Raw genomic sequence first — 42,482 nt, forward strand, 5'->3', positions numbered from 1 at the left:
TAGTTGTATAGAAAACTATGTAAAAAGTTTACATAATAAAATTATAGTGATCTGTTAAATTTCTACGCTAATACGCAAAAAAACACTCGTTGCCTTTAATCGACAATCGAGTGCTTTAAGTTCATCTATTTTTAAGTAGCATAAATTTATAAATTTTGTAGTAACAGTATGACACCATTTATATGTCGTGACAACGACTATGTTAACACTTACGAGTTTGTATGAGTTCGTTAGTTTAATATACATTCCATGTGTTTATATTCGTGAACCAGTAAAATGTCATCTCGCCTAAGCTCGTATTTCGTTTTCTATTCTATCATTGCACACCACAGTACTCCATGATGGTACAATCATCATGGAGTATCAATTTTCAAACACCCTATTATTTTTTCTATCCACTTCACATAAACTTTATTTTTTTAATCATGTAATTTATTTAAAAAATCAGTAAATGTATCTGCAATGTAAAATACATTCTCTCTTGCACGTTCTTCCACTTGTTCTTCTGTTAATCCTTCTTCTCGCATCAACATTTCTTTTTCACCAGCATTTTCATATTCCCAAAATACCACAACAGGGTTATTTTTGTCATTTTTATAGTCAAAACATATTAAATTTCCCGCTGGGTCAAAAGCAAAAGGAACTAATTCTGCTGGTAGTGTATCCTTGTAATCATCAAATACTTCTATAATATTTTCATCATCTTCCATATCGTAACTTAATAACGTTCCAAAAACCTTTCTTTTCCCTTCAACTTCAAACACCTCTGGACTAACATGCGCTCCATTATTATTCATCACACATTCTATATAATCTAAAGGAAAATTAATGTTCAATTCCTGTTCAACATTCTTTACATCTTCTCGTATAATAGGTTCATCTGGTGATCTCCATTGTACCTTACTCATCCGATTCCATCCCCCATAATGCATTTCCACCTAAATGGTTAACTTTATGCGTTTTAGACACTACTAACTGCATTTTATCCGGTACTTGATGATCCATGTCTATCTAATAAAAAAGCACTCATTGCCTTTAGTCGGCAATCAAGCACTCTAAATTCAAATAATATTTTCTAAGAGTTTAATTTATTGATTATATAAGACATACACGGAACCAATAGCAATTTTTCAACAATATTATTTTGAATTAATAATTGTATTAAACGGTTCTTAATTCAAATACCCTCTATTTTAAGCCCTAAAATCAGTTAATCAGTACTAGATATTTTCAATATATCCCCTAATTCGCCTAACAGTTCTATGTTTTTTAAAGCCAACTCAACAGGTATGTCTTTCATTAACACGAATGGTAATTGTTTTGATCCTTTTAATAAGTCAAACAATCCCTTTTTGATAATAAATACCTCTTGTATTTTCTTTAAATCCATAGCCCCTCCTACTGGTGGACTTACCAATATAAGATTACACAGTTTTTCCTTAAACACTTCCTGTTCTTCGTCCACACAGTCAATACCTATCGCTCCGTCATTTATCCACTGTATAAAATTCTCACTTACTGTGGTTGCATAATTCGGATACATAATCCCCGAATCAACTTGTACTAACTCTGTTGCGTTTTCATTTGCAGTCATTAACAGTATTTTGCCTCCACCATTACTTCCTACAGCAACATAACCCTTTGCATATTCATGGACTTCATATATTTTATTCCTTTCATCTATTATATCCACTCCAAATATAACGACTCCATTATCGGATACAAAGCCATTTGTATGCTTTAGTAATTGTTTATAAACATTAGGGAGTATTAATCCCATTTCCTCTTCAATTTTTTTAATTTCATTTTCATCAACTGAAGAATATAATTCGTAAGTTGACAATTTTTCAACATTTATCATTTAAATCCTCCTAATCCATCAAAATATCTATATGCTTCTCACATTACTTTTTTTGCTACTTTAAAATCTACATCCACTTCAATCATTTCTTTATAGCTAATATTAAATTCGTATATTATACCCGTACTAAAACCTTCATTCCTTCTTCTAGCTCTTTGAAGAACGAATATTATAGCATGTGGTTCACCAGAGGTAGATTTGAGTAATATTGATGGTGCTTGTCGACTGCTATAATTATTACCGCTTGTTTTAAGCCCATATCTTAGCCCATTCATCTTGTATTGCGTAATGCGCTTGTACCAATCCATCATTTTTTGTATTCCGAAAACCTAGAGCACGATTCTTATTTGGACTCATTTTTTTATACAAGTCAACATCTTCAACAATATAACCTCCATTTTTAAGTTGACTCCTAGTGGACCTTTGCGGAAATGTAATACCAGCCCTTTCATTAATATCAGCATGGGGCTGTTCAGAAGTTAATTCATCATATTTCCCTCTCAAATATTCTAATCTGGGGTCTCCCCCCACCACTCTCCATATTCGAGATCCTACTCTGAATACTCGCCTTTGAGGCATCATGGGCTTCTTGGAATTTCCCGCTATAGTTCGTTCCAGTTCTAACGACACTTCCATCTGGCAGTATTTCTACACCTTTAACGAATGGGGTTACGGAGTCCGCACCTTTTGCTAGTTTAATTTCAATTATATAATACTAGGAATTTATGTTAGCCTTAATTCATAAAAAATTACTTTTTATAAATTTAATCCAAGTTTCTCGTTACCACATTTCTATATTATAACATTAACTCAATCGTATCTTTTAAAGCTTCATTTACATTAATAGCCTTTTAAATAAAAAAACTGAAAGAGGATTAATCCACCTTCCAGTTTCTTCTTTCATTATTCTATCGGCCCCATAAATTGAGTAATTAAATAAACATGCTCGATAAGTTTGACTTTTTGTAAATTTTCTACTTTTTCTGGTCCACCTAGTGCAAGTAAAGGTGTGTAACCAAAACATTCATCAATTTCAAGCTTTCCGTATTTATTTAATGCCTCCTGATAATGCTTCCAATCCAATGCTTTCTCTAAAAAATAATCATCTTTCGTATTTTTAAAGAAAAACTTAAATTTTCCAGCTACTACATCTACCGTACCTTTTCGATACTTAAGTAATAATAAATAGTTATTTTCCCACACAAGAATATCTCCCATACCTGTTGTAAAAATTGGGATAGCTTCTTCATAACGAATATAACTTTCCTTTAATATATCTAAATATTTTTCTGGGTTTATTGCTCTTAAGTATCCATTTAACATACTCCCAAACCCATAGCATTTCCATAAATCTATTATTTGATCTGGAACTTTCCCTGTATACTTTTCAATAACCTCTGTTGATGGTTTTTCGAAAGATATAAAATCATTTATATTTTCCATAGTATCCCCCTACTCCGATTTCAATCTAACATTAAGATATGTCAATTTTTTTTCTTCCTCTGATAAGGTGTCAGCAACTCGTCTAATTTCCTTATCCACATTACCAATCCTGCTTTTCCACTGCGAACCTATTGATGAATTAATTCTAGAATCACCCATGCCAGTTATTTTTAATGGATTTCCACCCGCAATTTGATCTGGGTCATGTAATGCAGCTTTATCCTTTATCCACTTTAAAGCTTGCTCTTCTGCTTCCCTAAATGAAAAACCTTCTTCCATAAATTCATCAATTTTATCTTGCACAGCTTGTTTTCGTGTTAATCTTTGAGCTGAATTTGCTTGTTTTGATCTCCCATATTTTAAAAATTGGTTCCGATTCTAAATAAACTCATAAACTGTCAATTTTCCCAGTCCATCTTCTTGGTTTTTTAATTGTCGTATAAACTCATCTTCATTATGTTTCCGATTACGTTTAAATTCGATTCCAATTTCGTCAGTACGCGAGCTATTATTACCCACTCCGCTAGTTTTATTACTTCCTTCTAATTTACTATGCCCATGAGCAAGTTGATAAGCGTCATCCTTAGTTACCGTACTTGCCTTTGAAAACTTTCCAGTTACTTCTCCAACAGTTGAAGGAAGCTTCACTCCTATTCCAGTATCCACCATCCTAACCGTTACTGGAATAGGAGTATTTTTCATAGCATCTAGTGCATTCTTTAAAGTCTTATTTTCCCTAGGCGATTGTACCACATTATTTCTACGCTAAAACACAAAAAAGCACTTGTTGCCTCAAATAGACAATCAAGTGCTTTAAGTTTCATCTGTTTTTAAGTAGCATAAATTTGTAAGTTTTGTAGTAACAGTATGACACCGTTTATATGTGGTAACAAGTACTAAGTTAAAACTTACGAGTTTGTACGAGTTCATTAGTTTAACTACTTTCTTTCGTTGAACTACTAAAAGAAAATTTCTATTTTCAATAAAACTACATTCTCGAACTGTAATCAATTGTAAATACCTTTTTATCATCTGATCCTTGAATTCAAATAAAAAGTTTTTAATAGAAATAAAAAAGCGCTTGTTGTCTTTCGTAGACAATCAAGTGCTTTAAGTTTCATCTGTTTTTAAGCAGCATAAATTTGTAAGTTTTGTAGTAACAGTATGAAACTTTTTATACTTCATAACAAATACTCTCTAAAAACTTACAAGTTTGTACGAGTTCGTTAATTTAATATACATTCCATGCGTTTATATTCATCCCACAGTAAAATGTCATCTCGCCTAAGCTCGTACTTCTTTTTCTATTCTATCCTTGCACGTAATACTCTATTTAAAGCAGTTACATAAAAACCTTGATAAGTATTCAACTTATCAAGGTTTTAGCTCTATAACTTATAATTTTCCCATAGTTTTTTTCTCATTATATGTGTCTCTAAATCTGCTAATCTAACAGGTATGGGTAACCGACTTTCTTTATTAATAAGCCTCATGACAATTTCAGTACTTGTCTCTAAATCAATCCAGTTACCACATGAAATAAAAATGGGTTTTACACTTTTGGTTGTTCTTAAAGCTCGACCATATATTTCATTATTAATGATAATATCCGTATACGATCCCTCTTGATTTTCAGGCATAGTAAAATCTACACCTTTAATCTTTAAATAACTTTTCGCTACACCAATTGTTGGTTTATTTAAATAGAAAGAAGCATGTGTTGCAATACCCATGTGTCGATAATGCAAATAACCATTCCCATCAAACATATAGATATCTGGTTGCTTAGTTAGTTTTTTTGCTGCAGCTTTAATTAAAGGCAACTCACGAAAAGCAAGAAAACCTGAAATATACGGAATTGTTATTTCTCCATAACTGTACACTTTTTCAACAACTTCATGTGTACTAAAATCAATGACTACAATACAGCATGTACCATAAGTTTTACCATTTAATTCCCAATACGCTAAATCTACTCCTGCAACAAATCGTATTTCTTCTAATTCAAAGGTATTTCTAAGTTGTACTTTTGGTAAGAATGCACGCTGCTCATTTTTAAATTCCTCTATTAAAGGTTTTAATTTAGAATTATCCATTGCAATCACAGCGTAAATTTTTTTCAATAAATAGTAAATTCTCTTTGGTTGATTCAAGATTTTGTTTTTTTATATATTCTTGTTGATCCCACTCAGCGCAACATAAACATATCGCCGCATTTAAATTTCTCTTCATATTTCCCTCTCCACTTTCATACCAAATTTAGTGCATACCTCCTGTATGTCTTCTAACCATACTTCATTTAATGAATTACAACTCAACATTTCAACTGATTTTGTATAGTATTTACTTTATTATACTTTTGGCTCCCTACTGAATTTTTTAGCATATAATAAATCTGATTCACTTGGTTCTGTTTTTTGTTCTATAATATTCCCTTGTTCATCATACTTTTTAAAAGTCATCTCACGTCCGGCAATACATTCAGACTCATACTTTTTAGCCCTGTTTTCAAAGAATTCAACCTGGTAGCCTTCTGCCGAGTTTTTATTCATATTTCCTATCCTTTTTATATTACCACTCGGATAAAATTCCACATATTTTCCTTGTTTAACACCATTTTCTACGTAGAAATAACTTTCTATATTCCCATTTTCATAAATATCGTAAGCTAATCCAGTAAATAATTTTTCTTTTCCATCATCAGTATACTCTACTATTCCTAAATCATAAGGCCCTCCGTATTCTAAGTACTCCTCAAACTCTAGGCCGTTCTGTATTATATATTCCTTCGTTAATATATCATTTAACATTTTTTGAAACCTCCGTGATTATTTCAAATTCATCTGTAAGATAAGCACAATGAGGACACCTTAGAAACATCATTCCAGCTGGTTTTGTTCTATTTTGACCCGTACGAATTACATTGATAACAAAATTATCCAAACCAGCACTTGGATTAGCCTTTAATGCTTTATTAAAGGATGGAAATCGGGCAATATTCCATCGTAGTCATTTATCGCATAATAAATTTTACCAGTTGTTTTATCATACACTCCAGCAAAGGCTGGACCAATTTTTTTCTTACTTATCCCCGTATCCTTTAACTTTTGCAATTCCTTAAGTGTTTCGCCGCGTAAGTTAATCCTATAATTCAATTCTTTCGAAGTAAATTTTCCATATTTATTACGTAAATAATCTATTCGACTATTACCCGTACCCTATGTTGTAATCTTAAACCCTCACAATAAAAAAGCAAACCATGTAAACCCTTATTAAACTACTTCTTTTTCTTCCACTACTGGCAACTCATAAGCTGTTTTATATTTCATCATGCCATATACAATGTTTACAAGCCTTCTCATAATACATACCAATGCTTGTCCTTTTGTTTTTCCCTCTTTAAGTTTCTTTTGATAGTATGCATGAAACACTGGGTTTCTAGGTAACTTACTTCCTTTCGCTACTTGCACTTGCTGTACTGCTAAATTATAAAATAAAGCGTGTAGCGCCCTGTTTCCTTGTTTGCTTTTGTGTGTCTTACCTTTCCCACCAGAACCAAAGTAAACAGGCGCAATCCCCGCAAATCGTGCTAATTTATTGGCATTTGGAAATCGCCTTACATCCCCAATTTCTGCAATTAATGCTGATGCCGTTACAAGTTCTATTCCCGGCATCGTCTCTAATTGATAATCTAGTAGATTTACTAACCGTTTTAATTCTCTTTCGATGTATTTCATTTCCTTCTTTTTAAACTCAATATCCCGTACAATACTTCTTACTAAAAAGTCTCGTGTTTCTTGATACTCTTTCATTGTTTGTCCATCTTCTTTTACAAGTTTTAATATGTCGCTTGCTTTCTTTACTGAACATGTATTGTTGCTAACATCTAATAAAAAAGCTGTTAATTGCTTTATATTCGCACCCTCTAAACAAAAGGGTGACGGATACTGCTGCCAAAATGCTAATGCTGTTTTTCCATCTAACTCTGAGAAAAACTTTTTATAACTTGGATAATGGTGGTTTAATTGAATATGTAATTGGTTCTTTAACGCACTTTGTGCTTTTACTAATGCATTCCTTCTTGAAACTAGTTGTTGTATCGACCAAAATAAATCGTTTGGCTTTGCATCTGGTAATTGATTTAACTTATTTATTAGTATACGGGCTACGCATTCCGCATCCCAACTATCACTTTTTTGTGTCGTCACATGGCTTTTTCGCTCTAAAAATGATAAAGCTGGATTTACTTCTTTCACTACTTGTTCATGATCTACTAAATATTTCGCTAACGCTCTTCCATAACCACCAACATCCTCTAAACCAAATACAACAGTTATCCCAGCACTCACATATGTCTCTACTTCTAATAAAAACTTCGAAAATGCAGATGGTTTATTATCAAATTGTATTTCTCCTAATTTTTCTTGCCAACAATTAATAATAACAGCCGTATGATGCTCCTTATGTAAATCTACTCCTACATACAAATAGTTCTGTCTATTATGCATAACTCATCCCTCTATTCAATGATTTAGTCATATATAAAAACGTCGGCAACCTTAGTTCGAGCGTTCATCTTCCGATGCGCATAGGTACGCAAGCCTATCCATTTTCATAATTTCATAAGTACATATAGTAAAATGAGTGATTTTTTTAAGTACGACTATTATATAATTGCTGGATGTTTACCGTTTGTTTGTATTTGCCCGTATGTATATATCCCTCGATAAAAACTCTCTCGGTCTAACATGCGTTTCACTTGTACTTTCGTAAATTGTTTTCCTTTCTCTGTACGATAACCTTCCCTATTCAGTCGTTCTGCCAATTGAGTCAGCGACCAATGTTTAAAAAAGTGTCTTAACTCAAATAGTCTACGTACAACCACTGCTTTCTCCGTATCTACTTCTAACACCTTTTGTTCTTTCTTTACTCTATAACCAAACATCACACCGCCCCCCGCATATCCACCTTGTTCTGCTTTCTTCTTTCTGCCTCGACTTAGCTTTAATGCAATCTCAAGACGTTGATATTGATCTAATAGCTCTAACATACCATTTACTAAAAAGTCATTTGGGTCATGCGTGTATATACTATAATTTGGTTGTTCAATTGCTTTCACATCTACCTTGTGTTTCTTTAGCTCTCGTTGTATTAACACTTTTGCCATATCAGAGCGCCATAACCGAGATGTATTTAGTACAATAACTTTGCTCACTTGATGATATGCCATATCCGACAATAGCTCTTGTAGACCTTCACGTTCAACTGTTAATCCATCTTCATCTACTTTCGCTCCGCTGATTCCTTTATCTTCGTATATGTGAAGCAGTTGTAGTTTATTTTCGATGCAGTACCGTTCAATTTCTTCTACTTGATACGTTAGGCTATACCCTTCACGCACTTGTCCTTCCGTTGAAACTCGTACATAACCAACTACTTTCTCTCCCATATTGAGCCCCTTCCCGTTACAGCAATTACAATCCCTGTAACGTTTACCCGTTTTTTGCGGATAACGTGTGCATAACGTCCATCCGTTAAAACGTACTTTACGATGATTTCCAAAAATAATACAACCCTTTATTTTTTCCTCTACTATCGTCGTACGCTGTACATAGCCATTACAATCTATAAAACAACAATAAAAATTTAACACTTAATACACTTATAAAATTATAATGCTCTTTTAAATTTCTACGCTTAAACGCAAAAAAGCACTTGTTGCCTTTAATTGACAATCAAGTGCTTTAAGTTCATATGTTTTTAAGTAACATAAGTTTGTAAGTTTTGTAGTAACAGTATGACACCTTTTGTATGTCGTGACAACTACTACGTTAAAACTTACGAGTTTGTACGAGTCCGTTAGTTTCATGTCCATTCCATGTCTTTATATTCGTCGCACAGTAAAATGTCATCTCGCCTAAGCTCGTAATTCTTTTTCTATTCTATCATTGCACATAATACTCCATGACGGTACAACCATCATGAAGTACGTATTTTCAAACACTCTATTTTTTTCTCTCCACACCACATATACTTTATTTTCATTGATCTTTTTATGAATTATTGTATATTTAACTTTAGCAATACAAACATTGACATATCTGCAAATGAATTAGTAAGTGTAAGTTATTAAAACTAATCCTATATATCCATTCGCATAGGAGTAAAACACTTGCTTCTTCTATTATTGGACAGGGCCCATAAACTCAGTAATAATTAGAATATGTTCCTTCAATTTCACCTTTTTTAAATTCTCTACTTTTTCTTCTCCACCAAGCCCTAGTAAAGGTGTATAACCAAAACATTCTTCATACTCTGGTTCATTATATTGTTTTATTGCCTCTGGATAAGGTAACCAACCTAATGCCCTTTGTTTAAATGCTTCTTCCTCTAAAAATCTAATAAACAAGGAGAATTTTGAGGCTAACACTTTTGTTTTACCTTTCCGATAGTTAATCATAACTATATACGACTCTTGATTTTCATCTTTCTCAAAAATTATAATATCACCTAGGGATGTAGTAAAAATAGGAATCGTTCCTTTACTCCTTAAGTATGTGTCACTTACTAAAGAACTAAAATCATCCGGATTTATTACTTTTAAATAGCCATCCATAAAAGTCCCATAGCCATAAATTCTCCATGCTTCAATCAATTCTTTAGGAAGGTATTCTTTATACTTATTTATTGTAGACTCTTCTACTTTACTATTTTTTTTAAAATCACTATAAATACTCAATTGACAATCCTCCTTTAATATGTAAGTTTAACATTTAAATACGTATTTTTCCGTTGTTCTAGGGTTAAACTCTTTTCTAATTCCTTGATTTGTTCATCAACAATATCAATTCTATACCGCCATTGACTACCTAGTGAAGAATTTATCCTTTTATCCCCCAGACCACCAATATGCAACGGATTTCCCCCTGCTATTTGATCAGGATTATGAAGTGCTGCCTGTGTTTTCAACCAACTAGCTGCTTTTCCCTCAGCTTCTTCCCAAGACATTCCACTTTCAAATAATTCTTCTATTTTTTTACTTAAGGCTTTTTCACGAGCTGCTTGTTGTGCTGCATTTCCTTCTATTGCTCTACCTTCATCAATAAATCGCTTCCGATTTTGCTGATACTCATATACGGTTAATTCATTCATACCTTTTTCTTGATCCTTTAACTGTCTTGCAAATTCTTCTGAATCGAATTTAGTTTTATAATTAAAGTTTACTTCAATTTCATCAATTCGCGGAACGTTATCTAGGTTCTTTACTTCACCCGTACCCTTAGCCACACTACCTTCCTTACTAACTCCTGAACCACCACTACCCTTAGCAAGTTGATAAGCGTCATCCTTAGCTGCCGTACTTGCCTTTGAAAACTTTCCGGCTACTTCTCCAACAGTTGAAGATTCTATATAAGGAAGCTTCATTCCTATTCCAGTATCCACCGTCCTAACTGCTACTGGAATAGGAGTATTTTTCATAGCATCTAGTGCATTCTTTAAAGTCTTATTTTCCTTAAGCGATTGTACCACATTTTTACCCAAATTTGGATTAAAACCAGGCATTCCTTCTTTGAATTTTAATAATTTCGCTAAATCAGCTAATTCACTCGTGCCTTTGAATGCTTTTACTCCTTTTCCTAATAGCCCTACAGCTGGGATTGCATCTAATCCGCCAAAAATGATGTTTCCTGTTCGTTCTTCTTGGCTCAATTTCCGGTGTGTTCCCCAGTCTTCTCCGTCGATACCGCTTTTTATTTGTACAGCGCCGTATACAACTGCCGCAGCGGTTCCGAGTGGTGGACAAAGGATTGTTGTGATGATGATTCCTACGCCTATTCCTATGTCTCGCACCATTTCTAGTTTTTTCTGTTCATCTTCTATCGATTTGTATTCAAATCCTCGTGTGGATGGGACTACTTTCTTGTATTCTTCATAATTTAATTTTGCATCTGGATTTTGTTTTTTTAGTTCTTTGTATTCTGCCCTAAGTACGTTATCAAATGCAGGAGAATCTCTAAAAATATCTTCTACTGTTATTTTATCTTTCTTCTTCTGTATTGTTTGTGGTACACTTCCGTAGCCTGCATGCGCACCTGGTAATACTGTCGTTGTTGTAGAGCCAATTCGGTTATTTGTTTCAAAACTGAGAATAGATGTATCTCTCATTTTTTGAGCGAATTTATCCATTTCTACTAAAAAAGGTTTATCTATATGTTCAGAGACTAATCGCCCTGCTTCTCCGCAATATTTTTGTAATGTCGAATAGCTATCAAGTAATTCCCCGATTTTTTGCGATTGATCTTTAGGATTAAAATGTATACTACCATCCGAGTCTAAATCTCGTATTCTTCCATCAATTCTTTTTAATGATTCATTTGCTTCCCGTAATTTTATGAGTGCATCTTTTGTAATTCGATTCATACCATCCCCCATGTTTTGCCATGGTTCAGGTCTATATTTCACATCCATCTCGTTTTCATCCCCCCAGCCGTATGGTGATTTCTACAACTTACTTAATATTTCACGTAATTGTTCGTCCTTTTCAAGCATTTCTACACATACATTTCCTACAACTGTCGCTGACCTAGAATAGTGTTCAGCCAATTCTAGTGTTTTGTGTAATATATCAGGATATTTTTCAATTACTCTCATCGCTTCACCTTTTTGATAAAAATCACAGCTTAATAAACTCTCAATATTCGTTCCAATGACGTCTACATGGATTTTATATATATTTTCTAACTTCATTACTATATCAAGTAGTTCTTGAAAATTAACTAATACTTCTTCTCCACCACCAGAACCACTATCTCCCATTGATACTTGCATTATTGAATACCTCCTAACGAGAATTGTCTCGGGTCAATTAACTTTTTATATGGCATTTTTAACACGTCATACAATTTCTTATTAACCGCATAGAGGCTCACCCAGTCATATCGATTACGATCTACATCTATTTGAACGAAATCTTCTCCTTCAGTAAAATATAAGAAACATTCCCATTTTCCTCCTCTATTACTTCGAGGCCTCGTATACGTTTCTATCGCTATAACGTCTTTATTTGATAAATCTTTTTCCTCAAATGTTTGTTGTTCTGCCTCTGTCATTCTCTTTGAGAAAAATGTATCTTCTATTTCCCTCGGTTCTCTCAATAAGAAAGGAATGCGTGTTAATAATGAAAAATATACGTCCGGTTTTGGTATGTAGTCGATCTCGTATTTTTTATTTGGTTCTATTTCTGTTAATACAGCCACTCGGTCTTTATCCTCTTTTAAAAAGCCAATTAATACATTATTCATTCTCGTGTATTCATGACAATTTTCATATTCCTTTAATAGTTCAATTATTTGAAAAGCTGCAGGGGTAATTCCATTTTCACTTGTAAGTAGGCCTTTTTCTTTTAAACTCGTAGTTGCTTTCGTGACACATTCTGCATCAAGTAAAATAATTGCGTCACGGTTTGGCAATCCAAATATATCGGTAACCCCAGCTGCACCTGCGAGAACATATAATTCAGCAGGTGCAAAACTCATTTCTTTCCCCATTCTTTTATCCCTCGTTTCTCCATCACAGTTGTTTTATCTCCCTTACTTCCGATTTATCTCCGTACGTTTGAATGCTTTTATCTAACTCTTTCAAAGCTTTCGTATGTCCTTCAAATGCCTCTACCATTTCTGAATTATATTGAATGATCAAATCAAGATAACTTAAAAATGCATCTCTCGTTTTTCCATTCCATTTCGCACCTGTGACATATGCTTTTAAGTCTTTCGCTTGGTTTAAAGAATCCTTCATACCATTTTCAATGTTTTGTGCGTAAGAAATGGCACTTGCAGTGTTACTTCCTATAATTTCAACCTCTTTACCACTCATGTTGGTTCCCTCCATTCTTTGTATGCTTAATGGATAAGTTTTTCAAATTCCTTTTTCTTTTCTTCAAAAGCCTTGGTCGCTGCAGCGTATGCTGACGCTTTCTCTGATTCTGCTTTCGCTTTATATTCCAAATACTTTGCATAAGCTGTACTTTTTGCAGATCCAACATCGCTTAATGCACTTTTAAAATAGGATACTAATGTATGTAATTCTTCATCCTTTTCATGACGTTTTTGTTCAAATTCAACTGCCGGAATTTTATTAGCTTCTAAGCCATTACTTTTACTCTCATACTCTCTCTTCGCTGATTCAGCCTCTTGAATGAATTGCTTTAACTCTCTTTCTTTATCTTTTAAATAATCATGTAAATCATCATACCGATCTCGTTTCCTCGCACTTTCTGTAAAACCAGACGCATTTAAAAAAGCATTGTACAATTCATCTAACATCTTTCTCCCCCTTTAGCACAATAACTATGTAGTTAAATTCGTATATTTAAACATGAATATTCATTACATTAAGAATTAACAAATAATTATTTTTACATATTGCTATTTTATCAAAGGGATTTTAACATTTCCATATTTTATGAATGGCTTTCGCATTTTTCTTCAATAAAGTGAAACTTTAATCAATATGACTATGTATTTATTACTACCTTTTATCCAATTCATTCGTATTAAATCCTTGCTTGAGAGTAAGACCAGTTCTTTCTTATTTCATCAACAACTATTTCTGAATAATCCCAATGAAGCGTACGAGTAGGCTCCCTGATTCGTTATACTATTTCTTGGGCTGTTTTGTTTCTATATTCATTCCAATATTTTGGCTCAGTCGCTCTTAAAAGAACAATAGAAAAAGGATCTGATATGAATATCAGATCCTTAACTTTAATTTCTTAATACATACATCTTTTTACACGATAACTGGTTCGTACGTGCTCAAATTATCATACTCAGTTTTTACAATACTAGGTGGATGGTTAACACATCCTCAGATTCACCTTTTCTTGTAGCAGTGCATAATGTTTAATAAAATTAAAGCATATTTTTACTTACCAGACTTAATTTTTTCGTTATATTCTTCTAAAGTTAACCCTTTTTCTTTTAGATAAACGGCAACTTCTTTTCCTACATAACGATAGTGCCATGGCTCATACTTAATGCCAGTAATATTCTCTTTATCTTTTGGATAGCGGAGAGTAAACCCATATTCTGCAGCGTTCTTATCTAACCATTTGAATGCATCGGTAGTTTCAAATTTTGCATTTAAATCTTCTACAGTATTCTGCCATTCAACTGAAATAATGTCTAACGCTAATCCAGTATGATGTTCACTTGCACCAGGATACTGAAGATATTCCAATGCCTTAGCACTAGCCTCTTTATCCGACAAACCTTGAGATTTATAGCTTTTAACTGAAGCATCATAATAAGTTTGTTGTAATTTTATAGCTCGATAACCTGATCTTAAATAAAGATTGATTCCCTCTTTTTTTGCAGCTGCTACCATATCCTGATAGGAAGTTGCAATTCTACTATCTATTTTCATATTTGGCTTCGCATTTTGAGTGATACTTGTTAATTCAATTCCTAGTTCCTTTGATAACATATGCTCTCTATTTACAAGGATAATTCTCCAATCATTAACATCAGAGATAGGTAAAACATCTTTTTTCTTCGCATGTATTTCATTTTTATTTTTATCGTTATTATTAGTAGTTGCCTGAGATGTTTGCTTTCCACTACAAGCAGCAAGACTCCATCCCATTGCTAATACCAATGCTAAAATTATAAATTTTTTAATTGTATCTCATTCCCTTTTTGTTTATTAGTCTTTATACCAATTTCCCAACACGTCTCTAGGAATCTCCTTGAAATCCTTCAAAGAAACGGGGCCGACAAATTTTTTAATTCCATGTTTTTTAGAATTTTCATCCGAATAATCTTTTAAAAATTGAATTTTAAATTGTTTCTTACCATCGGCATAGTCGGTTACTGTCGGTACGATTGCCGCTTGTCGTATACCAAAAGTCTTATCTTCATACTTAACAAATTGTACATAAGATAATCCTCCAACTAATGTTTCTAATTTTTCTTGCGCAGAAATAAGATTTCCAAGAGAATAATAGATTAGCGTTTCATGTCCATCTTTATTTTGTTTCCACTCAATTGGTTGAATTACATGTGGATGATTTCCAATTACTACATCTACACCTAAATCTGTTAAATATTGAGCAACTTCTTTTTGTTGCTTTGAAGGTGTTGAGGTATATTCTACTCCCCAATGCACCATAACAATCACCATATCAGAGCTACTCTTTGCCTTTTCCACATCATTTTGTATCGCTTTTTTATCAATTAAATTTAAAGCCCAAGACTTATCAGCTGGAATTTTAATTCCATTCGTACCATATGTATAATTTAGTAACGCAAAACGAATACCATTTTTTGTAATCGTTTTTATTTCATTACGCTCGTTTTTACTCTCATTAATACCTACCGGGATAACATCCGGATATTTCTTCCAGTATTCTCTTGTATTCGCAACACCTTTAATACCCATATCCATAGCGTGATTTGTCGCTTGCGTCACTATATTGAATCCAGTGTCCACTAAAGATTGGCCTACTTCTTCAGGTGTATTGAAAGTCGGATATCCCTGTACTTTTAAATTATTTCCGGCAATCGGAGTCTCCTGGTTCACTATAGCAAGATCACTTGATTTAACAGCTTTTTTGATATTTTCATAAATATAATTATAATCATATGAACCGTCTTTTTGTTTGCCATCTTTAATTACTGCGTCATGATATAAATTATCACCCGTAGCTATTAAATTCACAACCGATTGTACTTTTTTATCTTCCGTAAAATTAGGAGACTGTTGGATAGGACTTTTCTCTACCCAATTTGGTGCTTTTAATGATGTATCTATATTGGATTCAGCCGGTGGTAATGAAGCTTTAGACGTCTTAACATCTGTATTACCACAAGCGGTTAAAAGCACTAAAAAAATAAGACATACTAAAAAAAACTTTTTACTTCTCTGTAAAGTATCTAACATGTGATCCTCTTTTCTGTTTTATTCCTTATAACCAGTTCTAACAAATCATTCTTTAAAACAACGTATTTTGGTTTTACCCTTAATTATGGAAGGACACTCTGTTACACCTGCTTCGGAATATACTAATAATTGTTTTCCGCTTTCTAGCAATCTATCGATTCCATCAGAAGTGATAGGTTACTAGAAAAAGATGATCCATCAGGATGTCGACTAGTTTGATATACCTATTCCAATTGCAATAACTCGTTTAATATTTAAACAAGATAGGAGAATCGTTCATATAGCCTCTTCTCTCGCTTTATGTTTAAAGTGCCTCCAAAAAAGGGATCGTTGCTGTACCCCTTTACATAGTACGAAATTTTTGTAACTAATTTCTTTCATTCAAGCGACAAACATTATACCGATAACAATAAGTAAGACCCAAGAACTTATTTTACCAATATACGAAAAAAGTAGCAATCTTTTGTCCCATATAAAGAAGCCCATTAGGAGAAATGAACGAGAGATTCATTCTATTCAATTCCTGCATTGATTAATAAAAAAAACAAGCCACCCAACTATTGGATGGCTCTATACTATAAAGAGAATTTGTTATTGGATTACTTCAATTTCCCTTCAAAAACAATCTTCCTACCGCACGGTTCAACTACTGTTTTGCCGTCTTTTTTTACTTCATGAAAGATTGGCTCTTCCATACGACGAGACGGAGCGTAGCCTTCTTGTTCCATACGTGCTAAGCAGTCTGTAATTGTTTCATTTTCAAGTACTTCAAATTTCTTTTTATTAGGTTGTTTTGTCATGCCCTAACCTACTTTCTATTTTTCTTGATGCAAATTGATTTTTCATGTAGACCATATATAACATTGCGAGAATTCCCATTATAATCATAACCGCAATAAAAAAGCTTGTATACTGTATTTTTTCTATAAATACGCCGCCTAATACAGGTCCCATAATACTTCCTAAACTAAAAGCGATTCCGGATAATATATTACCTGCCGGTAGTAAATGTCTCGGTAATAAATCAGTCATAAATCCAAGCCCTAAAGAGAAGCACGATCCAATAACCATACCCGCTAAAAGCATGCAGGCAAAGACGATCCAGTAATATTGATCAAATACGGCGGCAAGTAGAAAAATGCCCGTACTTATGCTAAACGTCCACGTTAATATACGGTCCCTTCCGTATTTATCACTCAATATACCGAGCGGAATTTGTGTAATAATACCCCCAACTGCAAATGCTGGTAATAAGAAGGATACATCTGAAACAGACCACCCTTTACGAAGTGCGTATACTGGTAAGTTACTGTTTAACATTGCTTCAAGTACGCCATATGCAAGTGGTCCTAGCAGTGCAATCCATCCTAATCCAACAACTTGTTTATAACGAGAAAATGATGATTCACTCTTCACTTCTCTTTCATCTTGCGCTGGGAATGCATTTTTTGTTGGAAGTAGTAAAAGCCAACCTATTAAACAAAGTAAAGTAGATATAATAAATGGCGTTGCAAGACCGTACTGCACAGTGCTTGCTAAATACGGGCCAACGGCAAAACCAATTCCGAAGAATACACCGTATATCGATACTTGTCTCCCTATTTTACTTGGGTCTGATGTTGTCGTGATCCACGTTTGTGTTCCGACATGAAGCATATGATCTCCGACTCCAACTAGAAATCTAAGGATAAACCATACCCAAAACGAAAATGTTTGTGTAAAAAAGAATAATGAAATAATAACGAGAAACCCACCTATAACAATAATCGGCTTCATTCCAAACCTTTGCATCGGTTTTTCAAGAAACGGCGAAATGACTAATATCCCAATGTACAATGCCGTCGCATGAATACCATTAATACTTGAACTAACCCCTTCTTGTTCAAAAATCATTGCAATGGCCGGTAAGAGCATTCCTTGTGATAAACCCGAGATTGCTACAATCCCAACCATAATCCAAAAAGTAAAACGCATTGACATCCCTTTCCCTCTCCTTCTCACGCTTCCACTTTTCATTATAAACTGTTTCTGCAAATGCGTGTACGAATATTCGCAATAAAAAACAAGCTAAAAGAATGAATCTTTTAGCTTGTTACCTTATCCTTCCCAAACTTGTGCTTTCACATTGTTATGAAATTGCTTAAAGTATGGATGTTTATAAAAAGCAGTTTCATATAAGTATTGCTGTGCGTTAGCGATTGGTGGCTGCGGATATTGCATTTGTAAAGGAACTACAGCTGGCGAAACTTGCATATACAGCGGTTTTATCATCATTTTTGTATATGCGTAATGATTATATGGCGAATAAGCGATGAAAAATGGTTGATGCATTGATAATCTCCCCTTTAACATACAAATGTTATAGTATATGCAATACTGTTCATTTCGGGGATTATTTCTGTTCTAACCAATTCTCTACATGTTTTATAAATACATCTAAACAATCAATAAACGGCGAGTGTCCGCAATCTTCTAATACCTTCAACTCTGCATTTTGCAAATGTTTCGCTAATTCCTCACCGACTACTTGCGGAACGACATAATCTCTATCGCCTTGTATGACGAGTGTTGGCGCTTTAATACGATGAATTTGCTTACTTCCCTCTACAACCCCATTATATTCATCTGAAATATTAAATGTAATGAGCGCATAATTCACATCTACGAAATTACGTTGCGTTAACATATCATCTAAATACTTTTCATAACGGTCCGGTTCAGGTTGGTTATGCGTATATATTAATAGATTCCATACTGTACGGTAATATAGTTTGTTCATATTTTTTATCGCGTCTAATACTGGAGCGATTTGTACTGGATCTTGTGCAATTTCTTCTTTCGTCTTTACTAAACTTGATACAATCGGCTGCCCATTCGTATCTTTTTTAAAGATTGGGTAACCTTTCATTCCTACTGATTCTACTAAAATTAACTTTTCTACAAAAGTTGGGTGGTTCGCTGTAAATTGCATCGCAACGCCACCGCCCATTGACCAGCCCATTAATGAGAATTTCTCTAGCTTTAACTCGTCGATAAATAATTTTACATCTTCTGCAAAGTCTTGTAATGAATCTATCGATTGATTATACGTTGATTGTCCAAACCCTCTTAAATCAAGAGCGTAAATATGGTATTGATCTTGCAACTTTTCAATAACTAAATCCCAATGTTGTGACGATGTCATGTTCCCGTGAATGAGTACAAGAATATCTGTATTTCGCCTTCCAACTTCCTGATATGCAATCGTTTCTCCGTTCGATAGTGAAACAAACTCCATTGTTGCAGGCTTAATCATCACAAGTTCCCCCATTCTATTTAATAGAAAGAAAATTCTTTACTTAATTAAAGAATAGCACGTAGAATGTACGTTCGCAACATAAAACCTATAAGAATTTTTTACATAAATCAACATGTCTATTACTAGACAATTATTATAAAAAAGTATATAGTTAGCTAGGTAACTAATTTGAAAGGATCAAAATACATGGACGAAAAACAACATTTTTTTCACATCGTCAGCCAGACTTCTCGAAAGTTTACGAAGAAATTTAATGAACGTGTATCTCCAACAGGGTTATTTAGTGCGCAATGGGCTGTTATTTTCCGCATTAATCAAACTGGTTCTTGTACGCAAACAGAATTGTGCCAGTATTTAAATGTTGAATCACCAACGATGACTCGTACGTTAACACGTATGGAAACGATGGGATGGATTATTCGTACAGAAGGTAAAGATCGCCGTGAGAAGCTCATTTCTTTATCCGAAACAGCGATAAAGATGATTCCAATATGGCAAGAAGAAGTTGATACTTTCGAAGAAAAAACGCTAGAAGGTATTAACGAAGATGATTTACATCAAGCATTTCAAGTGTTACAACAAATTATTAAAAATTTAGATTAAATTGGAGGGATGACGATGCAAAGTGAGAAACTTTGGACGAAGGATTTCCTCGGAACTTGTTTTAGTAGTCTATTTCTCTTCTTAACATTTTACATGCTTATGACTACTCTACCTGTCTATGTAATAGACGGCCTAAAAGGAAAACCTGAGGAAATTGGTTTAGTTGCAACTGTGTTTCTTATTTCTTCTGTTTTATGTAGACCATTCACAGGAAAATGGCTCGATGATTTAGGAAGAAAGAAAATATTATTTATTTCACTTTCATTATTTTTAGCCGCTACTGTTATGTATTTCGGTGCGCAAAGTTTATTCTTATTACTTGCCCTTCGCTTCTTACACGGTATTGGGTTCGGGATGGCAACGACAGCTACTGGTACGATCGTAACTGATGTTGCGCCAGCTCATCGACGAGGCGAAGCACTTGCATATTTCGGCGTATTTATGAGTCTGCCGATGGTAATTGGTCCTTTTTTAGGTTTAACAATTATTTCTCATTTTTCGTTTACTGTGTTATTTATCGTTTGTTCCGTATTTTCATTACTTGCATTTTTATTAGGACTACTTGTAGATATTCCACACGAAGCACCTGTTAGCAAACAAAAACGTGAAAAAATGAAATGGAAAGACTTAATCGAACCATCTTCTATTCCAATTGCACTTACAGGATTTGTTTTAGCCTTTTCTTATAGTGGTATTTTATCCTTTATTCCTATTTATGCGAAAGAACTCGGTTTAAGTGAAATTGCAAGTTACTTCTTTATTTTATACGCACTTGTTGTTGTCATTTCTCGTCCATTTACAGGAAAGATTTTTGATCGCTTCGGTGAAAATGTACTCGTTTACCCTGCTATCATTATTTTCACAATCGGAATGTTCATATTAAGCCAAGCACAAACTTCATTTTGGTTCCTTGGCGCAGGTATGCTAATCGGTTTAGGTTACGGAACATTAATTCCGAGTTTCCAAACGATTGCGATTTCTGCCGCTCCAAACCATAGACGTGGTTCTGCGACAGCTACGTATTTCTCATTCTTTGATAGTGGTATTGGCTTTGGTTCTTTCATTTTAGGTATTGTCGCAGCGAAATCCAGTTATCATAATATGTATTTTATCGCAGCTATTATCGTTGCGTTCACTTTACTTTTATATTATGGATTACACGGACGAAAACAAAAATTCAAGAAACAACCTACAGACGGAAAAATTTCCGCTTAACGTTAATAAGGAAAGTAAACTTCCCCGTTTACTTTCCTTATTTTGTATTTCTTTCAAGACGAGCGTATACTTATAGTAGAAATAAAAAGGAGGGCCATATATGAAACTAAAAAAATCTCCCCTACTCTTACTTATACTAACATTCATATTTGTAATTACAGGGCTTGGGTTTACTTACTTCAAACAAAATAAAACGACCCCATCAAAACATAATGTGACAAAAGAAAACTGGTTAAATGACCCTTACTTACGTTGGTCATATACCCATATGAAAGAATTCACTTTAGTTAATAACGTAAAAAACAATCCTGACCAAATTGCTCACTTCCCTTCCGCATTGCAAAACTTAGACGATTTTGCTGTGGAGCGTAGATTCGGAAATACAACTCCTCTAAAAAAACTTTTAGACGATAACAAAACAGATGCTTTTGTCGTTGTACATAATGGACAACTTGTTTACGAACGATATTTCAATGGGTATAAACAGAATGAACCTCATGGTATGGCATCATTAGCAAAAGTCTTTACCGGGGCAATTATACAATCTCTCGCTGAAGAAAAACGTATTGACTTAGAAAAAACAGCTGACACTTACATAAAAGAATTAAAAAACACACCGTTCGGTAATGCCACACTTCAGCAATTAATGGACATGCAAGTGTCAGCAGAATACCCGACCCACGGATATGAGCAGCCTGGGCTAGAAAATCAAGATGCACAATTATATTTAGCTAGCAATATTTTACCCCGCGGCAAAAACTACGACGGTCCGATGAAAATTTATGATATGTTACGAGAAGCCGAAGAAACTGCACCGCCTGGTTCTTCCTTTTCTTACAATAACGGATCAACAGAAACGCTCGCTTGGATTATTAAAACTATTACTGGTAAATCACTAGCTGAAAATGTAAGTGAACGAATTTGGTCTCAAATTGGTATGGAAGAAAACGCGTATTACGTTACAGATGAAACAAAAGTAGAACAAGCTAGTGCTGGATTAAATGCAACTGCTAGAGATATGGCGAGATTTGGGCAATTACTATTAAACAACGGGGAATATAATGGAAAACAAATTCTCCCTTCTTCTATTACTGAAGATATAAAAAATGTCCAAGAAGGTGAACTTGCAATTGGCCCTGGAGCTTCCATTTCTTATCATAATCAATGGTGGATTCCGCACAATGAACAAGGTGCTTGTGAAGTGTTAGGTAGTTACGGACAAACACTTTACATCGATCCGAAAGCAAATATGGTAATCGCCCACTTCTCTTCTAACGCAACGCCAAGTAATGAAATACATTCGGTTTACTCAAATATGTATGTTGATATTGCACATTATTTAGAAAAGCTTCCACAGTAGTGGAAGCTTTTTCTTGTTGGGATATTTTATTTATACTCCTACATATTAGAAGATACTGAAAGAATAACTGCTTAAAACACGCCTATCAAAATTTATATAAACAGTTTACATGTTTAATTAAGTGTTTAACTAATACATCCACACCTTTTGGAGAATTCGTTAAAACACTTCCCTTACAAAGATTGTCTGTTCATATTGGTCGAAAATTTCTTCTATAGATGAAAATAAAGTTTCTTCCGGGATGATGAACTTTATTTTTTGACCATTTTTTAACATAAAGGAAATTGTTCCATTATCATTAAAACCTGTATGAAACGTTCCTCGTTTATTTAATACTACCTCTTCAATTGTATTTATTTCAATTGAAAAGTTATTCTTTAATTGCAAGAGTTCATGTACATCGCCAGTATGTATTTTTGTATCTATTTCAGTTTCTAAGTTTAATTGTTTTTTCTCAATTTTTTTGAACCAGAGCAAAAACAATAGCTCTGAAATACCAGGTAATTGTTTTTTATAAGCATGTCGACTATGAAACTGTCCGCCAATCTTTATAAAATATATACAGTCACCTGTAATAAAAACTTTATAATACATATCTGCCGTAAACATTTTAGGCTTTAAAAGATAAAAACTTTTGATCATAATTCCCCCATCAATTTTAAATGTATTTGTATAAACATTTTTAGCTAGATTTGTGCTAAAACATATTTCTCATGTAATGCAACACTATTGTATTGAATCTCCTCTCCCTTTGCAACAGTTGCTTTAAAGCCAGCTAGTAACCTTTCTCTATACTATCCCTATAAGTGCTACCCCATTTCCAACCGTTTTCTTCTAGTATATTAAAAGCAGAATCTGATACAAGGCTCTATATCAACCTATCAATAAATTACCACCCTATAAATATCTGAATTTTCTTTATATCGGAGGTTATCTCCTAAACAACCTCGAATAATTGTAATACATATACATAAGGAGGGTGATCTATTTTGTTTCGTTCCTTTACAAATGGTTGCGTCGCCTTAGTGCAACGCTTCTTGCCAGAACCGTTTATTTTATCATGTTTACTAACTGTTTTTGTTATCTTCTTTGGTATGTTTGCGACTCACCAAACCCCTGTAGAAATGATTAATCACTGGGGTAATGGAATTTGGGGACTCCTCGCCTTTTCTATGCAAATGGCACTTGTACTCGTGACTGGATCTGCTTTAGCAAATGCTCCTCTTATTAAAAAGGGATTAACGAAAGCTGCCAGACTACCAAAAACGAATGGACAAGGCATTATTGCCATTTCAATTGTAAGTTTACTTGGTGCATACATAAACTGGGGCTTTGGAATTGTTGTATCTGTTTTATACGCAAAAGAAGTGGCAAGGCAGCTGGACGGATTAGATTATAGACTAGCAATTGCCTCTTCTTACTCTGGATTTCTCATTTGGCATGCGGGTCTTTCTGCCTCTATCCCTCTTACGTTAGCAACAGGCGGTGAAACGTTAATTAAAACGACTGCTGGAAGTATTAAAGAGGCGATTCCAATAACAGAAACGTTATTCTCACCATACGCTCTCGTTCCAGTTATTATTTTTCTCATTACGATGCCTCTCATTAATAAGGCGATGCATCCAGATGAAAAACATACGATCACTGTAGATCCTAGCGTGTTCCATGAAGAAGCCGCTGCTCAAGAAGTAGAAAAAAATACATTCGCTGAAAAGATGGAAAATAGCATTATTATTACACTTTGCGTTGGATTGTTAGGTCTCATTTATATTTTCAATTACTTTTATACGAAAGGTTTTAACCTTACTCTCGATATCGTGATTTTCATGTTATTAATTGCAGGTCTTATTTTCCACCGTACTCCGATTCAGTATATTCGCGCTTTTTCAGACTCTACGAAAAGTGCTTCTGGCATTTTACTTCAATTTCCGTTTTACGCAGGAATTATGGGCATGATGATTGGAGCAAATAGTGAAGGACTTTCACTTGGAGGAGCTATTTCTAATTTCTTTATTAGCATTTCAAATGAAACGACTTTTCCGCTCTTTACATTTTTAAGTGCTGGCATTGTTAACATTTTCGTTCCATCTGGCGGCGGTCAATGGGCTGTGCAAGCACCAATTATGATTCCAGCTGGCGCTGAACTTGGTGTACCTGCTGCAAAAACAGCAATGGCAATTGCATGGGGCGATGCTTGGACGAATTTAATTCAACCTTTCTGGGCATTACCAGCATTAGCGATAGCTGGTTTAGGTGCTCGTGACATTATGGGATTTTGTGTTGTGAACTTACTATATGCGGGTTTTATCATTAGTCTATGTTTCTTATTTATTTAAACAAAAAGCTAGTTTTATACTAGCTTTTTTACATAATAAATCACTTATTTCCCATGCAATTTATAATCTTCTTCCACTCTACCTCCGTAAGATGTAATGACTCAAATGCAAAAAAATCTTCACACACTTTTTCAATTAAATGTGGATTTTCCCTCAAAAAATTCCACTGTAATACTTTAGGAAGAAAATGCATTTCATATTCTTTACTTCCCTGTACTACCTCATCTACTTCTCTTTCACAAATTCCTCTTATCAAGTAGTCATTTCTTAACTCTATTTGAATTTGCTGAAATGTTTTACTACATTTTTTCAATTGAAGTAAACACGTAACATACTTCCGAAAAAGTTCGCCATCATACTGAACACAGTTTATAATACGGTCGACTTCATTCATAATGTACGAGCCTTTTCTTCTATTTGTAATAACCATTTTTCACGCTTTGATACTTTACTCGTTTTCACAGATTGAAACACTGAACGTTTTATATCGCGAATGCCACAAAAACGTAAAACACCTCTCTTCATCATAATCCAATCTGCTGATCGATATAATAGTGCGACGTACCATAGGGGCGAGTCTAACTTATTAATAACCCATGCTTTTTTCCCTTGCAATAATCCTTTCGGCAGAGCCCCTTCATATTTATAAGCAAATCCAGCTACGAAAATACGATCGATAAATCCTTTTAAAATCGCTGGCATCCCACACCACCATATTGGATAGATGAATAAAAGTGTATCTACTTCTTCTACTAACGTTCTGTACCGAGCTGTTTCTTCTTCATTTACTAAATCACGTCTTTTCTTCTCTTCATTAAATACGAGGACTGGATCAAATTGTTCTTTGTATAAATCAAGCAGCGTAACTGAATGATTTGTTTCCGGTAGTCCTTTTTGCACATGATTTAAAATCGCCGCGTTAAAACTTGAAGGATTAGGATGAGCGTATACAATTAGTACGTTCACTACATAACAACTCCCTCTATACGTTAAAGTTTCCCCTTCTTTAATAACTTCTCTACAATTTGTACGTTTTTCGAACTTTGCAATAATCGATTTAATAATATAAGTAACTCTTCTTTTTCTAAATCTTTCAGTTTCTCTTTAACTGCACTCTCACCAGCACCTTGCATATCATAAACAACTGCCGCCATATGCTTACAAAGATTCTCATATGGACATTCGCAGCTACTTTCTGAAAAATCTTCGAGATCGATAACTACTTCATAATTTCCGGCATTTCCAGTAACGAAAGCAAACACTTTTTTATCATGTATTTCAACATCTTCTACATGTCCATCTTCATAATATTCATATCCCTTATCTACAATGTACTTTGGGATCCATTTCGTTATATCTTTTAATAAGTAAGCGTACATAATTGTACCCCTTCCTTTAATTCCCTTTTGACTTCAAAAATCCTGTATGTTATTCTAATAACTGTCAAATAGCAAGTCTATATGACAAAACGACTGACACCTATTCGGCGAAGGTGTCTCTTTTCATTTGCAGCCGATATGAATTGCCTCTTTCAGGCACATTCAATTTTTGACACTACACACTCAACACCATTCCCTGTATCAGGCTGCTTTAGCAGTCTTTTACTCTACATACTCCGTTATTTTAAGAAAAAAAGAGAGCTTAGCTCCCTTTTCTCGCCTTATACAATACCCCTTTTTCAGCATAGAGATATTCATCAGCTAATGTAATTTTCCCATCCAGTTTTAGTTCGTCTAATAATCTTGATAAATAAAATTGATGCAACATCTTTTTCGTGAATTTTCCTTCATGATGCGAAACGATATGTTCTTGAATATCTAACAATGATATCGGCTTATCTTGCTCTATCATATATTCATAAACTGTACTACGCAGTTTTACGTATTTTTCGAGTGTCACAGTAATGCGCAACCCCTTTCTTCTTAATATAAATTTTCGTAATCGGTTTTTTTGCAATAAAAAAACCTCTCCGATAAGAAGAAGTTACGTATATATCTTCGTCTTATCTCCCAGAACAAATATGTTCTGCTGGAATTAGCACCTGCATCGCGGTTGCTGGGTTTCATCGGGCCAGTCCCTCCACCTCTCTGGATAAGAAAATATTCACTTAATTCTTACTATACGTAATTCCACTTTAATTGTCAAATAAATATAACAAATTATATTTTCTTCCTTACTGTTCATACTACCCATATACGAACACGCAAGGAGGATTATGAAATGCATCAAAATGCTCGCGGATATGTACAAGATTCTTTTCAATCATTACAAGAAGCTAAAAATTGTTTAGAAGAAGCGCTCGAAACAGTTGAAAAAGATTTTAATCGCGCTCGTATTGAACAATCACTTTATGCTGTTGAACAAGCTATTCAACGTTGCGAGTACACCGTTCACATTTTAGAAAAAGATTAAAAACTTCCCATCAATTGATGGGAAGTTTTTTCAAATGGCATACTTCATAATTATTGCCGTTATAATTAAAAAATATACAGAATTAGCAATTTCTAAAATTCCTACTTTTATAATAGAAATTTTTTTGCCATACAACACAATTGCTCGAATGACACTTGGTATAAAAATAAGAGAACACCAGGGATTAATCACAAATATGATTATTGTTAATACGATATGATATCCCCAAGATATAAGACGATACTTCGGGTTATTTTTTTCACGAATCATCGTTTTCACATAGAACGTACTACCTAAAAAGTATAAAAATGAAATAAGTGCAATGAATATAGCTGTATGATCGATTTGCTTCATTGAAAAGGAATAACTAATTAATCCACCGATACAAAACACAATAATCGCACAAATATCATTTAATAGTGCTCTTTCATTTTTTTGACGAGCGTAATACATATTCACTATAAATAATGGAATCATTACTATTACGAATAAAAGAATTCGCCACTCATATAATAAAGAAATCATCCCAAATAGGAACGCAATGCTGAAATAAACAATGGCAGCTTGTAAAAACTCTTTTTTTCGTCTTTGCTTTATGTATGTAAGAAATGGATACGTGGCTAAATAGATAAAAAACCACGCTAAAAACAATGGAATATGATAAATAGTAGGTTTCCCAAGTATGACACTTAATAAAAAAGGAATAACAAGCATAGCCCATGCACCATGTTGCTTCGGAATAACTAACTTCATTAACTATACACCTCCCTTTTGAAAAAAGTTCTCACCTACCATTATACAAATAATTTTATATAATAACGGATGTATATTAAATCGATTTTTTGACAAAAAAATGCTCCTTACAATATGTAAGAAGCATGAAAGAGGCAAACGAATATGTAAGTCGCGACCCTACCTTATATGAGTATGCTTTTCTATGTCACGTTATGCTCATCTAATATACCGTATTTCTTTTTAAATCTTGTAAGAATCGTAATCCATGAAGTACTAAATAGTAATAAGAAAATAACATTCGAAATCGCATGGCTCAAATCAAAGTAAAAACTTGCGATATAATACGAAATGACAGTTTCCCATGTTGCTTCTCGTATAAAACCGAGAAGACCCCAGAAATTCATAATCCAGCCAAATAAAAAGCCAACAATTACTCCGTAAAGAAGTCTTCCCCATAGCTTTTTCATAAAAAATGTATTACGAAGTAGACCTGCTATAAAACCAATCATGCCCCACGAAAACATTTGCCACGGTGTCCATGGACCTTGTCCTAAAAAAATATTAGATACGATTGCTGCTGTAGCACCAATCATAAAACCAGTTTCACTTCCAAATACAATTGCAGAAACGATAATGACAAAAGAAGTTGGTTGTACACTTGGTAAAATAGAAAATGGCACCCGGCTTACTGCTGCAATTGCCGCTAATACAGCAACGAGAACAATTTCACGTGAAACAAACGCCTTTCTTTCAAAACGGATATAGAAAGGTAACATAATAACCGCTAATATAAACAAACTACTTAACATGTAATAACCGTCCATGACAAGTGTCGTAAGGAGTAATGTGCCGATTATTACTGCAAAGATACATATTATGAATGCAACATATCTTTTGGACAAGCTTCGTACACATCCTCCCACGTTAATGCATATGGCAATTCTTTTCGAATGAATCGGTTAATAGATGTTGTATAAAAGAAGTTGCCGCTAAAAAATTCTTTCGGTGCATCATTCATAATGACTGTTCCATCAAATAACATCATACATTGATCAACGTATTTCGCTGCAAACTCAATATCATGCGTTGCCATTACAATTGTTGTACCTTCTTTTTGTAGCTTCCTAAATAGCTCTCCTACTCTTTCTTTCTTCCATGGATCTAATCCCTTTGTCGGTTCATCAAGTAATAATAAAGTCGGCTTTGATAATAACGTTGTACATAATGCAAGAAGTTGTTGCTCTCCCCCGCTACAATCATGCGGATGGCGTTCTTTAAGCGAGTACAACCAAAACTGTTTTAGCGTATCTTCTGCTATTTCTTTTCCTTGTTCTCCATATAATTCACGCGCACGTTCATAAACCTCGTCCCATACTGTATCAAATGTAAAATGGTAATACGGATGCTGCGATACATACCCAATACTTTTAAAACGTTCTTTCGAATCAATTTTATGTATTACTTTTCCGTTCCACTTTACTTTCCCTCTTCTCGCTTTTTGTAATCCTGCTAAAATCGTTAACAGTGTAGACTTACCTGTACCATTCTTCCCAACGAGTGCTACCCATTTTCCTTTTTCAATCGAAACTGATAAATCACGTAAAATAAGCGGACTATTTTTTTCATATTGGAACGAAATATGCTCTGCGCTTAAAATTACCTCTTGCTTTTCACTTTGTGCTATTGGCTCATTTACATATGATATCGCTGCAAAATCATTCATTTTCATTTGCGCCTCTCGCACTGTAAACGGAATATCTCTCACATTCCACTCTAAAAATAGCCTTGGAATTTGCGGAATAAATGGACGGAATGTTTCTACTCCCCACATATCCGTAATAACAATTTTAGGACTACCATCATACATAATACGGCCATTATCCATACAAACAACGCGTGTTGCAAGCGGGATAACTTCATCTAAACGATGTTCACTTAAAATAATCGTAATTCCAAGTTCTTCATTAATCCGTTTTAATAATCCTAAAAACTCTTTTGCAGCGATTGGATCTAACTGCGCTGTCGGTTCATCTAATAATAGCAATTTCGGCTGCATAACTAATACCGCAGCTAAATTAACAAGTTGCTTTTGCCCACCAGATAACGTGTGAACAGATTGATGCAATAAATCTTGAAATCCTAAAAAGCTAATAAGCTCTGCTATTCTTTTTTGAATAATATGTGATGATAATCCGATATTTTCTAAAGAAAATGCTAATTCTTGAATTACTGTATCCATAACGATCTGATTTTCTGGGTTTTGAAATACCATCCCAATTTCTTGGGCAGATAACAAATCAGCTACTTCCTCTATTAAAACACCCTCATAAAATATCTCTCCAGAACGCGTACCAATTGGAAGTAACTCCTTTTTAAAATGTTTTAATAAAGTCGTCTTCCCAGATCCCGATCCTCCAGCAAGTGCAATAAACTCACCTTTTTCAACAGAAAGAGAAATATGCTGTAACGCTTTTTCATTTTCATCAGCATATACAAATGATAAATTGTTTATTTCTGTATGCGCCACCATATCCATTCTCTCCCTTCCATTATGATTGGTAAACTAATAAACATCGTTAATACGACAAACATCATCCCATCGTATTGCTGAAATAGAATCGATTCGACTTTCGGATAAATAATCAATTTCCCCCCGCCATAATTACTACATATAATAGCAGCTATAAATAAAATGATTAAATAACTGAGCGTATACCAATCGCGCCTTTCCATTCTATAGCGAATATACGTCGTACGCTTCGTTACACCAAATCCACGAGCTTGCATAGAATCTGCCGTTTGCAGTGCATCTTCTAATGAACAAATTAATAATACTTGCAGCAATTGCATACCATTTTTGACGCGTTCAATTATCGAACCTGAATCTACCTGCACACCTTTCGTCTTTTGAACGAGTGTGATTTTCTTTAATCGCCTCATAAACAAAGGAACAAATCTCACTGTAATCATCGTTAACAATGCAACTTTCGGTGAAATTCTTGAAAACAAATATAAAAATTTATGACTGGAAATAATATCATTGTATGACGCAAACGTAAACATAACTGCAACTAGTAATAACCCCATTACTATTCCAAACATAATCGCCTCAAGCTTAATACGGCTATCACCTAACCAAAATAACGTAGTTCGACCTCTATGCGTTAATAACGAATTAAATAAAATTACCATAAAAAAGAAAACAATTGTGCTCGGTAGCATCTTTCTTATCTTTTCGCTATTTCCTTGCATCACATTTAACATAATAATTAATACTATTGCTCCAATTAAAAAAAGAGGATGAAGACACATCATACATAGTATCATCACCCCGATATAATAGAAAAAATTCACAAAAGGATGTAAAGAAGAAAAACTTATTTTCATAGCCCTTTACCGAATGCCTTTCTTATTGTAATACGTATACCCACTCAATTGTATCTCCTGGTTTTACCGTAGCTACACCAGCACTATGGTTTGGAAAAGCACCGTTCACACGATATTTCCATCCACTAGTATCCGCAATATCTTTTTCATATAAATCATTAATACCTTTTACATAAATACTATCTCTAGATCCGCTTGCATCAACATCTAATCCTGTACGTTGTAATACTTTATACACAGTATCGCCATCTTGTACATCCATCTTTTTCGCACCCATTATATATCCGTTATTTCCTTTTACCGAGATTGTTACTTGTTTTGCTTTAGGTACTGGTGGTACTGGTGGTACTGGTGGTGGCACTGGGTTTGGTGGTGGTACCGGTGTTGGTGGAGCTGGTACACTATTGTTCTCTTCTGGCTTTTTCTTTTGCTCCTGCTTCGGTGTTTCTTTCGGCTGATTCACAACCTTTGCTTCTTCTTTTACTTCTGGTGCTTTCGGTTGTTGTTTCTCTTCTTGTACTTGTTGCTGCTCTGGTTGCTTATTTACAGCAGGTTGCTCTTTCGGTTGTTCCTGTTGTTTCTCTTCTTTCTTTACCTCTGGTTGTGCCTGCGGCTTTTCCTCTTTCGGCTTCTCTTCTACTTTTTGTTCTTGTTTCTCTTTCTGTTCTTCTTGCTGCTTTTGCTCTGATTCAGCTTGCTTTTCTTCTGCTTTTTCTTCTGGCTTCGCTTCATCTTTTTGTTCTTCTTGTTTCGCTACCTCTTCTTGCTTCGGTTCTACCTTCTTTTCAGGCTTTACAGCTGCCTCTTCACATCCGGCAAGTAGCCCGAGCGAAAGCAGTAAAGAAATGAACCATTTCACCTTACTCATCCTATCTCTCACCTTTCATACGAAAATTAGGAGCAAATATTTGCTCCTAATTTTTTGTTAAGCTGCTTTACGTCTCCATAATACATATGCAGAAGCAATACATAATACACCCATACCTACTTCTGTTGCTGCACTATGAGAAGATGCTCCTGTTTTTGGTAGACTGTTACCGTTTCCGATTTTTTTATTCTTAACCGGTTCGTTATCTACAACTACTTTTAGATTTTCATCTTTTGTTTCTTGTTGTACTTGGTCTTGTTCTTTCGGTTCTTCAGTAACTTCTTTTTCTACTACATTATTTTCTGGTTCAACGACCTTTTCTGGCTCTTCAATCGGTTTTGGCTTAATTACATCACCAGCGTCTACATTAGACCAATCATAAATAGATTTTCCCATTTCCTTAAATTGAAGTAATGCTAAAAGAGCCTGTTCTGTAGCCATTCCGTTACCATTTTGATCACTTGGTAACCATTTAAATTCACCATTTGAAAGTTGATATGATAATAGGTTTTGCATTGCCTTATGAAGACGATTTTGATCTACATCTTTAACAAGTGATAATCCAATAATTGCTTGCGCAGTACTATTTGAATTTTCTTGTCCATCAGCTGAAAAACCGCCATTTTGCAGCTGTTCGTTATATAAATACGCAACAGCTTTTTGTATAGCTGGTTTCACATCTGATCGCTCTTGATAAGGAGCTAATGCTGATAAAACCATACCTGTTACATCAACGCTACTAGCACTATCTTTACTACCTGAACTATTATAAGTCCATCCACCGTCTGTATGCTGATTATTTAACAGTGCTTCCACTAGAGCAACTCTGTTCCATTTTGATTCAACTGGAATCTCATACTTCTTCGTATCAAATGCAAGTAAAGCAAATGCATAACCTGTAACCGAATTCACTTTATCTGACTCATACAATTTTTGAACTAAATTATGTCCACCTACATTTTTAGGGTCTGCACTCATTGCATTCATCATAATAATTGTTCTAGCTAAATCTGTCGCTGAAAAACGGTTAATACGCTTTTCTACTTTTTCAGTTACTGACTTAACATAATTTAATTTTGCCTCAATTGGCACATTCTTTCCAGAACGAGAAAGCGCTACAGCTACCCAATCACTTTCAATTCCATCTTGTAACATCTTGTCTGATGTTTTAGAAATGGCTTCATTTAATTGTGCACTTGGAACTTGAATGTTCTCATGCTGTGGTTGTTCTGTTTTTTTATCATCTTGACCTTCTGGTTTTGGATCAACTGTCGGTTTACCATTTTCACCTTCCGGTTTTGGATCAACTGTCGGTTTACCATTTTCACCTTCTGGTTTTGGATCGACTGTCGGTTTACCATTTTCATCTTCCGGTTTTGGATCGACTGTCGGTTTACCATTTTCACCTTCTGGTTCTGGTTCTTCTGTTTTGCCACCGTTAGGTTCTTCTGTTTTACACGTCCCGAACTTATCTAACGTTTCTTTCAATGTTTCCTGGCTTATATTGCTCCAGTCTGAAACAAAGCGAAAGACAACAACATCTCCAGATTTTAATTTATAACTATCTGCTCCGACTTCTGCAGACTTATCATTTACATCATACAGCCAAGCACTTGTAGCCCCGGCCATTAAACCATCGATGCCTTTTACATATGTTCCAAACGACATCGTTTCAGATTCTACCTTGTCCCCCATGACCTTTTGCAGCAAACTTAAAGCTGTTTCCCCATCTTTAATTTGCTCTTCTTTCGGACATAACATTATGCCTTTTTGTGATTCCCCAATAATTGCAAGTTTTGCTGTATTTTCTTCAGCAAACGTAATATGTACTGTATTCGCAAAAGAAACAAATACAAGTGTCACTGCCATTAACGACGTAAGCAGCCACTTTTTCAACATTGCCATCCCAAAATTTCCTCCCTTACTACCATTTGCACAAAAAAAGGCCCTTCAAGGGCGTGCGATTGACACTCTCTTTTTGTAAGTGTCGAACAAAAATGTACAACACCTCCTACCCGCATTATTCGCGGCTATATTTGTATAGGAAAAATAATTTTGTTTATGAACGTATCATTGTGATAACATTCACTTTTCTTGGCACAACTTACTCCCATTTAAGTTATCGTAAAACGATAAACCTATACATTCTGTAAATTTTAAATTTCTGTATTATTTTACTATTGACAAAGAATTTTGTCCATGCTTTATCGGATTTATTTTCTAAGAATAATAACTTATTAACTCTTAACTATGTAAACTCTTTTCACTAATAATGACGCCATCTTCATCCGCATAGACATATTCATTTGGATTCCAATCCACTTGTCCAAAATGCAATGAAATATTTCGTTCTCCTTTTCCTTCTTTCACACTTCTATTTGGCATTGTCCCTAACGCTAAAATACCAATATTAATATTCTTTAGTTCACTAGAATCACGAACATACCCATTCACAATAATTCCTGCTAGCTTTCTTTCTTCCGCAATAGCTGCCAAATTATCACCAAGTAACGCACAATTCCTAGACGCTCCGCCATCAACAACTAATACTGTTCCTTCTGGTAATGTTTGCAATCCTTCCTTCACTAGTACATTATCATCTTTCACTTTTACAGTTGCAATTTTCCCGTGGAATTGTTCTTTCTTCCCAAAAGACCGAAAAGACTGGCGACATATTTGTAATTCCTTTTCAAATTCATCACATAGATCTGTAGTTTTCCACATCTTGTTCCCTCTTTTCCTTTTTCTCTCTACATAACATATTCTTGGCTTATTATCGTTTCCCTGTCTAATATTGCAATAACTTGTATGTATGGGAAAAGGATACAAAAACTATTGCCTTAAGAAGCTACCTTTATTATAATCTATTTCACGGATTGAATTCAGAATATTAAAATTAATTAAGTGAAGAAGGAGGAATTTTATGCAAATACAAACTGAGGCAAAAAAACAACCTAGTAAACAAAAGTTTAAAATGCCTGATGCGTACGTACTACTATTTTTTATTGCCTTACTTTGCGCCATTGCTACGTATTTCGTTCCTGCTGGAGAATTTAAAAGAGTTACAAACGGGACCGTTACAACGACAATACCAGGTAGCTATCATTCTGTTCCGCAATCACCTGTAGGATTTGTTTCTTTTTTTACCGCTATTGAAAAAGGAATGACACTTGCTGCTCCGATCATCTTTTTAATTTTATTTACAGGCGGTGCCATTGCCATTCTTGAAAAAACAGGTGCTCTTGACGGTTTAATCTATCATGTTATTAACAAATTTCGTAATCAGCAATTACTTTTCATTTGTATCGTTGCCGCACTTTTTTCTATTCTCGGAACGACTGGCATTATCGTTAATTCAGTTATCGGTTTTATCCCCATCGGTATCATCGTTGCACGCACATTAAAATGGGACGCTATCGTCGGTGTAGCAATTATTTATTTAGGCACTTATGCTGGTTTTAACGCTACTATTTTATCCCCCTCACCTTTAGGCATTTCACAAAAGATCGCAGAACTTCCGATGTTTTCGGGAATTGGTTTACGCACAGCTATCTATATATCTTTTTTACTTGCCACTATCCTTTATATTAATTGGTATGTAAAGCGCTTGAAAAAATCGAATAAAGGAAGCATTCTTGGCGATAACTGGTTTCCAAGTAACGCTCTTTCAAGCGAAAAGGAAGCAGAGAAAAAAGAAGTTCCTTGGACGATACGTCATAAATTAATTTTACTCGTTTCAGCTTTATCATTAATTGCATTTTTAATAGGCGCTTTTCGGCTACATTGGACGGACGCAGAAATGACCGCTACTTTTATTTTCATAGCAATTACAGCCGGAATAATAGGTGGCATGAAAGCAAACGATATCGCTTCTACTTTTCTAGCGGGCTGCCAAAATCTCATATATGGTGCTTTAATCGTCGGAATGGCTCGCTGTATTTCAGTCATTTTAGAACAAGGAAAATTACTTGATACAATCGTTAACCAACTCGCACAGTCTCTTGAAGGACAAAGCCCTGTATTTGGTGTTATCGGCATGTATGTGAGTAGTGCCGCATTACATTTCCTCATTTCATCCGGGACAGGAGAATCGGTTATTTTCATTCCGATATTAGCTCCATTAGCTGATTTTATGCACATTACACGCCAAGTTACAGTACAGGCTGTTATGCTCGGCGAGGGTGTAGTAAACTGCCTTAATCCAACTTCCGGTGTTTTAATGGGCGTTCTCGCAGCAAGCGGGATTTCTTATGGAAAATGGATTCGTTTCATGGCTCCACTTGCACTTATTTGGTTTATCATCGGACTTGTTTTTCTTATTGTTGGGGTGAATATTGAGTGGGGACCTTACTAAATACTTAACTAGATAAATAAGTACTATCGTTCCATATAAATATCTATTCTATTTCCCCTCACTAGTCCTATAAAAATCATTTATTCTAGTAAAAATATAAGAAGGGATTGATCATAATGATCAATCCCTTTTATCAAAATATAATACCTTTAAAAATCTTAGTTCCAAATTTTATTTACCCATTCCGGATGATCAATAAAAGGATTGCGGTTATGTTGATATTTTGTAAAAATCACTTCATTACGCTTTCGCTCTAAATCATCGACCGGGTCTTGTTCATTCCATTTTAATAAGACAGATAGTTTCCCCATGTATGGATCTTTATTGTTATTTACTTTTTCATTCAGTTCTAAATCTATTTCGCCGTTGTCTCCCTCGTAACGAACAGCCATATAAAACAGCATTCTAGCAATATCTCCTTTTACACTATCACGAGGTTCCCAGGAATCACTATCATATTTACACTCTGTCGCTTCAGAATGATTCACACCACCATTATCAAAATCTAGATTTCCACGTGAACTATTTACAGATACATCCGTCGCTCTTAAATGATGTAGATCTGTTCCAGGTCCTGCAGTCGTTCCAAAGTCACCGTGAGATTTTGCCCAAACATGCTCTCGGTTCCAGTTATTTACTCCTGATCCATTCGTAAGTTTCCCTTGCGAACGACCAGTATATAAGAGTATCACATTATTTTTATTATTTGGGTCCTCATCAGTATCTCTTAGCGCTTCCCAAACCGCACTGTATGATAGCTTTGTATGATTATCAATAATATTATGCAGTTCCTTCTTTAATTCTAAACCCGTTTTTCCTATTGCGTTATTATAATATGTATCGTCATAATTTTTCACAATACTCTCTTGTGCTGATGCAGGAGCTACTTCACCGTGTATAGTATCTGTGAATGATAGCGATGCAGAACCTAAAATAAAAAATGAAGATAGTGTAACCATAGCAATCTTTGTATTTCGAAACTTCATATACCCATTCCCCTTTAAAATATAATTTAAAGCTATTAACTAAAAAGTGCTTTCTAACCCCCAAAACCTTTTAGAAACCCCTATCCCTTTTCTGTTTATTTAATACAAGACTCTATCCAGTCTGTATCACTTCTAAACTTTTTATTTATTCACATTCCAAACAATTTCACTTTTTACAAGGAATATCCTTCTCTTATAAAGATTATTAACATATTCTTTACAACTAAAAAGTAGTTTAATATTAACTTATAAATTTTAATTTATTTATGCAATAATGCATATTTGATAAATACTTAAAAAAATAGTTTGAATAAAATGCATTCAAAGAAAACCGTGCAACAAAACAGATACAGTCTAAGACAGAAATAATAAAAATCAAGATGATAGCTCGACTTTTCCCTTTTCCATAACTGTCTTTATTTTTGTGTAAAACCTTTCTTTCTCTGAATAATACGTACAAAAATAGATTGGATACCATGTAGGCACCAATCTATTTTAATTAAAGAAACTGTGTCAATTCTGAGTTCACAATACGTTGTGCAGTAATGATAACACTGTCAGCTGTTAGTCCATAAACACTATATAGTCCACCAGGTTGATTAGGAACAATTTGAACTTCATATTCAAATGCTTGTCCAAAAGCAGGATGAACTAAACTTAGAGTTACAAAAGTAGAAGCATTAGAATTCACATTGAAGTTTACCTGTTCAATTAATACTAATGAACCGTCAAGTCTAAAAACTCTAGCTACTCCAGTAAGTGGGCCCGCAGTACGGTTAAGGATTTTCACCCTAACTCTATTTGCATTAGCAGGTTGATTTCCTACGTTTTCAATTGGTCCTGTAGTAAGAGCCATATAACATCACCTCCATTATATTATTATGATATTCAACGATAAACATTAATGTTATAGTCTAATTACCCAATTTACTTAAAATAAAAAGAAGCTCCAAATTCTATTATATTTAGGTCATAGATATTAAACTTAATAAAATCAAAGGCAGGAGCATATTTGATATGTTCCTGCCTTTTTATTGTGGGATACCGATAAATAGCCCTCTAGCTAAGATTTTAAAGTGCTACAAAATCAAAAATTTTATCTCACCACAGTTTTCTACGAGAATCCAGTGAACAGCTTATTTACATAATTTTTGTTCTCGGAAGTTGATTTTGTAGCGCCCTTTCTCGTAATTCACTATGTTTTCCAAAGAAAATAGTGAAAAACAGGGCGATGAATACATTTACAAAATGACAAAACTGTAAGAATACACGAATGTTTGTAAGAAAGTTCGATGTTTTCTTTTTCCTTTTTTTATTATAGTGAAAAAGAAGAACAAAATATTCTCTTATGTAGGAAAGGAAGATAATAATGATTGATCTATTAAATAAATGGATGTTAGAAAGTACAGCCAATTTTAATATCGTTGTAGGACTTACAGCACTTCTATTTTTGGGTTCAGTAATTGCACTTATTATTATTTACAAAAAAATTGGTAAACCGGTTGAAAGAACAAATACTATTTATTTAAAAATTACTTCTCGTATGTTTACTACTCAAATTCTAATGAATGCTATATTTATTTCTTTAGTTGGTAAAGATATTGAGAATTTCCGTCAAATCTTTATATTATTTGAAGCTTTTGTATTCTTTATTGGAGCTATTTATTCGTTTAAATTATATAGACAGGAGTACAAATGATTCACTTACAAGAAACAATAAAAAACAGTAATGATTTTACATTACTGTTTTTTATTGTTCATTTTTAATTGTAAACTTTTCATTTTTAGTTAACTGTATATTCTATACATATGAGGTTAACATAACCCATCATTAGCGTTAGCGAGGAAAAAGGACAACCCTGCTCTCACAAGTGAACCCTTTTTTAGTTCTATGAATCTATACATATTATATACATTCCTATCCTAACGTGGTTTTAGTGCTCTTGTTTGTTACTGGATTAGCCAAAAAACTGTATAAAATCTTGCATACTATTAGCGTGTTTTTTCAAAAATACTGGCATCCCCCAATTTGTGCTTTCTTATGGATATTTCTTGACTCCTCATTAAAACACTCTCCTGTTCTTTGTCTATCTTTAAGAATAAACCCTGCTTGTTTATTTCAAGTTCTTGCATCGAGGTTTTACCTTCTCCCAAAGCCAAACAAACAATTCAGATTACATACCTATATCAAACTAAACATTCAATCTTTATCCAATTTGTAAATAAAAAAGGATAATCAGCCCCATAATGGACTAACTATCCTATAAATTATTGTCTAAATTCAATAAAGTGAAACTTTAATCAGCCCTCACCAATCGGGCTTTTACGGGCAGTTGATCCCCATCTAATTTCTTTGCTTCCGCTGAATTTTGAGGTGAGGGTCTTACTTCCCGGCAAATAGCGGGATAAAACTAGAACTTCTTTTCCTATGTATCATTATTTCGTTACTTCACCAAACTGCGCTCTCGTCACTTTCGCCAAGTCCTCTACTTTAAGCTCAATTTGTATACCAATTTTCCCGCCACTCACTATCATCGTTTCAAGTGATTGGGCACTTTCATCAATACATGTAGAAAATAGCTTTTTCATTCCAACTGGTGAACAACCGCCGCGAATGTATCCTGACACTTTCGTAATATCTTTAACAGGAATCATTTCAATTTTCTTTTCACTTACTGCTTTTGCGGCAGCTTTTAAATTTAGTTCCTCATCTACCGGAATAATAAACACATGATAATTTTTACTATTCCCTTGAGCAATTAACGTTTTATATACTTCTCTCACTTCTCGTCCAATTTTCTCGGCTACTGATACGCCATCAATTTTCCCATCGTCTGGATCATATGACATCATCGAATATTCAATTTTTTCTTTATCTAATATTCGCATCGCATTTGTTTTATCTTTTTTCATAACGTTCTCCTTAAAAGGTTATTTCATATTATTAAGTTTTATTATACACCCTTTTCCATTTCTCCTACATAACTTCACGTATTTTTCAAAACTAAAAATATTGATAATTCAAAAATCACCTGATATAATTTGGGAAAACTTACGTTAAGGAGAGATTTGTCATGCGAAATTTTAATACTTCTTTCCAACTTCATCATCATACGTAACGCCGTGTATCCGAAGAAAAATTTTTCTTCGTGGGTACAGGGCTTTTCCTGTTGACCCACGAAGCGTTCATAAAGCTATGTGGGTATTTTTACCTGCATAGCTTTTTTTAATTTAAAAAAGGAGTGATTATGATGGAAATGAGAAATGTAAAAGGAACGAAAGACTATTTACCAGAGGAGCAAGTGCTGCGAAATAAAATTAAAAGAGCTTGTGAAGATACGTTTGAACGATACGGATGCAAACCTTTAGAAACGCCGACGTTAAATATGTATGAGCTTATGTCTTACAAGTACGGCGGTGGTGATGAAATATTAAAAGAAATATATACACTTCAAGATCAAGGAAAACGTGATATTGCCTTACGATACGATTTAACTATTCCATTCGCAAAAGTTGTGGCAATGAACCAGAACATCCGCCTCCCTTTTAAACGTTATGAAATTGGGAAAGTATTTCGAGATGGGCCAATTAAACAAGGAAGATTTCGTGAATTTATACAATGCGACGTTGATATTGTCGGTGTAGAATCAGTCATGGCTGAAGCGGAACTCATGAGCATGGCGTTTGAGCTGTTCCGAACATTAAACTTAGAGATATCAATCCAATATAATAACCGAAAATTGTTAAATGGTATTCTTCAGGCCATTAACATCCCTACTGAATTAACAAATGACGTCATTTTATCATTAGACAAAATCGAAAAGATTGGGATTGATGGTGTACGAAAAGATGTATTAGAGCGCGGAATTTCTGAAGAAATGGCTGATACAATATGTAATACTGTATTATCTTGTCTAAAGCTTACAATTGTTGACTTTAAAGAAGCTTTCAATAACCAACTCGTTGCCGATGGCGTAAACGAATTGCAACAATTACAGCAATATTTAATCGCTCTCGGAATAAATGAAAATACGATATTCAATCCGTTTTTAGCAAGAGGACTCACAATGTATACTGGCACCGTATATGAAATCTTTTTAAAAGATGGATCGATTACATCTAGCATAGGTAGCGGCGGCCGTTACGATAACATTATCGGAGCATTCCGTGGTGATAGTATGAACTATCCAACAGTCGGTATTTCATTCGGTTTAGACGTTATTTATGCAGCACTATCGCAGAAAGAAACAATCTCATCTACAGCGGATCTATTTATCATCCCGCTCGGGACTGAGTTACAATGCTTACAAATTGCCCAGCAATTACGTTCCACCACTTCCTTAAAAGTCGAACTTGAACTAGCAGGACGCAAATTAAAACGCGCCCTTAATTATGCCAATAAAGAAAATATCCCTTATGTGCTTATTATTGGGGAAGACGAACTTAGTACAAACACTGTTGTGTTGCGGAATATGAAGGAAGGTAGTGAGGTAAAGGTTCCGATTTCTTCTTTAAGTAGTCATTTATAATACGAACCACCCTCGTTTGGGTGGTTTTTCTATTTTATAGATACCTAACAATTAGTTTACATAAAATTATTATAATCTATTAAAAATACAAATAAACAATATCCAATTACCTATTATTTTTGGTAATGTATAGATATGAATTGTTTTAGGAGG

Annotated in this window: 46 protein-coding genes, 1 pseudogene and 1 riboswitch; of the genes and pseudogenes, 8 read left to right on the forward strand and 39 right to left on the reverse strand. The window is 34.4% G+C overall.

Annotation, left to right across the window (positions count from 1 at the left end):
* Positions 1-419: 419 nt before the first annotated feature.
* The 23 genes and pseudogenes from ACQGSG_RS10000 to ACQGSG_RS10110 all read right to left on the reverse strand — a co-directional run bounded on the left by ACQGSG_RS10000 (position 420) and on the right by ACQGSG_RS10110 (position 19,541).
* Entirely contained in the window at positions 420-908 is a 489-nt protein-coding gene (locus ACQGSG_RS10000; RefSeq protein ID WP_098518424.1) for an SMI1/KNR4 family protein, read from the reverse strand.
* 302 nt (positions 909-1,210) lie between these two features.
* Positions 1,211-1,861, reverse strand: coding sequence for an SMI1/KNR4 family protein (locus tag ACQGSG_RS10005; protein WP_097999263.1), 651 nt, complete (start codon positions 1,859-1,861; stop codon positions 1,211-1,213).
* A gap of 38 nt (positions 1,862-1,899) precedes the next feature.
* Positions 1,900-2,172 carry a hypothetical protein gene (locus ACQGSG_RS10010; RefSeq protein WP_325842287.1) on the reverse strand — a complete coding sequence of 91 codons (273 nt, stop codon included), beginning with the start codon at positions 2,170-2,172 and terminating at the stop codon, positions 1,900-1,902.
* 176 nt (positions 2,173-2,348) lie between these two features.
* Positions 2,349-2,570 (reverse strand): hypothetical protein, encoded by a 222-nt coding sequence (locus tag ACQGSG_RS10015; protein WP_325842309.1) that lies wholly within the window; start codon positions 2,568-2,570, stop codon positions 2,349-2,351.
* A 194-nt stretch (positions 2,571-2,764) separates the two neighbouring features.
* A complete protein-coding gene (locus tag ACQGSG_RS10020; RefSeq protein WP_000427863.1) occupies positions 2,765-3,304 on the reverse strand; it encodes a T6SS immunity protein Tdi1 domain-containing protein in 540 nt (179 codons plus the stop codon).
* A gap of 9 nt (positions 3,305-3,313) precedes the next feature.
* Positions 3,314-4,060 (reverse strand): annotated as a pseudogene (locus tag ACQGSG_RS10025) (polymorphic toxin type 15 domain-containing protein); the annotation flags it as partial.
* 632 nt (positions 4,061-4,692) lie between these two features.
* Positions 4,693-5,400 (reverse strand): endonuclease V, encoded by a 708-nt coding sequence (locus ACQGSG_RS10030; RefSeq protein ID WP_015382421.1) that lies wholly within the window; start codon positions 5,398-5,400, stop codon positions 4,693-4,695.
* Entirely contained in the window at positions 5,393-5,536 is a 144-nt protein-coding gene (locus ACQGSG_RS10035; protein ID WP_000828062.1) for a hypothetical protein, read from the reverse strand. Before ACQGSG_RS10035 ends, ACQGSG_RS10030 begins: the two co-directional genes overlap by 8 nt.
* A 119-nt stretch (positions 5,537-5,655) precedes the next feature.
* Positions 5,656-6,114 (reverse strand): toxin-antitoxin system YwqK family antitoxin, encoded by a 459-nt coding sequence (locus tag ACQGSG_RS10040; protein WP_000930862.1) that lies wholly within the window; start codon positions 6,112-6,114, stop codon positions 5,656-5,658.
* 462 nt (positions 6,115-6,576) lie between these two features.
* Entirely contained in the window at positions 6,577-7,812 is a 1,236-nt protein-coding gene (locus ACQGSG_RS10045) for an IS110 family transposase (RefSeq protein WP_000551888.1), read from the reverse strand.
* A gap of 158 nt (positions 7,813-7,970) precedes the next feature.
* Positions 7,971-8,753 carry a recombinase family protein gene (locus ACQGSG_RS10050; protein ID WP_046392896.1) on the reverse strand — a complete coding sequence of 261 codons (783 nt, stop codon included), beginning with the start codon at positions 8,751-8,753 and terminating at the stop codon, positions 7,971-7,973.
* Between the two features lie 735 nt (positions 8,754-9,488).
* Positions 9,489-10,043, reverse strand: a complete 555-nt coding sequence (locus ACQGSG_RS10055) for a T6SS immunity protein Tdi1 domain-containing protein (RefSeq protein WP_050821999.1) — start codon at positions 10,041-10,043, stop codon at positions 9,489-9,491.
* A gap of 14 nt (positions 10,044-10,057) precedes the next feature.
* Positions 10,058-11,773, reverse strand: a complete 1,716-nt coding sequence (locus ACQGSG_RS10060; RefSeq protein WP_325842288.1) for a polymorphic toxin type 15 domain-containing protein — start codon at positions 11,771-11,773, stop codon at positions 10,058-10,060.
* A 33-nt stretch (positions 11,774-11,806) separates the two neighbouring features.
* The gene (locus ACQGSG_RS10065) at positions 11,807-12,133 is read right to left on the reverse strand and encodes a hypothetical protein (protein ID WP_001198201.1); all 327 of its coding nucleotides are present in this window, start codon (positions 12,131-12,133) and stop codon (positions 11,807-11,809) included.
* A complete protein-coding gene (locus ACQGSG_RS10070; RefSeq protein ID WP_000514121.1) occupies positions 12,133-12,852 on the reverse strand; it encodes a DUF5081 family protein in 720 nt (239 codons plus the stop codon). The genes ACQGSG_RS10065 and ACQGSG_RS10070 overlap by 1 nt, the downstream gene beginning before the upstream one ends.
* Positions 12,853-12,874: 22 nt before the next feature.
* The gene (locus tag ACQGSG_RS10075) at positions 12,875-13,180 is read right to left on the reverse strand and encodes a WXG100 family type VII secretion target (protein ID WP_000014537.1); all 306 of its coding nucleotides are present in this window, start codon (positions 13,178-13,180) and stop codon (positions 12,875-12,877) included.
* Between the two features lie 26 nt (positions 13,181-13,206).
* Positions 13,207-13,629: a hypothetical protein gene (locus tag ACQGSG_RS10080; protein ID WP_000883470.1), complete on the reverse strand. Its 423-nt coding sequence runs from the start codon at positions 13,627-13,629 to the stop codon at positions 13,207-13,209.
* A 601-nt stretch (positions 13,630-14,230) separates the two neighbouring features.
* Positions 14,231-14,962 carry a M15 family metallopeptidase gene (locus tag ACQGSG_RS10085; protein WP_000241986.1) on the reverse strand — a complete coding sequence of 244 codons (732 nt, stop codon included), beginning with the start codon at positions 14,960-14,962 and terminating at the stop codon, positions 14,231-14,233.
* A gap of 48 nt (positions 14,963-15,010) precedes the next feature.
* Positions 15,011-16,246 carry a CapA family protein gene (locus ACQGSG_RS10090; protein ID WP_000887606.1) on the reverse strand — a complete coding sequence of 412 codons (1,236 nt, stop codon included), beginning with the start codon at positions 16,244-16,246 and terminating at the stop codon, positions 15,011-15,013.
* 599 nt (positions 16,247-16,845) lie between these two features.
* The gene (locus tag ACQGSG_RS10095; RefSeq protein ID WP_000166303.1) at positions 16,846-17,046 is read right to left on the reverse strand and encodes an NETI motif-containing protein; all 201 of its coding nucleotides are present in this window, start codon (positions 17,044-17,046) and stop codon (positions 16,846-16,848) included.
* The gene (locus tag ACQGSG_RS10100; protein WP_000062802.1) at positions 17,030-18,226 is read right to left on the reverse strand and encodes an MFS transporter; all 1,197 of its coding nucleotides are present in this window, start codon (positions 18,224-18,226) and stop codon (positions 17,030-17,032) included. Before ACQGSG_RS10100 ends, ACQGSG_RS10095 begins: the two co-directional genes overlap by 17 nt.
* A gap of 117 nt (positions 18,227-18,343) precedes the next feature.
* On the reverse strand, positions 18,344-18,577 hold the full coding sequence (locus tag ACQGSG_RS10105; RefSeq protein ID WP_000554159.1) for a hypothetical protein: 234 nt from the start codon (positions 18,575-18,577) through the stop codon (positions 18,344-18,346).
* 61 nt (positions 18,578-18,638) lie between these two features.
* Positions 18,639-19,541, reverse strand: coding sequence for an intracellular short-chain-length polyhydroxyalkanoate depolymerase (locus ACQGSG_RS10110; protein ID WP_000594883.1), 903 nt, complete (start codon positions 19,539-19,541; stop codon positions 18,639-18,641).
* A 189-nt stretch (positions 19,542-19,730) separates the two neighbouring features.
* Between ACQGSG_RS10110 and ACQGSG_RS10115 the strand changes: the two genes are divergently transcribed.
* From ACQGSG_RS10115 to ACQGSG_RS10125, 3 genes are all read left to right on the forward strand, one after another.
* Positions 19,731-20,147 (forward strand): MarR family winged helix-turn-helix transcriptional regulator, encoded by a 417-nt coding sequence (locus tag ACQGSG_RS10115; RefSeq protein WP_000343675.1) that lies wholly within the window; start codon positions 19,731-19,733, stop codon positions 20,145-20,147.
* Between the two features lie 15 nt (positions 20,148-20,162).
* A complete protein-coding gene (locus ACQGSG_RS10120) occupies positions 20,163-21,362 on the forward strand; it encodes an MFS transporter (protein WP_001190318.1) in 1,200 nt (399 codons plus the stop codon).
* A 100-nt stretch (positions 21,363-21,462) separates the two neighbouring features.
* Positions 21,463-22,722 carry a serine hydrolase domain-containing protein gene (locus ACQGSG_RS10125; protein WP_000768749.1) on the forward strand — a complete coding sequence of 420 codons (1,260 nt, stop codon included), beginning with the start codon at positions 21,463-21,465 and terminating at the stop codon, positions 22,720-22,722.
* 159 nt (positions 22,723-22,881) lie between these two features.
* On the opposite strand, the gene ACQGSG_RS10130 is transcribed toward ACQGSG_RS10125, so the two are convergent.
* Positions 22,882-23,364: a hypothetical protein gene (locus tag ACQGSG_RS10130; protein ID WP_000597312.1), complete on the reverse strand. Its 483-nt coding sequence runs from the start codon at positions 23,362-23,364 to the stop codon at positions 22,882-22,884.
* Between the two features lie 347 nt (positions 23,365-23,711).
* Between ACQGSG_RS10130 and ACQGSG_RS10135 the strand changes: the two genes are divergently transcribed.
* Positions 23,712-25,058, forward strand: a complete 1,347-nt coding sequence (locus ACQGSG_RS10135; RefSeq protein WP_000490009.1) for a short-chain fatty acid transporter — start codon at positions 23,712-23,714, stop codon at positions 25,056-25,058.
* Between the two features lie 40 nt (positions 25,059-25,098).
* On the opposite strand, the gene ACQGSG_RS10140 is transcribed toward ACQGSG_RS10135, so the two are convergent.
* The 4 genes from ACQGSG_RS10140 to ACQGSG_RS10155 all read right to left on the reverse strand — a co-directional run bounded on the left by ACQGSG_RS10140 (position 25,099) and on the right by ACQGSG_RS10155 (position 26,957).
* Positions 25,099-25,452 (reverse strand): hypothetical protein, encoded by a 354-nt coding sequence (locus tag ACQGSG_RS10140; protein WP_001006481.1) that lies wholly within the window; start codon positions 25,450-25,452, stop codon positions 25,099-25,101.
* A complete protein-coding gene (locus tag ACQGSG_RS10145) occupies positions 25,449-26,024 on the reverse strand; it encodes an NAD(P)H-dependent oxidoreductase (protein WP_325842289.1) in 576 nt (191 codons plus the stop codon). The genes ACQGSG_RS10140 and ACQGSG_RS10145 overlap by 4 nt, the downstream gene beginning before the upstream one ends.
* A 23-nt stretch (positions 26,025-26,047) precedes the next feature.
* The gene (locus ACQGSG_RS10150; RefSeq protein WP_000271524.1) at positions 26,048-26,437 is read right to left on the reverse strand and encodes an SWIM zinc finger family protein; all 390 of its coding nucleotides are present in this window, start codon (positions 26,435-26,437) and stop codon (positions 26,048-26,050) included.
* 262 nt (positions 26,438-26,699) lie between these two features.
* Entirely contained in the window at positions 26,700-26,957 is a 258-nt protein-coding gene (locus ACQGSG_RS10155; RefSeq protein ID WP_000171476.1) for a hypothetical protein, read from the reverse strand.
* A gap of 100 nt (positions 26,958-27,057) precedes the next feature.
* Positions 27,058-27,156: riboswitch (SAM riboswitch) on the reverse strand.
* Positions 27,157-27,278: 122 nt separating this feature from the next.
* On the opposite strand from ACQGSG_RS10155, the gene ACQGSG_RS10160 reads away from it, so the two are divergent.
* Positions 27,279-27,470: a hypothetical protein gene (locus ACQGSG_RS10160; protein ID WP_000554032.1), complete on the forward strand. Its 192-nt coding sequence runs from the start codon at positions 27,279-27,281 to the stop codon at positions 27,468-27,470.
* A gap of 30 nt (positions 27,471-27,500) precedes the next feature.
* On the opposite strand, the gene ACQGSG_RS10165 is transcribed toward ACQGSG_RS10160, so the two are convergent.
* The 7 genes from ACQGSG_RS10165 to rraA form a co-directional block, all read right to left on the reverse strand.
* Complete coding sequence (locus ACQGSG_RS10165) at positions 27,501-28,223, reverse strand: YwiC-like family protein (RefSeq protein WP_000779978.1); 723 nt, start codon at positions 28,221-28,223, stop codon at positions 27,501-27,503.
* 182 nt (positions 28,224-28,405) lie between these two features.
* On the reverse strand, positions 28,406-29,107 hold the full coding sequence (locus tag ACQGSG_RS10170) for an ECF transporter S component (protein WP_000044907.1): 702 nt from the start codon (positions 29,105-29,107) through the stop codon (positions 28,406-28,408).
* Entirely contained in the window at positions 29,080-30,741 is a 1,662-nt protein-coding gene (locus tag ACQGSG_RS10175) for an energy-coupling factor ABC transporter ATP-binding protein (protein WP_325842291.1), read from the reverse strand. Before ACQGSG_RS10175 ends, ACQGSG_RS10170 begins: the two co-directional genes overlap by 28 nt.
* A complete protein-coding gene (locus ACQGSG_RS10180) occupies positions 30,714-31,592 on the reverse strand; it encodes an energy-coupling factor transporter transmembrane component T (RefSeq protein WP_002103377.1) in 879 nt (292 codons plus the stop codon). The genes ACQGSG_RS10175 and ACQGSG_RS10180 overlap by 28 nt, the downstream gene beginning before the upstream one ends.
* A gap of 22 nt (positions 31,593-31,614) precedes the next feature.
* The gene (locus tag ACQGSG_RS10185; RefSeq protein WP_098878306.1) at positions 31,615-32,460 is read right to left on the reverse strand and encodes a DUF4430 domain-containing protein; all 846 of its coding nucleotides are present in this window, start codon (positions 32,458-32,460) and stop codon (positions 31,615-31,617) included.
* A 57-nt stretch (positions 32,461-32,517) separates the two neighbouring features.
* A complete protein-coding gene (locus ACQGSG_RS10190; protein WP_098312663.1) occupies positions 32,518-34,365 on the reverse strand; it encodes a DUF4430 domain-containing protein in 1,848 nt (615 codons plus the stop codon).
* Between the two features lie 339 nt (positions 34,366-34,704).
* Complete coding sequence (gene rraA / locus ACQGSG_RS10195; protein WP_000266033.1) at positions 34,705-35,184, reverse strand: ribonuclease E activity regulator RraA; 480 nt, start codon at positions 35,182-35,184, stop codon at positions 34,705-34,707.
* Positions 35,185-35,383: 199 nt separating this feature from the next.
* On the opposite strand from rraA, the gene ACQGSG_RS10200 reads away from it, so the two are divergent.
* Positions 35,384-36,814 carry a YfcC family protein gene (locus ACQGSG_RS10200; protein ID WP_001166973.1) on the forward strand — a complete coding sequence of 477 codons (1,431 nt, stop codon included), beginning with the start codon at positions 35,384-35,386 and terminating at the stop codon, positions 36,812-36,814.
* Positions 36,815-36,972: 158 nt separating this feature from the next.
* On the opposite strand, the gene ACQGSG_RS10205 is transcribed toward ACQGSG_RS10200, so the two are convergent.
* Together ACQGSG_RS10205 and ACQGSG_RS10210 are read right to left on the reverse strand one after the other, a co-directional pair.
* Positions 36,973-37,800: an endonuclease I family protein gene (locus tag ACQGSG_RS10205; RefSeq protein WP_000672187.1), complete on the reverse strand. Its 828-nt coding sequence runs from the start codon at positions 37,798-37,800 to the stop codon at positions 36,973-36,975.
* Positions 37,801-38,299: 499 nt separating this feature from the next.
* Complete coding sequence (locus ACQGSG_RS10210) at positions 38,300-38,656, reverse strand: hypothetical protein (RefSeq protein ID WP_001229426.1); 357 nt, start codon at positions 38,654-38,656, stop codon at positions 38,300-38,302.
* Between the two features lie 513 nt (positions 38,657-39,169).
* Here ACQGSG_RS10210 and ACQGSG_RS10215 point away from each other — a divergent pair.
* Positions 39,170-39,499: a hypothetical protein gene (locus ACQGSG_RS10215; protein WP_000566272.1), complete on the forward strand. Its 330-nt coding sequence runs from the start codon at positions 39,170-39,172 to the stop codon at positions 39,497-39,499.
* Between the two features lie 293 nt (positions 39,500-39,792).
* Here ACQGSG_RS10215 and ACQGSG_RS10220 read toward each other — a convergent pair whose 3' ends face one another.
* Positions 39,793-39,933: a hypothetical protein gene (locus ACQGSG_RS10220; protein WP_001156924.1), complete on the reverse strand. Its 141-nt coding sequence runs from the start codon at positions 39,931-39,933 to the stop codon at positions 39,793-39,795.
* 303 nt (positions 39,934-40,236) lie between these two features.
* Positions 40,237-40,713, reverse strand: a complete 477-nt coding sequence (gene ybaK / locus ACQGSG_RS10225; protein WP_000710861.1) for a Cys-tRNA(Pro) deacylase — start codon at positions 40,711-40,713, stop codon at positions 40,237-40,239.
* A gap of 335 nt (positions 40,714-41,048) precedes the next feature.
* Between ybaK and ACQGSG_RS10230 the strand changes: the two genes are divergently transcribed.
* Complete coding sequence (locus ACQGSG_RS10230) at positions 41,049-42,329, forward strand: histidine--tRNA ligase (RefSeq protein WP_325842293.1); 1,281 nt, start codon at positions 41,049-41,051, stop codon at positions 42,327-42,329.
* Positions 42,330-42,482 lie beyond the last annotated feature (153 nt).

It is taken from the genome of Bacillus sp. GMa5/1, from assembly GCF_050172015.1.
GTDB classification, from domain to species: domain Bacteria; phylum Bacillota; class Bacilli; order Bacillales; family Bacillaceae_G; genus Bacillus_A; species Bacillus_A cereus.

Coding starts and splice junctions, on each gene's coding strand:
- ACQGSG_RS10125 (WP_000768749.1), top strand. CDS start 21,463: ATGAAACTAAAAAAATCTCCCCTACTCTTACTTATACTAACATTCATA.
- ACQGSG_RS10065 (WP_001198201.1), bottom strand. CDS start 12,133: ATGCAAGTATCAATGGGAGATAGTGGTTCTGGTGGTGGAGAAGAAGTA.
- ACQGSG_RS10020 (WP_000427863.1), bottom strand. CDS start 3,304: ATGGAAAATATAAATGATTTTATATCTTTCGAAAAACCATCAACAGAG.
- ACQGSG_RS10220 (WP_001156924.1), bottom strand. CDS start 39,933: ATGCAAGAACTTGAAATAAACAAGCAGGGTTTATTCTTAAAGATAGAC.
- ACQGSG_RS10010 (WP_325842287.1), bottom strand. CDS start 2,172: ATGATGGATTGGTACAAGCGCATTACGCAATACAAGATGAATGGGCTA.
- ACQGSG_RS10140 (WP_001006481.1), bottom strand. CDS start 25,452: ATGAATGAAGTCGACCGTATTATAAACTGTGTTCAGTATGATGGCGAA.
- ACQGSG_RS10075 (WP_000014537.1), bottom strand. CDS start 13,180: ATGAGTGGTAAAGAGGTTGAAATTATAGGAAGTAACACTGCAAGTGCC.
- ACQGSG_RS10230 (WP_325842293.1), top strand. CDS start 41,049: ATGATGGAAATGAGAAATGTAAAAGGAACGAAAGACTATTTACCAGAG.
- ACQGSG_RS10040 (WP_000930862.1), bottom strand. CDS start 6,114: ATGTTAAATGATATATTAACGAAGGAATATATAATACAGAACGGCCTA.
- ybaK (WP_000710861.1), bottom strand. CDS start 40,713: ATGAAAAAAGATAAAACAAATGCGATGCGAATATTAGATAAAGAAAAA.
- ACQGSG_RS10120 (WP_001190318.1), top strand. CDS start 20,163: ATGCAAAGTGAGAAACTTTGGACGAAGGATTTCCTCGGAACTTGTTTT.
- ACQGSG_RS10095 (WP_000166303.1), bottom strand. CDS start 17,046: ATGACAAAACAACCTAATAAAAAGAAATTTGAAGTACTTGAAAATGAA.
- ACQGSG_RS10035 (WP_000828062.1), bottom strand. CDS start 5,536: ATGAAGAGAAATTTAAATGCGGCGATATGTTTATGTTGCGCTGAGTGG.
- rraA (WP_000266033.1), bottom strand. CDS start 35,184: ATGTGGAAAACTACAGATCTATGTGATGAATTTGAAAAGGAATTACAA.
- ACQGSG_RS10100 (WP_000062802.1), bottom strand. CDS start 18,226: ATGTCAATGCGTTTTACTTTTTGGATTATGGTTGGGATTGTAGCAATC.
- ACQGSG_RS10210 (WP_001229426.1), bottom strand. CDS start 38,656: ATGGCTCTTACTACAGGACCAATTGAAAACGTAGGAAATCAACCTGCT.
- ACQGSG_RS10150 (WP_000271524.1), bottom strand. CDS start 26,437: ATGTACGCTTACTTATTAAAAGATATAACGAAATGGATCCCAAAGTAC.
- ACQGSG_RS10060 (WP_325842288.1), bottom strand. CDS start 11,773: ATGGATGTGAAATATAGACCTGAACCATGGCAAAACATGGGGGATGGT.
- ACQGSG_RS10200 (WP_001166973.1), top strand. CDS start 35,384: ATGCAAATACAAACTGAGGCAAAAAAACAACCTAGTAAACAAAAGTTT.
- ACQGSG_RS10175 (WP_325842291.1), bottom strand. CDS start 30,741: ATGGATATGGTGGCGCATACAGAAATAAACAATTTATCATTTGTATAT.
- ACQGSG_RS10180 (WP_002103377.1), bottom strand. CDS start 31,592: ATGAAAATAAGTTTTTCTTCTTTACATCCTTTTGTGAATTTTTTCTAT.
- ACQGSG_RS10050 (WP_046392896.1), bottom strand. CDS start 8,753: ATGGGAGAGAAAGTAGTTGGTTATGTACGAGTTTCAACGGAAGGACAA.
- ACQGSG_RS10000 (WP_098518424.1), bottom strand. CDS start 908: ATGAGTAAGGTACAATGGAGATCACCAGATGAACCTATTATACGAGAA.
- ACQGSG_RS10030 (WP_015382421.1), bottom strand. CDS start 5,400: ATGGATAATTCTAAATTAAAACCTTTAATAGAGGAATTTAAAAATGAG.
- ACQGSG_RS10105 (WP_000554159.1), bottom strand. CDS start 18,577: ATGCATCAACCATTTTTCATCGCTTATTCGCCATATAATCATTACGCA.
- ACQGSG_RS10215 (WP_000566272.1), top strand. CDS start 39,170: ATGATTGATCTATTAAATAAATGGATGTTAGAAAGTACAGCCAATTTT.
- ACQGSG_RS10080 (WP_000883470.1), bottom strand. CDS start 13,629: ATGTTAGATGAATTGTACAATGCTTTTTTAAATGCGTCTGGTTTTACA.
- ACQGSG_RS10185 (WP_098878306.1), bottom strand. CDS start 32,460: ATGAGTAAGGTGAAATGGTTCATTTCTTTACTGCTTTCGCTCGGGCTA.
- ACQGSG_RS10160 (WP_000554032.1), top strand. CDS start 27,279: ATGCATCAAAATGCTCGCGGATATGTACAAGATTCTTTTCAATCATTA.
- ACQGSG_RS10205 (WP_000672187.1), bottom strand. CDS start 37,800: ATGAAGTTTCGAAATACAAAGATTGCTATGGTTACACTATCTTCATTT.
- ACQGSG_RS10130 (WP_000597312.1), bottom strand. CDS start 23,364: ATGATCAAAAGTTTTTATCTTTTAAAGCCTAAAATGTTTACGGCAGAT.
- ACQGSG_RS10190 (WP_098312663.1), bottom strand. CDS start 34,365: ATGGCAATGTTGAAAAAGTGGCTGCTTACGTCGTTAATGGCAGTGACA.
- ACQGSG_RS10005 (WP_097999263.1), bottom strand. CDS start 1,861: ATGATAAATGTTGAAAAATTGTCAACTTACGAATTATATTCTTCAGTT.
- ACQGSG_RS10070 (WP_000514121.1), bottom strand. CDS start 12,852: ATGGGGAAAGAAATGAGTTTTGCACCTGCTGAATTATATGTTCTCGCA.
- ACQGSG_RS10110 (WP_000594883.1), bottom strand. CDS start 19,541: ATGATTAAGCCTGCAACAATGGAGTTTGTTTCACTATCGAACGGAGAA.
- ACQGSG_RS10115 (WP_000343675.1), top strand. CDS start 19,731: ATGGACGAAAAACAACATTTTTTTCACATCGTCAGCCAGACTTCTCGA.
- ACQGSG_RS10090 (WP_000887606.1), bottom strand. CDS start 16,246: ATGTTAGATACTTTACAGAGAAGTAAAAAGTTTTTTTTAGTATGTCTT.
- ACQGSG_RS10165 (WP_000779978.1), bottom strand. CDS start 28,223: ATGAAGTTAGTTATTCCGAAGCAACATGGTGCATGGGCTATGCTTGTT.
- ACQGSG_RS10045 (WP_000551888.1), bottom strand. CDS start 7,812: ATGCATAATAGACAGAACTATTTGTATGTAGGAGTAGATTTACATAAG.